Here is a 57,671-nt window from a genome sequence, read left to right as displayed (position 1 = left end):
TGAGCCGGGTTCTACAGTGAAACCGATGGTGGTGATGACGGCACTGAAAAACGGTGTGGTCCGCGAAAACAGCGTGCTGAACACCCTGCCGTATCGGATCAATGGCCATGAGATTAAAGATGTTGCGCGTTACGGTGAGCTTTCCGTCACGGGCATCTTGCAGAAGTCGAGTAACGTCGGTGTTTCACGACTGGCGTTATCGATGCCCTCCGCTGAGCTGGTAGATACTTACTCGCGATTCGGATTGGGAAAACCAACCAATTTGGGGCTGGTTGGAGAAAGCAGTGGCATATACCCTAAAAAACAACGGTGGTCTGACATAGAGAGGGCCACCTTCTCTTTCGGCTACGGGCTAATGGTGACACCTCTCCAGTTAGCGCGAGTCTACGCAACGATCGGCAGCATGGGCATTTATCGCCCATTGTCGATCACGAAAGTTGATCCGCCGGTATCCGGCGAACGTGTCTTCCCTGAACCGCTGGTGCGTACCGTCGTACATATGATGGAAAGCGTCGCATTGCCTGGCGGCGGTGGCGTGAAGGCCGCGATCAAGGGTTACCGTATTGCGATAAAAACGGGTACCGCGAAGAAAGTCGGTCCGGACGGTAAATACGTTAACAAATACATTGCCTATACCGCCGGCGTTGCGCCAGCAAGTAATCCAAGATTTGCGCTTGTGGTGGTCATTAACGATCCACAAGCAGGGAAATATTACGGTGGGGCCGTTTCCGCACCAGTGTTTGGCGCCATCATGGGCGGCGTATTGCGTACCATGAACGTTGAACCGGATGCGCTGACTGCCGATGAAAACGCAGACATAGTGAATAATCAAAAAGAGGCTTCAGGTGGCAGATCGTAATTTGCGCGACATCTTAGCGCCCTGGGTGAGTGATGCCCCGGCAGCAGCGCTAAAAGACATGATTCTGGACAGCCGCGTTGCGGCTGCCGGCGATCTGTTTGTCGCGGTTTCAGGCCATACCAGTGACGGGCGTCGTTTTATTCCCCAGGCAATTGCCCAGGGCGTCGCTGCCGTCGTGGCCGAGGCAAAGGGTGAACAAGAACACGGAACGGTTTGCCAGATGCATGGTGTACCGGTCATTTATCTCGAAGATCTCAACGTCCTGCTGTCAGAACTGGCGGGACGTTTTTACCAGCAACCGGGCAAAGCGTTACGTCTGGTTGGCGTAACCGGTACCAACGGTAAAACCACCACCACGCAGTTGCTGGCGCAGTGGAGCCAGTTACTGGGCGAAACCAGCGCCGTGATGGGCACCGTCGGCAATGGTTTGCTGGATAACGTGGTACCCGCGGAAAACACCACCGGTTCTGCCGTGCAGGTTCAGCACATTCTGGCCGATTTGGTGAAAAAGGGCGCAACCTTTGCCGCGATGGAAGTGTCTTCCCACGGTCTTGTTCAGCACCGTGTTGCCGCATTACCCTTTGCCGCGGCGGCATTCACCAACCTGAGTCGTGATCATCTTGATTATCACGGCGATATGCAGAGTTACGAAGACGCCAAATGGCAGCTTTTCTCCTCGCATCAGGTGGGTCAGAAAATCATTAATGCTGACGATGAAGTCGGGGCGCGCTGGTTAGCGAAAACGCCTGATGCTGTCGCCGTCAGTATGGAAGACAAAATCCCGGCAGGCTGGAAAGGCCGCTGGCTGGTGGGGCGCAGCGTGAATTATCACGATAACGGCGCTACCGTAAATATCGATTCAAGCTGGGGCGAAGGTAAGTTTGATAGTCGCCTTATGGGCGCGTTTAACGTGAGCAACCTGCTGGTTGCGCTGGCAACGCTGCTTTCCCTGGATTATCCGCTGGCGCAATTACTGGCTACGGCTTCTCAGCTACAACCGGTTTGCGGGCGCATGGAAGTCTTCAATGCACCGGGCAAACCTACCGCTGTCGTTGATTACGCTCATACGCCTGACGCGCTGGAAAAAGCACTGGCGGCTGCCCGTCTGCATTGTCGCGGTACGCTGTGGTGTGTGTTTGGTTGCGGCGGTGACCGTGATAAAGGCAAGCGTCCGCTGATGGGCGGCATTGCGGAGCAATACGCTGACCGTGTGATCGTCACCGATGACAATCCACGCAGTGAAGAGCCGCGTGCTATCGTCGCCGATATCCTTGCTGGCCTGCTTGATGCAGGACGCGCGCAGGAAATTCATGGTCGCGCAGAAGCCGTCACCAGCGCAATTATGCAGGCGAAAGAAGAAGACGTCGTGCTGATTGCCGGTAAAGGGCATGAAGACTACCAGCTGGTCGGTAACCAACGCCTCGATTATTCCGACCGCGTCACGGTTGCACGTTTGCTGGGGGTGATCGCATGATCCGCGTTTCCCTGCAAACTCTGGCAGATGTGCTCAACGCTGAGCTCATCGGCACAGATACTCAAATCGACAGCGTGACCACGGATACCCGTCAGGTCACCCAGGGCGCTTTGTTTATCGCGCTGAAAGGCGAAAAATTTGATGCCCATGACTTTGCTGCTGATGCCGTAAAAGCCGGCGCAGGGGCTTTGCTGGTGAGTAAGCACTTACCGGTGGGGGTTCCTCAGTTAGTGGTTGCCGACACCCGCATTGCTCTCGGGCAACTGGGTGGCTGGGTGCGTCAGCAGGTTCCGGCCCGTGTCGTCGGCCTGACCGGTTCATCCGGCAAGACATCTGTAAAAGAGATGACTGCGGCTATTTTGCGTGAGTGCGGCAACGTGCTGTACACCGCAGGAAACTTCAATAACGACATCGGTGTTCCACTCACCTTGCTGCGCCTGACCGCAGAACATGATTTTGCCGTCATCGAAATGGGCGCGAATCATCTTGGTGAAATCGCCTATACCACTGCGCTGGCACGGCCTGAAACGGCACTGGTGAATAACCTGTCAGCTGCGCATCTCGAAGGTTTCGGTTCCCTGGCGGGTGTCGCACGGGCGAAAGGCGAGATTTTCGATGGCCTGCCGGAAGACGGCATCGCCGTGATCAATGCGGATAACAACGACTGGGCGAACTGGCAGCATAAGCTGGACAGTAAAACCGTCTGGCGTTTCTCCCCGACTTTCGGTGAAGGCATCGATTTCAGTGCGACTGATGTAAAAATCAGTCCGCTGAATACCGCGTTCACTCTGCATTCTCCTCAGGGCAGCATTAATGTCTCGCTGCCGGTCCCCGGTCGTCACAACATCGCTAACGCACTGGCTGCGGCTGCGCTGGCAATGTCTGTCGGTGCATCGCCGGAGAATGTGCGCGCCGGTCTGGCGACCCTGCAATCCGTCAAAGGGCGTTTATTCCCTATCGCACTTAGCGAAGGTAAAACCCTGCTTGATGACAGCTACAACGCCAACGTGGGTTCCATGACAGCCGCAGCGCAGGTGCTTTCTGAAATGCCGGGCTACCGCGTGATGGCGGTGGGCGATATGGCGGAACTGGGCGCGGAAAGCGAAAGCTGCCACCGTCAGGTCGGCGAAGCCATCCGCGACGCCGGTATCGACAAAGTATTCAGTATTGGTCATGACAGCCGCATCATCAGTGATGTCAGCGGATGTGGTGAGCATTTAGAGGATAAGGCAGCCCTGACGGCCCGTTTAACGAGCTTACTGTCTGAACACGCGGTAATTACCGTTTTAATTAAAGGTTCACGTAGTGCCGCAATGGAGCAGGTAGTACGCGCGTTACAGGAGAATGCAACATGTTAGTTTGGCTGGCCGAACACTTGGTCAAATATTATTCCGGCTTCAACGTCTTTTCCTATCTGACGTTTCGCGCCATTGTCAGCCTGCTGACCGCGTTGTTCCTGTCGCTGTGGATCGGGCCGCGCATGATTGCCCGTCTGCAAAAAATGTCTTTCGGTCAGGTTGTCCGTAACGACGGTCCTGAGTCGCATTTCAGTAAACGCGGTACGCCAACGATGGGCGGCCTGATGATTCTGGCGTCGATCACAATTTCTGTACTGATGTGGGCGTATCCGTCCAATCCGTATGTGTGGTGCGTGCTGTTTGTTCTGATTGGTTACGGCATCGTGGGCTTTATCGATGACTACCGCAAAGTCGTGCGCAAAGACACCAAGGGCCTGATTGCACGCTGGAAATACTTCTGGCAGTCAGTCATCGCGCTGGCGGCGGCATTCACCATGTATGCCATTGGTAAAGATACACCTGCGACTGAACTGGTGGTGCCGTTCTTTAAAGACATCATGCCGCAGCTCGGTCTGATGTACATCCTGCTGAGCTACTTCGTGATCGTGGGAACCAGTAACGCCGTCAACCTGACCGATGGTCTGGACGGTCTGGCGATTATGCCAACGGTCTTCGTCGCAGCAGGTTTTGCGCTGGTGGCATGGGCAACCGGTAACATGAACTTCGCCAGCTATCTGCACATCCCTTATCTGCGTCATGCCGGTGAACTGGTGATCGTGTGTACGGCGATCGTCGGTGCCGGGCTTGGATTCCTCTGGTTCAACACCTATCCGGCACAAGTATTTATGGGTGATGTCGGCTCTCTGGCTCTGGGCGGTGCGCTGGGTACCATCGCCGTATTGCTGCGTCAGGAATTCTTACTGGTGATTATGGGCGGTGTGTTCGTGGTCGAAACACTGTCGGTGATCCTGCAGGTTGGGTCCTTCAAGTTACGTGGACAGCGCATTTTCCGTATGGCGCCTATCCATCATCACTACGAACTTAAAGGCTGGCCGGAACCGCGCGTCATCGTGCGTTTCTGGATTATTTCGCTGATGCTGGTGCTGATTGGCCTGGCGACGCTGAAGGTACGGTAATTATGGCTGACTATCAGGGTAAAAAAGTGGTCATCATCGGGCTGGGTCTTACCGGCCTGTCCTGTGTTGATTTCTTTGTTGCACGTGGCGTGATGCCGCGTGTCATTGATACCCGCGTCAGCCCGCCAGGACTCGATAAACTGGCGGATAACATTGAGCGTCACCTGGGTTCGCTCAACGAAGACTGGCTGCTGGATGCAGATTTAATTATTTCCAGTCCGGGCGTTGCGCTGGCGACGCCGGCACTGATCGCTGCTGCTGATGCAGGCGTGGAAATTGTGGGTGATATCGAACTGTTTTGCCGTGAAACGACGACGCCAGTTGTCGCCATCACCGGTTCTAACGGTAAGAGCACCGTCACCATGCTGGTGGGCGAAATGGCGAAAGCCGCGGGATGGCGTGTCGGCGTGGGCGGCAATATCGGCCTGCCGGTGCTGACCATGCTGGATCATGAATACGATCTGTTCGTGCTTGAGCTTTCCAGCTTCCAGCTTGAAACCACGCACAGCCTTCACGCGGCGGCGGCGACCATTCTGAACGTGACTGAAGATCATATGGATCGCTATCCGTTTGGCTTGCAGCAATACCGTGCGGCAAAACTGAAAGTGTATGAAAACGCTGCGCTGTGTGTTGTTAACGCGGACGATGCGCTGACTATGCCGGTGCGTGGCGCGGATAAACGTTGTGTGAGTTTTGGTGTCGATGTGGGTGATTACCATCTGACCCGTCAGCAGGATGATATCTGGCTGCGTGTTCATGGCGAAAAAGTGCTGAATACCCGTGAAATGCCGCTGACCGGACGCCACAACTACACTAATGCGCTGGCTGCTCTGGCGCTGGCGGATGCGGTGAATATTCCTCATGCCTCCAGCCTGAAAGCGCTGACCACTTTTACCGGTCTGGCTCACCGTTTCCAGATAGCCTGGCACCACAACGGTGTGCGCTGGATTAATGATTCCAAAGCCACCAATGTGGGCAGCACTGAAGCGGCGCTGAACGGTTTGCACGTTGAAGGCACGTTACATCTGCTGCTGGGCGGAGACGGAAAATCTGCTGATTTCGCACCGCTGACGCGTTATCTGCAGGGCGATAATCTGCGTATTTATTGCTTTGGCCGTGATGGCGCCGAGCTTGCTGAGCTGCGACCTGATGTTTCCTCCCTGTTTGAAACCATGGAACAGGCGATGCGGGAAATCAGTCAGCACGTGGCTTCCGGCGATATGGTTCTCCTGTCTCCGGCTTGCGCGAGTCTGGATCAGTTTCGCAGTTTTGAACAACGGGGTGATGTCTTCACCGCGCTGGCGAAGGAGCTGGGCTGATGCGGTTGCGTATTCCGGGGCTGAGCCTCATCGCAAAATTTAATGACTGGGTGATGGGCGCAAAGGAAAGCGATTCCGTCACGCTGGTACTTTACGACCGGACGTTACTGTGGCTGACCTTTGGTCTGGCGATCGTGGGTTTTGTGATGGTGACGTCCGCTTCCATGCCTATCGGTCAGCGTCTGGCAGACGATCCGTTCCTGTTTGCTAAACGTGATGCCATTTATCTCGGTCTGGCTTTTGGTTTATCGCTGGTGACGCTTCGTGTGCCGATGGCCGTCTGGCAGAAGTACAGCAATGTGCTGTTGCTGCTGTCGGTGGTGATGCTGTTGGTGGTTCTGGTGGTCGGCAGCTCCGTCAACGGGGCCTCGCGCTGGATTTCACTCGGACCATTGCGTATTCAGCCTGCTGAGTTCTCGAAGCTGTCGCTGTTTTGCTATCTCGCCAGTTATCTGGTGCGCAAGGTAGATGAAGTACGCAGCAACTTCTGGGGCTTTTGCAAACCGATGGGCGTGATGGTGGTGCTGGCCGTTTTACTGCTGGCTCAGCCTGACCTGGGTACCGTCGTCGTATTGTTTATCACCACGCTGGCGATGTTATTCCTGGCGGGGGCGAAAATGTGGCAGTTCCTGGCGATTATCGGTTCCGGTGCGTTTGCGGTTGTGCTGCTGGTTCTTGCCGAACCGTACCGTATGCGCCGTGTTACCTCGTTCTGGAATCCGTGGGCCGATCCGTTTGGTAGCGGCTACCAGTTAACCCAGTCGCTGATGGCATTTGGCCGTGGTGAATTCTGGGGACAGGGCTTAGGGAATTCAGTACAGAAACTGGAGTATTTACCGGAAGCGCATACCGACTTTATCTTCTCCATTTTGGGTGAAGAACTGGGGTATTTCGGTGTGGTTTTGGCTCTGTTGATGGTATTCTTCGTCGCTTTTCGCGCGATGTCCATCGGGCGCCGTGCATTAGAGATTGATCAGCGTTTTTCCGGATTTTTGGCCTGTTCTATCGGCGTGTGGTTTAGCTTCCAGGCGCTGGTCAATGTGGGCGCGGCGGCGGGGATGTTGCCGACCAAAGGTCTGACGCTGCCGCTGATCAGTTACGGTGGTTCGAGCTTAATCATTATGTCGACGGCAATCGTGTTATTGCTGCGAGTGGATTTTGAAACGCGGCTGGCTAAAGCCCAGGCGTTTGTAAGGAGTGCCCGATGAGTGGCAATACCCGGCGTTTAATGGTGATGGCTGGCGGTACCGGTGGACATGTGTTTCCGGGGCTGGCTGTGGCGCATCACCTTATCGCGCAAGGTTGGGAAGTTCGCTGGCTCGGTACAGCAGACCGAATGGAAGCGGATCTTGTGCCGAAACACGGCATTGATATTGATTTCATTAAAATCTCTGGATTACGTGGGAAAGGTCTGAAAGCGCAACTCACCGCCCCGATTCGCATATATCATGCGTGGCGTCAGGCGAAGGCCATCATGAAACGCTTTCAGCCAGATGTGGTGTTAGGCATGGGCGGATACGTTTCCGGCCCCGGCGGTCTGGCGGCATGGTCACTGGGTATTCCGGTGGTGCTGCACGAACAAAACGGCATTGCGGGCATGACCAACAAAGGGTTGTCGCACATTGCTACCAAAGTATTGCAGGCGTTCCCCGGTGCTTTTCCGAAAGCGGATGTTGTGGGAAATCCGGTACGCACGGATGTGCTGGCACTGGAATTGCCGGAAACGCGCTTAGCCGGACGCGAAGGCCCGATCAGAGTCTTAGTGATTGGCGGCAGTCAGGGTGCGCGGGTGCTTAATCAAAGCATGCCGGAAGTCGCGGCGCTGATGGGCGATAAAATTACGTTGTGGCATCAGGTCGGTAAAGGTGCGCTGGAGTCAGTGAATCAGGCTTACGAAAAAGTCGGTCAGCCTCAGCACAAAGTCACCGAATTCATTGATGACATGGCAGCAGCTTATGCCTGGGCAGATGTGGTGGTTTGTCGCTCCGGCGCGTTAACGGTCAGTGAAATTGCTGCCGCAGGTTTGCCGGCTATTTTTGTGCCATTCCAGCACAAAGACCGCCAGCAGTACTGGAACGCATTGCCGCTGGAAAAAGCGGGTGCTGCAAAAATTATTGAACAGAAAGACTTTAGTGCCGCAGCCGTCGCTGATCTGATGGCCGGATGGGACAGAACCCATCTGATGCAAATGGCAAAAGCTGCGCGTGCAGCCGCTATTCCTGATGCGACAGAGCGTGTAGCCGCAGAAGTGGTTGCCGCCAGTAAAAAATGAAATTGAACGGGCCATGCAGTGTGTGGTCCCAGCCGTAAGAAACGGATTAATCAGTAACCTGAAATAGTGAATAAAAACGTGAATACACAACAATTGGCGAAACTGCGTACCTTCGTGCCCGAGATGCATCGTGTCCGGCACATTCACTTTGTTGGCATCGGTGGTGCCGGCATGGGTGGTATCGCCGAAGTGTTGGCAAATGAAGGCTATCAGATCAGTGGTTCCGATCTGGCACCGAACGCAGTAACACAGCAACTGACCGCTCTGGGCGCGACGATTTATTTTAATCACCGTCCTGAAAACGTGCTGGATGCCAGCGTAGTCGTGGTATCCACGGCAATCTCTTCCGATAACCCGGAAATCGTTGCCGCACGTGAAGCGCGAATACCTGTGATCCGCCGCGCGGAAATGCTCGCTGAGCTGATGCGTTTTCGTCACGGTATCGCCGTGGCAGGTACGCACGGCAAAACGACGACCACAGCAATGGTCACCAGTATTTATGCTGAAGCCGGTCTGGATCCGACATTCGTTAACGGTGGACTGGTCAAAGCTGCGGGTACCCATGCGCGTCTGGGTTCAAGCCGTTTTCTGATTGCTGAAGCAGATGAAAGTGATGCGTCGTTCCTGCATCTGCAACCGATGGTGGCGATTGTGACCAACATCGAAGCGGATCATATGGATACGTATCAGGGTGACTTTGAAATCCTGAAGCAGACGTTCATTAATTTCCTGCACAACCTGCCATTCTACGGACGTGCAGTGATGTGCATTGATGATCCGGTGATCCGCGAGCTGATCCCACGCGTGGGCCGTCATATGACGACGTACGGTTTCAGCGAAGACGCGGATGTGATTATCGAAAATTACCGTCAGGTCGGCGCGCAAGGACACTTTACGCTGCGCCGTCAGGACTTGCCGCTGATAAGCGTGACGCTGAATGCGCCGGGTCGTCATAACGCCCTGAATGCGGCGGCCGCAGTAGCCGTTGCGTCAGATGAAGGGATCAGTGATGACGCCATTCTTCGCGCACTGGCAGGTTTTGAGGGTACAGGCCGTCGTTTCGATTTCCTGGGCGAATATGCGCTGGAAAATGTGAACGGCAAAACCGGCAGCGCGATGCTGGTTGATGACTACGGTCACCATCCGACGGAAGTCGATGCGACGATCAAAGCCGCACGGGCAGGTTGGGCGAATAAGCGCCTGGTGATGATTTTCCAGCCGCACCGTTACACGCGTACCCGTGATTTGTACGACGATTTTGCGAATGTGCTGTCTCAGGTTGATGTGCTGATCATGCTGGATGTTTATCCGGCTGGTGAAGCGCCCATCCCTGGCGCTGACAGCCGCTCGCTGTGCCGCACCATCCGTGCGCGCGGAAAATTGGATCCTATTTTGGTTTCTGATATTGAAGCCGTGCCGGAAAGTCTGGCGCAGATCCTCGAAGGTGACGATTTAGTTCTGGTTCAGGGCGCCGGTAATGTCGGCAGAGTGGCCCGTAAATTGGCTGATCAAAAGCTGCAACCAGTTAAGAAAGGTGAAGAACATCATGTCTGAGAAAGTAGCAGTATTGTTGGGTGGTACTTCCGCAGAACGCGATGTGTCATTACAGTCCGGCGCCGCGGTGCTGGCTGGCTTACGTGAATCAGGCATTGATGCTCACGGCATCGATACCAAAACGTTTAATGTGGCGCTTCTTAAAGAAGAAGGCTTCAGCAAAGTCTTTATCGCACTTCACGGTCGCGGCGGTGAAGACGGTACATTGCAGGGCTTGCTGGAACAAATCGGTTTGCCTTATACCGGCAGCGGTGTGATGGCGTCTGCGCTGACTATGGATAAATTCCGCACCAAACTGGTGTGGCAGGCGTCAGGTTTACCGGTCGCACCGTTTGTTGTACTGCATCGTTCACAAATTGAAGAAGCAGGGCAGGGCGCTCTGGCGGCAAAAATCGCCGAACTGGGTCTGCCGGTTATCGTCAAACCCAGCCGCGAAGGTTCCAGCGTTGGCATGAGCAAAGTGACTACGGAAAAAGAGTTGCTGCCAGCCCTGCAGGAAGGCTTCCGCCATGACGATAACGTACTGATTGAAAAATGGCTGAGCGGCCCGGAATACACGGTCGCCATCGTGGGTGACGACGTGATGCCCTCCATTCGCATCCAGCCAGCCGGAACATTTTATGACTATCAGGCAAAATATTTGTCTGATGAAACACAGTACTTCTGTCCGAGCGGTTTAAGCGAAGCACAGGAACAACAGCTTTCTGCGCTGGCATTGCAGGCGTATCAGGCGCTCGATTGCAGCGGCTGGGGGCGTGTTGACGTGATGCAAGACAGCGACGGCAGCTTTAACCTGCTGGAAGTAAATACGTCGCCGGGCATGACCAGCCACAGTCTGGTGCCAATGGCAGCCAAACACGCCGGGTTAAGTTTCCCGCAGCTCGTTTCCCGTATTCTGGCACTGGCGGACTGATATGTCTCAAGCCGCCCTGAATACCCGAGAGCGTGAGACGGTCGAAAACAACGGCCGTCGCAGTAACGGTGGCCAGCTGGCTGGGATCGTGTTTTTGTTGTTGGTTGTAGGAACGATTTTATGGAGTGCGTGGGCCGTTGTTGGCTGGATGCAGGATGCGAACCGACTGCCGTTATCCCAGTTAGTGGTTACCGGGGAACGTCATTACACGACCAATGATGATATTCGTCAGGCGATCCTGTCCTTAGGGGCTCCGGGAACGTTCATGACGCAGGATGTAAACGTCATTCAGCAGCAGATTGAGCGTTTACCCTGGATAAAACAGGTCAGCGTTCGTAAGCAATGGCCGAATGAATTGAAGATACACCTGGTGGAGTATGTGCCGGTCGCACACTGGAATGATTTGCATATGGTAGATGCCGAGGGCAAATCTTTCAGCATACCCGCTGAACGTGTGGTCAAACAGAAAATGCCGTTGCTTTACGGTCCGGAAGGCAGCGAACAGGATGTTTTGCAGGGCTTTCAAACAATGAGCCAGGCGCTGGCCGCCGGTAAGTTCCAGTTGAAAGCAGTGGCAATGAGTGCGCGTCACTCGTGGCAGTTAACTCTGGATAATGACGTCCGGCTGGAATTGGGGAGAGATGACCGGATGGGGCGTTTACAACGTTTTATCGAGCTCTACCCGCGATTCCAGCAACAGGCAGAGGCCGATAAGAAACGCATCACTTATGTCGATTTACGTTATGACAGCGGTGCGTCGGTAGGTTGGGCGCCAGAGTTTATTGACCAGCAAAACAGTAATCAGCAACAGAATCAGGCACAGGCTAAACAACAATGATCAAGTCGACGGACAGAAAACTGGTAGTTGGGCTGGAGATCGGTACGGCAAAGGTCGCCGCATTGGTGGGGGAAGTTCTGCCCGATGGCATGGTCAATATTATCGGCGTGGGCAGTTGCCCATCCCGTGGCATGGACAAGGGTGGCGTGAATGATCTGGAATCGGTGGTGAAATGCGTACAGCGCGCCATCGATCAGGCTGAACTGATGGCGGATTGCCAGATTTCCTCTGTTTACCTTGCTTTGTCTGGTAAACATATCAGTTGTCAGAATGAAATAGGGATGGTTCCTATTTCAGAAGAGGAAGTCACACAGGAAGATGTAGAGAACGTCGTGCATACCGCAAAATCTGTGCGTGTGCGTGATGAACATCGGGTTCTGCATGTGATCCCTCAGGAATATGCCATTGATTATCAGGAAGGGATCAAAAACCCGGTCGGACTTTCCGGCGTGCGTATGCAGGCCAAAGTTCACCTGATTACCTGCCATAACGATATGGCGAAGAACATTGTTAAAGCGGTAGAACGCTGCGGCTTAAAAGTTGACCAGCTCATTTTTGCCGGTCTGGCAGCCAGTTATGCCGTTCTGACCGAAGATGAGCGTGAATTAGGTGTGTGTGTGGTCGATATTGGTGGCGGAACCATGGATATCGCGGTTTATACCGGCGGCGCACTACGTCATACTAAGGTTATCCCTTATGCAGGGAACGTAGTCACCAGCGACATCGCTTATGCGTTTGGTACACCACCGACCGATGCTGAAGCGATCAAAGTTCGCCACGGTTGTGCATTAGGTTCGATTGTCGGCAAAGACGAAAACGTCGAAGTGCCGAGCGTAGGTGGACGTCCACCACGCAGTCTGCAACGTCAGACACTGGCTGAAGTTATTGAGCCACGTTACACAGAATTGCTGAATTTAGTGAACGACGAAATTTTGCAATTGCAGGAGCAGTTACGCCAGCAAGGCGTAAAACATCATCTGGCCGCCGGTATTGTTCTGACAGGCGGTGCAGCACAAATTGATGGTCTGGCAGCCTGTGCGCAGCGGGTATTCCATACCCAGGTGCGTATCGGGCAACCCCTGAACATCACCGGGCTGACAGATTATGCGCAGGAACCTTACTACTCAACGGCTGTAGGGCTGCTGCACTACGGGAAGGAGTCTCACCTGAGCGGTGAGGCTGAAGTGGAAAAACGCGCCTCAGTGGGCAACTGGTTCAAACGAATCAACAGCTGGCTGAGAAAAGAGTTTTAATGGTTTAACAACGGGATCATGCTGTTAAGGTTTTTGATCCCGACGCGACAGGCACAAAACGGAGAGAAACTATGTTTGAACCTATGGAACTGACCAATGACGCGGTGATTAAAGTCATCGGCGTCGGCGGTGGCGGTGGCAACGCTGTCGAACACATGGTGCGCGAGCGCATCGAAGGTGTTGAATTCTTCGCCGTTAATACCGACGCACAGGCGTTACGTAAAACGGCAGTAGGCCAGACTATTCAGATCGGTAGCGGTATTACCAAGGGTCTGGGTGCTGGTGCGAACCCGGAAGTGGGTCGCAATTCTGCAGAAGAAGACCGTGAAGCACTGCGCGCTGCGCTTGAAGGTGCTGATATGGTCTTTATCGCAGCGGGCATGGGCGGCGGTACCGGTACCGGTGCAGCGCCAGTGGTTGCTGAAGTAGCTAAAGATTTAGGTATTCTGACCGTTGCTGTTGTGACTAAGCCTTTCAATTTCGAAGGCAAAAAGCGTATGGCATTCGCGGAGCAGGGTATCGCTGAATTGTCCAAACATGTGGACTCCCTGATCACTATCCCGAACGACAAGCTGTTAAAAGTTTTGGGTCGCGGTATCTCTCTGCTGGACGCCTTCGGTGCGGCCAACGACGTGCTGAAAGGCGCGGTGCAGGGTATTGCAGAGCTGATCACCCGTCCGGGTCTGATGAACGTCGACTTCGCTGACGTGCGCACCGTTATGTCTGAAATGGGTTATGCCATGATGGGCTCCGGCGTGGCATGCGGTGAAGACCGCGCTGAAGAAGCAGCAGAAATGGCGATCTCCAGCCCGTTGCTGGAAGATATCGACCTGTCAGGCGCTCGCGGCGTTCTGGTCAACATCACCGCTGGCTTCGACCTGCGTCTGGATGAGTTTGAAACTGTGGGTAACACTATCCGTGCTTTCGCCTCTGACAACGCTACCGTGGTTATTGGTACTTCCCTTGACCCGGAAATGAATGACGAATTGCGCGTCACCGTGGTTGCGACCGGTATTGGCATGGACAAACGTCCTGAAATCACGTTGGTGACCAATAAGCCAGCCGCTCAGCCAGTGATGGATCATCGTTATCAGCAGCACGGGATGTCTCCGCTGCCGCAGGAAACGAAACCCGCTGCTAAAGTGGTCAATGATCAAAGCGCGCAATCTAATAAAGAGCCCGACTATCTGGACATCCCAGCCTTCCTGCGTAAGCAGGCAGACTAGTCCGAATTGTAGGATCTCCGCTCTTTGTGCTAAACTGTCCCGCCGACCTTAAGGTATGCTTAGGTCGGTTGGATGGATAAACATTGCGAGATAAAAACGATGATCAAACAACGTACATTAAAACGTATCGTTCAGGCGACGGGCGTCGGTTTACATACCGGCAAGAAAGTCACCCTGACTCTGCGTCCTGCACCGGCAAATACCGGGGTCATCTATCGTCGCACTGACTTGAATCCACCGGTTGATTTCCCGGCAGATGCAAAATCCGTGCGTGATACCATGCTCTGTACTTGCCTGGTTAATGAGCATGACGTACGTATTTCTACGGTTGAACACCTTAATGCGGCATTAGCTGGCCTGGGCATTGATAACATTGTTATCGAAGTCGATGCGCCTGAAGTGCCGATTATGGACGGTAGTGCTGCACCTTTCGTCTATCTGCTGATGGATGCAGGGATTGAAGAGCTGAACAGCGCCAAGAAATTCTTGCGCATCAAAGAAACCGTGCGCGTTGAAGACGGTGATAAGTGGGCTGAGTTCAAACCATTCAATGGTTTCTCTCTGGACTTCACTATCGACTTCAACCACCCGGCGATCGATTCCAGCTCTCAGCGCTACAAAATGAACTTCTCCGCAGAAGCATTTGTTCGCCAAATTAGCCGCGCACGTACTTTTGGTTTCATGCGTGATATCGAGTACCTGCAGTCACGTGGTTTGTGCCTGGGTGGCAGCTTTGATTGCGCTATCGTTGTGGATGATTATCGCGTGCTTAACGAAGATGGCCTGCGTTTTGAAGATGAATTCGTTCGTCACAAAATGCTGGATGCTATCGGTGACCTGTTCATGTGTGGGCATAACATCATTGGTGCGTTTACCGCATTCAAGTCTGGCCACGCGTTGAACAACAAGTTATTGCAAGCGGTATTGGCTAAGCAGGAAGCCTGGGAATTAGTTACCTTCCAGGATGAAGCTGAATTGCCATTGGCTTTTAAAGCGCCTTCCACAGTAATGGCGTAATCGATACTCGTATTACTTATTACGACTGGTTGTTTTGGCACCCTCTCCGGCCAATTCAGCCAGTCGTTCTAATGCCTTCCTCAGTTTTTCCGGGCTACGGCTCGCCAGTCCTCTTAATTCCTCAGCACTTTGCGCACTCAAATGTCTGACAGGCATGGACTCTGAAGCGATTGCTTTATTTTTAATCGCAATCTGCGAAGCATTTTCCATTTTCGACATGAGCGAAGGATTAATCCTGATGTCGATTGATGACAAAGATGGTAGAATTTGCGCTCGAAGTGCAGAGAGTAATGCAGGTTGTTCATAGCGTAGTCGCATCATCCAGCTGGCATTAGCAATCTCGAGTACTAAAACACCCTGTCGATAATTACCGACACGACACCATGGTTGCATGGGCGCCGGTAACAGACCTTTGACTGCGCGGTTGAGTTTTAATAACGCCGCAGCACGCTGTTGAACAATACGCAGCGGGCTTTGCTCTGTGGAAGAAGCGTCATCGAACAGGATATCTAATAATTGTGGGCGACTATCGCGCATGACGGGCTCCGGCGGATTGTAAACTTGTGATTGGCATTCTAAATCGTTGGCGACAATTTGGCAGAAGGTATTTTTGGCCGCATCTCCTTTTGGGGATGGTCGCGGCCAGCCTTGGCGTGTCAACGAACCTGTCGCAAACGGAACTGCCTGCTGTTCCCAATACGTCCTCAAGTCTAAACCGTCTTAACATCAGTAGTACAGGGCTGAGTAATCTTGCATTGCTTCAGGCGAACCGCCGCCCGTCTTTCGGTGTGGATTACTGGCAGCAACATGCGTTGCGCACAGTTATCCGTCATCTCTCTTTTGCTCTGGCTCCGCAGGTGGTTTATACCGTTGCCGCGCCGGAAGTGGTCGCTGAAGAAGCCGGACCATTACACGTTCAGCAACTGGCCCTGCTGGTCACTCTGAATGCTTTACTGACCCATGAATCCAAGCCACCGGTTATCATCCGTCAGACGCAACAACCTTTCCTTACCTTCTCTTTACCGCACCAGACCGGCCTGTGGTTAGCACAGGTACAAGGCATTCGTGCTGGGCCAACCTTCCTGATTTAACAGACTGTAATTTCAAACTCTATCTATAAATCAATAAATTAGTGGCCATTTTCAGATGGCCTCCAAGAGATATTAAGCATAATGTTAATCAAATTATTGACCAAAGTTTTTGGTAGCCGTAACGATCGTACACTGCGTCGCATGCGTAAAGTTGTTGACCTGATCAACCGCATGGAACCTGAAATTCAAAAGTTGACCGACGAGCAACTGCAGGCGAAAACCAATGAGTTCCGTGAGCGTCTGGCAAAAGGTGAAGTGCTGGAAAACCTGATCCCGGAAGCTTTTGCTGTGGTGCGTGAATCCAGTAAACGTGTCTTCGGCATGCGCCACTTTGACGTGCAGTTACTCGGCGGTATGGTTCTGAACGAGCGTTGCATCGCGGAAATGCGTACCGGTGAAGGTAAAACGCTGACCGCAACGCTGCCAGCTTACCTGAACGCACTGAGCGGAAAAGGCGTTCACGTCGTGACCGTCAATGACTACTTAGCCCAGCGTGACGCCGAAAATAACCGTCCGTTGTTTGAATTCCTCGGTCTGAGCATCGGCATTAACTTGCCGGGTATGCCTTCCCCGGCTAAGCGTGCTGCTTACGCTGCTGACATCACTTACGGTACAAACAACGAATACGGCTTTGACTACCTGCGCGACAACATGGCATTCAGCCCGGAAGAACGTGTACAGCGTAAACTGCACTACGCGCTGGTGGATGAGGTTGACTCCATCCTGATCGATGAAGCACGTACTCCGCTGATCATCTCCGGTCCTGCTGAAGATAGCTCAGAAATGTACACCCGCGTGGACAAACTGATCCCTAAACTGATCCGTCAGGAAAAAGAGGATTCCGACACCTTCCAGGGTGAAGGCCACTTCTCTGTGGATGAGAAAGCGCGTCAGGTTCACCTGACCGAACGTGGTCTGGTGCTGATCGAAGAAATGCTGGTTGAAGCAGGCATCATGGAAGAAGGTGAATCTCTGTATTCCCCGACTAACATCATGCTGATGCACCACGTGACTGCGGCATTGCGCGCACACGTACTGTTCACCCGCGATGTCGATTACATCGTGAAAGACGGTGAAGTCATTATTGTCGATGAACACACCGGCCGTACCATGCAAGGTCGTCGCTGGTCCGACGGTCTGCATCAGGCAGTAGAAGCTAAAGAAGGCGTTGAGATTCAGAACGAAAACCAGACGCTGGCTTCTATCACCTTCCAGAACTACTTCCGTCTGTACGAAAAACTGGCCGGTATGACCGGTACTGCGGATACCGAAGCATTCGAATTCAGCTCTATCTACAAACTGGATACCATTGTTGTGCCAACTAACCGCCCTATGGTGCGTAAAGACATGGCCGACCTGGTGTACATGACTGAGATGGAAAAAATTGGCGCGATTATCGAAGATATCCGTCAGTGTACCGCTAAGGGCCAGCCGGTTCTGGTCGGTACCATTTCGATTGAAAAGTCAGAAGTGGTTTCTAACGAGCTGACGAAAGCGGGCATCGCTCACAGCGTTCTGAACGCCAAATTCCACGCCAAAGAAGCAGACATCGTTGCTCAGGCGGGTCAGCCAAGCGCAGTAACCATCGCTACCAACATGGCGGGTCGTGGTACCGATATCGTGCTGGGCGGCAGCTGGCAGGTTGAAGTTGAAAACCTGGGCGAAGAAGTGACCGACGAGAAAATTGCTGAAATTAAAGCCGCATGGCAGATTCGCCATGACGCGGTTCTGGCTTCTGGTGGTTTGCACATCATTGGTACCGAGCGTCACGAATCACGTCGTATCGATAACCAATTGCGCGGTCGTGCGGGTCGTCAGGGTGATGCCGGTTCATCACGCTTCTACCTGTCTATGGAAGATGCCCTGATGCGTATCTTCGCGTCTGACCGTGTATCAAGCATGATGCGTAAACTGGGTATGAAACCAGGCGAAGCGATTGAGCACCCATGGGTGACCAAAGCGATTGCCAACGCTCAGCGTAAAGTGGAAAGCCGTAACTTCGATATTCGTAAGCAATTGCTGGAATACGATGATGTGGCGAGCGATCAGCGTCGTGCGATCTACAGCCAGCGTAACGAACTGCTGGACGTGTCTGATGTGAGCGAAACCATTGCCAGCATCCGTGAAGATGTGTTCAAAGCGACTATCGACAGCTACATTCCACCACAGTCTCTGGAAGAAATGTGGGATGTGAAAGGTCTGGAAGAGCGCCTGAAAAACGATTTCGAGCTGGAAATGCCGATTTCTGAGTGGCTGGATAAAGAGCCGGAACTGCATGAAGAAACCCTTCGCGAACGTATCATGGAACTCGCGAAAGAGTCTTACGCCCGTAAAGAGGAAGTGGTTGGCGCTGAAATGATGCGTAACTTCGAGAAAGGCGTAATGTTGCAGACCCTCGATTCCCTCTGGAAAGAGCATCTGGCAGCGATGGATTATCTGCGTCAGGGCATCCACTTACGCGGTTACGCGCAAAAGGATCCTAAGCAGGAATACAAACGTGAGTCCTTCGCGATGTTTGCTGCGATGCTGGAATCCCTGAAATATGAAGTGGTCAGCGTGCTGAGCAAAGTTCAGGTGCGTATGCCTGAAGAAATTGAAGCGATGGAAATCCAGCGCCGTGAAGAAGCGGAACATCTGGCCCGTCAGCAGCAGCTGAGTCATCAGGATCAGCAGGAAATCGAAGTGGCGGAAGCCGCACGTCTGGCTGCCTCCGGTGAACGCAAAGTGGGACGTAACGATCTGTGCCCATGTGGTTCCGGTAAAAAATACAAACAATGCCATGGCCGCCTGCAAAAGTAACATCTCAGGCTAAGTCATCGTGTTAATCTTAAAGGCGGCTAATCACCGCCTTTAATTTTGTCTAAAAGTTCGTACAGGACAGTCTTTGCAGTCAGCGGATAGGTGGATACTGTGACGCTTAAACAACTGAATATCTCAGTCGGCATTATTCGTAATGCTCAGAAAGAAATCTTTATTACTCAGCGCGATGTGTCATCGCATATGGCAGGTTTCTGGGAGTTTCCCGGCGGGAAAATTGAAGCAGGTGAAACGCCGGATCAGGCAGTGATCCGCGAATTGCAGGAAGAAGTTGGAATCGATGCGCAATCACCGGTACTGCTGAAAACGCTGGAGCATCGTTTCCCCGACCGCATCATCACGTTGCATTTCTTCCTGGTGGAAGAGTGGCAAGGTGAACCTTATGGCAAAGAAGGGCAGCCTAAACGCTGGGTTGCACAGTCTGATTTGAAAGAGGAAGAGTTTCCTCCGGCTAACGAAGCCATCGTAACGGCCCTTAAAAACAATAAGTACTGATGACGCACTTATTGTGGATGACATGATCAAAAAAGGGGCCAAAGCCCCTTTTTGCGTACTCATGATCTGACTTAAATCTCTTCTTCACTCCAGTCGTCCAGGTCATTCACATCGCCTTTACTCGGGATGCGTTTCTCTTCATCGGCCCATTCACCGAGATCAATCAACTGGCAGCGCTTGGAACAAAAAGGGCGGAAAGGGCTTTGTTCGCCCCAAACCACCGTTTTGCCACACGTCGGGCAATTTACTTCAATAATTTCAGGATCCATGTGCAACTCCTAGCAGCAGGCAAGTTCGAAATTCAGTCGCGCGGGAACCACGCCATGTTCGCTGTCCAGAGGTAAAAAGCGAATGGCATAACGGGTTTTATGCCCGGATACTTGCGGATAAAGTTGGTTTTCCATCGAGAGGCGCAATCGTAACAGATCTGCGCCTTCTGCGTTGTCCTGGAAAAAACCATTCAGGCTGATCTGATTACGAAACGCGCCAGACTGGCGGATCAGCCCCAAAATCATAGTGAGTGAGTTATTCAGCGGGGCGAGCGTTTCGAGCCAGTTTTTCACTTCGCTGTCACGCTGGGACTGAGCCAGATGCAGCCATATGTGCAGCGTCGGCAGATCAAAACTACAGCAGCCACCTGGAATACTCAGACGCTGGCGGACCAGAGCAATCAGGCGATCTTCCTTCAGCGCCTGTCCGATGCGTGGGGCTTTCATCAGCACGGAGGCGCACTGTTTGAGCTCGCTACGCAGGCCGTCGACTCTTGAAAGATCGACGCCCGGAACGTCTTTCCACTGGGATAATTTTTGTTGCTGACGTTCCAGTTCTTTCAGTAAATCAGTACGGACTTCTCCGCGCTCCAATACGTCGAGCAAATCAGATACGGTACGGAAAAATAACAGGGCAGAAGCAATGGAAGTGATTTGTGCATTAGAGTGCATCTGTTGCAACAAAAACTCGATACGCAGCCAGGTGCGCATTTTCTCATTCAGGGGATGTTCAAAAAGAACGGTTGCAGCTACATCAGTCATGCTAGGCAATATCCTGTCTGTTTACTGATGCCGCAAATTCCAGATAGCGGCAATGTAATAGGGCAACACGCGGTTCAATGGATTTCGGGTCACCGCTGTTATCAATGATGTCATCCGCACAGGCCAGCCGCTTTTCACGACTTACCTGCGCAGCAATAATATTTTCTGCCTGCTGACGACTAATTCTGTCGCGAAGTAGGGTGCGTGAAAGCTGAATCTGAGGCTCAACATCCACTACCAGTACGCGATTTGCCCGCGTCTGTAATCCATTTTCAATCAGCAATGGCACTACCCAGAGCACATAGGGCGTATCGGCCTGTGCAAAAAGCTGCTGTGTTCTGGCATGAATGATGGGGTGCAGTAACTGGTTAACCCATTCTTTGTCAGGCGGATAACTGAATATCTTTTCCCGCAGAGCCGGGCGGTTCAGTGAGCCATCGGCAAGAATAATTTCGTTACCAAATCGCTGATGGAGCTGATCCAGCGCAGGTTCTCCCGGCGCTACTACCTGACGGGCGATAATATCGGCATCGACAATGTTTACACCGTGGCGGGCGAAACTTTCGGCAACTGTACTTTTGCCACTCCCGATACCTCCGGTCAATGCAACGATATAGCTCATGCGGATGCTCTGATAAAATTAGACAGGTAAATGATAAAGAGATTGTGATTAAGTGCAAGCCGTCGTCGTCCCGCTTTTCATGCGAAAACTATTCAGCAGCACAATCAAAAGTCTGTGATGTGAGTTGCAAAAGCCATCTTGCCGTTGTCATTTTCCTGTGTATGATAAAACCACTGGAAAGGGTGTCTAAAAATTTGCTGTACACCCTAGCGACCCGTCGCCAAACCAGGACAAACCCGTCATGCGTATTGAAGAAGATTTGAAGTTAGGTTTTAAAGACGTACTCATCCGCCCTAAACGCTCCACTCTCAAAAGTCGTTCCGAAGTCGAACTGGAACGCACATTCACATTCAAACACTCTGGTATCAGTTGGTCTGGCACACCGATCATTGCCGCGAACATGGACACCGTCGGAACATTCCGTATGGCGACCGTTCTGGCTTCTTTCGGTCTTTTGACCGCGGTACATAAGCATTACACCGTAGAACAGTGGCAGGCATTTATCACGTCTTCGGATGAATCTGTCCTGCGCAATGTGATGGTGTCGACCGGAACATCAGAAGCGGATTTCGTTAAAACTCTGCAAATTCTGGCTCTTTCCCCGCTGTTGAAATTTGTTTGTCTGGATGTAGCGAACGGGTACTCCGAGCATTTTGTCGGTTTCCTGCAACGTGTTCGTGAAGCCTGTCCGGATAAAGTGATCTGTGCCGGTAATGTGGTCACCGGCGAAATGGTTGAAGAGCTGATTCTTTCAGGTGCAGATATCGTTAAAGTCGGTATCGGTCCAGGGTCTGTCTGTACCACTCGCGTGAAAACCGGTGTGGGTTATCCGCAGCTTTCTGCTGTAATTGAATGTGCAGATGCGGCGCACGGTCTGGGCGGACAGATTGTCAGTGATGGCGGCTGTGCGGTTCCTGGCGATGTAGCGAAAGCCTTCGGCGGCGGCGCTGATTTTGTCATGCTTGGCGGTATGCTGGCTGCGCATGACGAATGTGAAGGTACAGTCGTTGAAGAAAATGGCGAAAAATTCATGCTTTTCTATGGCATGAGTTCAGAATCTGCGATGAAACGTCACGTCGGTGGTGTTGCAGAATACCGTGCGGCAGAAGGTAAAACGGTGAAATTACCTCTGCGTGGTCCGGTTGAAAACACTGTGCGCGATGTCCTCGGTGGCCTGCGTTCTGCCTGTACTTATGTGGGTGCTGAGCGTCTTAAAGAACTGACAAAACGCACGACCTTTATCCGCGTCGCGGAACAGGAAAACCGGTTGTTCGGCAGCAAATAAGCCGGCAATGGCTGATGCGGCGAGACTCGTTTTCGCCGCTTTCTGCTCTTTCTGCTTTATCCTCTTCCTATCCCATCACTGACCCCAGCTGGAATATCGGCAGATACATTGCAATCACCAACCCGCCCACAATGACGCCCATTACCGCCATCAGTACCGGCTCAATGGTTTGCGATAACGTATCCGCCAGTGAATTCGCTTTATGATTATGCAGTTGCGCGAGCTTTTGTAGTAACTCATCGAGAGAACCTGACTCCTCACCGATTTTAATCAATTGATGGCATAAGCTCGGAAACAGTGGTGACTGAACAAAAGCTTTGTGTAACGGAACCCCTTGTATGATCTGCTCACGTATCTGGCTCAGCGCGGCCTGAAAATGCAAATTGGATACAGACGCAGAAGCCGCCGCCAGCCCCGCAATTAACGTCATTCCGGCCTGTTGTGTCATGGCCAGTGTCTGAAAAATCTGTCCGAGGCTGCTGTCGGTGACCAGCCGTGAAGTCAGGGGCAACCGCAGCAGAAGCATCTGTTCACGGCGTTTCCAGCGTACGTGCGGATGCATTTTTTGCAGATACCCAAAACAGCAAAACAATAATCCTCCTGCTATCCACGGGCCTGCTGTGATTAATGCTTCTGATGTGTTGATTAACATCTGAGTAAACCACGGTAACTTAGCATCAAAGGATGCATAGATTTTCGCAAACTCAGGCAACACCAGGGTCAGCATCAGCAGGGTAACAATCGTGGCGATTGCACTGACAATCAGCGGATAACGCAGGGCCTTTTTCACCTTATTTCTTAATTCAGCCTGTTGTTCCTGCTGACTCGCCAGTTGCAGGCAGCATTTGTCGAGTTGCCCCGTCAGTTCACCAATCGAAATAATTTGCCGGTAAATATCAGGGAACGTGTCGGGATAATGCCCCAGCATCTCTGAAAGAGGCTTTCCTTCACGAACTCCTTTGGCGATATTTAACAGCACGCAGTTCCATGCCGGTTTCGTATGCTCATTGCCCAGCAGCGTCAGGCTATTCATCAGGGGTAATCCGGCCTGCAATAGTGTCGCCAGCTGTCTGACAAAGGCGACGCGATCCTGATTTTTCCAACAATTTCCTCTCAGGCGTTGCCTCATCCTGATACTGACCGGCTGTAAGCCAGCAGCAAAAAGCTGCTGGTAGATGATGTCTTTATTTATCTCAATGCTGTTGCCTTGCTGAATGCTTCCCTGGGTATCAACTGCCTGCCATTGATAAAGCCTCCATTTTTTAGAAATAGCCCCGATTTCGCTCATAAGCCAGTGTCTTCGCCGGTGACTCTGTAAAGCTCCTCAAGCGAGGTAATACCTTGCTCGACCAGCAACATTCCCGCTTCCTGCAAGGTTTTCTGTCCCTGTTCACGGGCGATTTTACTCAGCTCAGTGACGCCCGCTCCGGCGACCAGTGCCTGCTGTAACCTGGGTGTTATATTGAGTATCTCGTAAATTCCCGTACGCCCGTAGTAGCCGGAAAAACATTGATGGCAACCCGCGGCCAGCCAAAGTGGCAACTTACCGCTGCGGCCATCCGGGCCTTTTTCGACCAGTGACATATGCGCTTTGCGACAATGCGGGCAGAGCTTTCGAACCAGCCGCTGTGCAATGACCAGACGTAAACTGGCTGCAATATGAAAACTCTCGATCCCCATTTGTCTCAGACGGGTCAGGGTCTCGCAGGTGGAATTGGTATGCAGGGTGGAAAGCACCATATGCCCGGTCTGCGCCGCTTTTACGGCAATCTCAGCAGTTTCTTTATCCCGGATCTCACCGACCATAATCACATCAGGATCCTGACGTAATAATGCCCGCAGGACACCGGCAAAACTCAGATCTGTTTTGCTGTTGATCTGCGTCTGATTAATACCGCTGACCGGGATCTCAATCGGATCCTCGACGCTGCAGATATTGCGGGTAATGGCATTCAGATGTCGCAGACCCGTGTAGAGCGTGACTGTTTTTCCGCTCCCTGTCGGACCTGTGACCAGAATCAATCCTTGCGGATGTTTAAGCGCGGCCTTGAAATAATCGAGATCACGCGGCGTGAATCCCAGCTGTGACATCGACAGATCCTGCTGCGTCATATGGAGTATCCGCAGCACAATTTTTTCGCCGTGCAGCGTTGGCAGGGACGAGACCCGCATGGAATATCGCTGATTTTGTAACATCACCGAAAGCTGCCCGTCCTGCGGCAGTCTGCGTTCTGCCACGTTGAGCTGTCCCATGATTTTCAGGCGTGCACAGATACCGGCGGCCATTGCAAATTCAGGGCCGGGGATTTCTTGTAGTACGCCATCAATCCGGACGCGAACCCGGAAACTGTGCTCAAAAGGTTCAAAGTGAATATCCGATGCGCGGCGGGTGATAGCGTGCCTGAGGATCTGATTAAGTACATTGATCACTGGCGCATCACTTTGGGCATCCAGTTCATTCTCATCACGAGGTACAGAAGGAGTGAGCTCTTCCTGCGCGACAAGTTGTTGCGACCCTGAATGGCCTTTTTCCATCACCTGTTCCAGCCGCGCCTGTGGCCAGCGTTCAAGCTGGACTTTTAATCCGGTGGCGAAACGCAGCACGTTGCTCAGGGATTCCGTGTCCGCCTCACTTTCATGGCAGGCAACGCGAATTATCTGCGGATCACGATGCAAAATGACGGCTTTATATCGCTGGCACAGGGCTTCAAGCGATGCTTCGCTTTGCTGCCTTTCGCTGTGTACCGGCGAAACAGGAACCAGTGGAGTATCGGTCATTGTGTTGCTCCCTGACTGTCAAAGCGGAATACGCTTTCGCAGGCCTCAACCATCGACGTGTTAGCGGCATTCGTACAACTGCGATTCCAGACAATCCCTCCGGCCACATTATCGACAACCGGCGTCATGACAACGCTGAGCCCTTCCAGCGCTTGTTGTCCGGTGAGCGAGATGACGCCTGTGCTGACTTGCACCTGGCTGACGTAACGGCTGCTGGCTGCTGCGGGTATTCCCTGAGTGCCTGCATCGCAACCCGTCAGAGTGCCGGAATCAATCACACACAATTCGACGCCGGTTTTATACGGCACCATGGTTTGCAGCATGTCGGTCATGGCGGCCTTCTGGATATAACTCTGGTAAGCGGGTATGCCGATGGCACTGAGGATCGCAATAATCGCGATCACTACCATCAGTTCAATGAGGGTAAATCCTTGTTGCCGGTGCATGGCGTTCTCCGTTTTGTAAAACTGCTTGAGTAAAGCTCGGGCAGCAAACTAAACGCAGAAATAACCAGACTCCAGCCCCATTGTTGGCTTCTCCACGATGTCTTCCAGGATAAATATGTATGTCAGTCCGGTTGGCAAAACTTTTGCGCGATACGCCGCAACTGTGAAGATGAAATGAAAAAGGGGATGGCAGTCAGACCGGGAGAATGAGAGGGTAATGCGGCAAGATGAAATAGACCGAAAGAAGTCGTGTTGCCCCTGAAAAGGAGGTCAGGGGCAACAGCGTTGCGATTAGCTAAAGCGCATGGAGAGATCCATCGCTCTGACATGTTTGGTGAGCGCGCCGACGGAAATGTAATCCACGCCGGTCTCCGCGAATTCACGCAGTGTTTTTTCCGTGACGTTACCGGAGACTTCCAGCAGTGCTCGGCTGGCAGTCAGCGCAACGGCGTCACGCATCATCGGCACGGTAAAGTTATCGAGCATGATAATGTCAGCTTTGGCATCCAGCGCCTGCTGAAGTTCATCAATGGATTCGACCTCCACTTCCACAGGAACGTCGGCATGGATCCACAACGCGCGCTCCACGGCCGCTTTGATTGAGCCACAGGCGATGATGTGGTTTTCTTTAATAAGAAATGCGTCAGCCAGACCCAGACGGTGATTGCTTCCGCCACCGCAGAGCACGGCATATTTCAGTGCAGTACGCAGACCCGGCAAGGTTTTGCGGGTGTCCAGCAACTGAGTTTTGGTGCCCTGCAGAATTTTCACATAGTGATTCACTTCGGTTGCCACGCCGGAGAGGGTTTGCACAAAATTCAGGGCGGTGCGTTCGCCGGTCAGCAACATGCGCGCAGAGCCGGAAAGTTCGCATAAGGTCTGGTTTTCAGAAACTTTATCACCGTCTTTAACATGCCATTTAACGGTGATTTTATCCCCGGCAAGTTGCTTAAAGACTTCATCCAGCCAGCGTTGCCCGCAAAAAATACCGGGTTCACGGGTGATGATGGTGGCGGTCGCGTTTTTATCCTGCGGCAATAATTGTGCCGTTAAGTCATTGTTAGCATTAGCTTCGCCGCCGAGGTCTTCGCCCAGGGCTTGAGTCACAAGAGCAGGAATATCATTCTGGATACGTTCGAGTAACTGTGCGCGGCGACTTTCAGGGCTGTAGCTGCGGGTAGACATACAAATACTCCGAAATGGCGGATAAGAAGGACAAAAAAACATGCTACCCTGTTGCTGTGATAAGTACCACACAAGCACATCATTGAGGTCTTTGATGCACTTAGAACAAGGCTGGATAGCCGAAGCCCGGCGGGTCGTTTCTCCCCATTTTGATCTCCGTCCTGACGATGAAATTCCCTCGTTGCTGGTTGTCCACAACATCAGTTTGCCGCCCGGAAAATTCGGTGGTCCCTACATTGATCAACTCTTTACCGGTACGCTGAATCCGCAGGACGATCCTTATTTTGAAGGTATCCACCAGTTGCGTGTGGCGGCACATTGCCTGATCCGCCGCGATGGCGAAATTGTTCAATATGTTCCTTTTGATAAACGCGCCTGGCATGCAGGTGTTTCCAGCTGGCAGGGGCGCGAGCGCTGTAATGATTTCTCAATCGGCATCGAGCTGGAAGGCACGGATTTTGAGCCGTTTACTGACGCGCAATATCGCAGCCTGGCCGCTGTTACTGAGTTGTTAATTAAGCACTATCCCATTAATCTTGATGCCATTACCGGACACAGTGATATTGCTCCGGGGCGTAAGACCGATCCCGGCCCTGAATTTGACTGGGCATTTTATCGCAAGCTGATAGCCCTGCCGGTAGGGCAGAATAGCGCTTCTGACCAGTGAGTTAACGCGGTCTCTGGTGCGTGTTTAAGCATGTGATGTGTTGAGAGAGAGTGACAATCGATGACGTTATTTACTTTGCTGCTGGTGCTGGCTTGGGAACGGCTGTTCAAACTGGGTGAACACTGGCAGCTGGACCATCGGTTCGAGGTGATATTTCGCCGCGGGCGGCAGACTTCCTTAGTGAAAACGCTGGCTATCATGGTCATCTGGATGGCGGTGATCTGGGTCGTCCTGCGAGCGCTACAGGGGATATTCTTTGGCGTACCGACACTGATTTTATGGGTGATTTTGTGTCTGCTGTGCATTGGCGCGGGGATTAAACGTAAGCATTATCGCGCTTATCTTAAGTCAGCCCGTCAGGGGGATGCCGACGCTTGTAAGGAAATGGCCGAAGAACTGGCGCTGATCCACGGTCTGCCAACGGATTGCACAGAAGAAGCACGTTTGCGGGAACTGCAAAATGCGCTGCTATGGATTAACTATCGCTACTATCTGGGTCCTTTATTCTGGTTTGTGGTGTGTGGTCCCTGCGGACCGATAGCATTAGGCGGATACGCGGCTTTACGCGGTTATCAGACCTGGCTGGCGCGTCACATGACGCCCTTGAAACGTGCTCAGTCCGGCGTTGATGCCCTGTTACATATTCTGGACTGGATCCCGGTTCGTCTGGCCGGTGTGGCTTATGCCTTGCTGGGACACGGCGAGAAGGCTTTGCCGGCCTGGTTTGCTTCGCTGGGTGATATTCACTCGTCGCAGTATCAGGTATTAACCCGTCTGGCACAGTTCTCGCTGGCGCGTGATCCGCACACCGATCCGGTACAAACGCCTCGTGCGGCCGTCGGTCTGGCGCGTAAAGTGACGATGATTATTCTGGTGGTTGTGGCGCTGCTGACGATTTACGGCACGCTGATTTAACGAGACTTTTGTTGCTGAGACCGCCAATTAAAAAAGCCCGGTACATTTACATGTCCGGGCTTTTTGCTTTTTATCCGCGCTGCTTTTGTAAGGTCAGCGGACGATTATCGGCGGCGGGTTCACCGAAGTCAGGCATCCCGTTTTCATCCCAGCGGAAGGTTTTGATGCGCGTATGCCGGTTCGGGTCATACAGCGGATCGCCTTCAATTTCTGTGTAATTTCTGGCGTGGTATACCAGCACATCTTCGCCTTGTTCGTTGCGGGTAAAGCTGTTGTGGCCGGGGCCAAACTGTTTGTTCTGCGCCTGGGTAGTGAACACCGGATGCGGAGATTTATGCCAGCTCGCCGGATCCATCAGGTTGCTGCTGAGATCTGCCCAAAGCAAGCCGATACAGTAATTTTCATCGGTGGCGCTGGCGGAATAAGTGATGAAAATCTTATCGCCATGCGTGATCACGGCCGGGCCTTCGTTAACCCAAAAACCGATGATTTCCCAGTCCAGTTCCGGCTTGCTGAGCATGACCGGCGGAGATTTCAGCGTCCACGGGTTTTCCATTTCAGCCAGATACAGATTCGAGTTTCCGCGAATTGCCGGATCTTTCTGCGCCCACAGATAATAGCTTTTGCCCTGATGCTCAAAGTGCGTGGCATCCAGCGAGAAGCTGTCGATCGGGGTCTGGATCCGGCCTTTCTCCTGCCATTTCCCCGTGAGCGGATCTGCTTCTTCGCACACCAGCGCATACATCCGGTGCTGGAATAATCCGTCCACAATCTCCTGCGATGGCGCAGCGGCGTAATAGATAACCCATTTCCCGTCGATAAAATGCAGTTCCGGCGCCCAGATCAGTGCGCTCATCGGGCCGGTTTCAGGTTTATGCCAGACGATGGTGGCTGGCGCATTGGCAAGTCCGCTCAGCGTTGGCGAGCGGCGGATCTCCAGCCGGTCGTATTCAGGAACCGACGCGATAAAGTAATAATTTCCGTCGCTGTGCAGCCAGATATGCGGGTCTGCCCGTTGCTCAATCAGCGGATTAGGGTAATTACTCATGTTTCAGCTCCTTGCTGTTCAGTGGGACGCTGGCGATATCCGCGTCCTGTGCATTTTTCGCATCGTGATATTCATTCAGTTCGCGGTAATTACGGCGGCGAATTTCGAGATCAGCCTGAATGGTACGCATGGTTTCGCGATCCACTTTCAGTAAGCGCACCACACCGGCAGTAATCAGATATCCCACGCCCGGAATGATGGTGAACAGCAGCATAATTCCGTTGATTGCGTGATCACTTTGCTGCGCTGCTCCGGCGTTGTAGCCATAAGCTGACAACAGGAATCCGACCATTGCACCGGCTACCGCCAGTCCGCATTTAAGGAAGAACAGGTTGCCGGAGAAGCTGATGCCGGTAACGCGTTTACCGGTTTTCCATTCGCCGTAATCATCCACATCAGCCATCAGCGACCAGTGCAGCGGGGAAGGGAGCTGATGCATGATGTTCAGGATGAAGTACGCCACAAGAATCAGCGTTGTCGCATGCGGATCGAGGAAATAGAAGCCGCAAGAGAAAATGGTCAGGATAATGTTGGCCCAGAAGAACACTTTCAGTTTGCAGTATTTATCGGTCAGCGGCTTTGCCAGCGCGCTGCCGATCATCATGCCGACCACACCGAGGCTGATAAACATACTGGCGAATGACGTAGATTTTTCCATGACCCAGGTGACGTAATACATGGTGGCTGCCATACGGATGAAGCCCGGACACACGTTACAGAACGTCAGCAGCAGGATGCGCACCCACTGGTCATTTTTCCAGACATCTTTCAGATCAGATTTCAGGGCGTGTTTAGACGGCACCGCTGGCTGAATACGTTCTTTCACTGAGCTGAAGCAGAACAGGAACATAAACAGCGCGATGATCGCCATTACGCCCATCGACATCTGGTAGCCCTTGGCTTTGTCCGCGCCACCGAAAAAATCTGCCATTGGCAGCAGGGTGGAAGACAGGATAAGTGTTGCGATGCCCACCATAAAGAAGCGGTAAGACTGGCAGGCAACACGTTCATGCGGATCGGCAGTAATGACGCCACCGAGCGAGCAATAAGGAATGTTAATGGCGGTATAAGTCAGCGACATCAGGAAGTAAGTCACAAAAGCATAGATAACCTTGCTGTTGTAGCTCCATTCCGGCGTGGTGAACATCAGTACGCTGAACAGAACATACGGCAACGAAACCCATAACAAATACGGGCGGAACCGTCCCCAGCGGGTGGTCGTACGGTCGGCAATCGCGCCCATAATCGGGTCGGTGACGGCGTCAATAACGCGCACGGAGAGCAGCAATACACCGACCAGCGCCGGGGCTAAACCGAAAACGTCCGTATAAAAATAATTAAGAAACAGCATGATGGCGCCGCCAATCATATTGCAGCCTGCATCCCCCATGCCGTACGCCACTTTCTCTTTGAACGACAGCGCGCCTTCCTTCATGGATGTTCTCTCCGCATAGATGTCAAAAGGACAGTTGTTAAAAAACTGTTTGATAGACCAGAGTATTGGCTGAGGAAGGGAATAAGAGTCAGGAGGTAAGAGTCATGAAGATGGACGATTTGGTCATCTCAGAAAAAGTGTGACCTGTATAACAAGACGCCCCGGCAAGTGACTTAACCGGGGCGTCTGAGGATTTTAAATTATGACTCTTGCTTAAGCGTTAACGGACTTCCCGCTTTGCTGATTCTTGATCCAGTAACCAATGCCCAGAACCACCAGCCAGACAGGGATCAGCCATACGGAGATCGCCATGCCCGGAGTAATCGCCATGATCACCAGAATTGCCGCCATAAACAGCAGGCAGATGTAGTTACCCACCGGATACAGCAGCGCTTTAAACTTAGGTTCCACGCCTTCACGACGCTTCGCCTGACGGAATTTAATGTGTGCCAGGCTGATCATCGCCCAGTTGATCACCAGTGCAGAAACCACCAGCGCCATCAGCAGACCAAATGCTTCGGCTGGCATCAGGTAGTTAATCAGAACACACAGGGCAGTAGTGGCCGCAGAGACAAGGATGGACGTCACCGGCACGCCGCGTTTGTCCACTTTCATCAGGGATCTCGGTGCGTTGCCTTGCTGCGCCAGACCAAACAACATGCGGCTGTTACAGTAAACACAGCTGTTGTAGACCGACAGCGCGGCAGTCAGGATCACCACGTTCAGTGCGTTGGCAACCAGTGCATCACCCAGTTCATGGAAGATAAGGACGAACGGGCTGGTATCCGGCCCGACGCGGGTCCACGGCATCAGGGAAAGCAGCACGGCCAGTGAGCCCACATAGAAAATCAGGATGCGGTAGATAACCTGGTTGGTCGCTTTAGGAATGCTGACTTCAGGATTATCGGCTTCTGCCGCTGTAATCCCCACCAGCTCCAGGCCACCGAACGAGAACATAATGATGGCCATCATCATCACCAGCCCGGTCATACCATGCGGCAGGAATCCGCCTTGCTCCCACAGGTTACGTACTGTTGCCTGCGGACCGGCAGTGTCGCTGAACAGCAACCAGCCGCCGAACAGGATCATCGCCACAACCGCAACCACTTTGATGATCGCAAACCAGAATTCCATCTCACCGAAGACTTTAACGTTAGTCAGGTTGATGGCGTTGATCAGCACGAAGAAGGCCGCCGCAGAAACCCAGGTAGGAATTTCCGGCCACCAGAATTGAATGTATTTACCGACTGCGGTCAGTTCTGCCATCGCCACCAGCACGTACAGAACCCAGTAGTTCCAGCCAGAAGCAAAGCCTGCGAACCCACCCCAGTATTTGTAAGCAAAGTGGCTGAATGAGCCCGCAACCGGCTCCTCAACAACCATTTCACCTAACTGGCGCATGATTAAAAAGGCAATAAAACCTGCAATTGCGTAGCCAAGAATAATCCCCGGCCCCGCAGACTGAATGACGGAAGCGCTGCCCAGAAACAGCCCTGTACCGACGGCCCCACCTAGTGCAATCAGCTGAATATGGCGGTTTTTGAGACCACGCTTCAGCTCATCGCCTTGTTGTTGTTCAACCATTTACCTGTCCTCTGTCATTGGGGCAAAACCCATAACATTCTGTGTGTTAGAGAGAATGTAAGGCGATAATTACACTTTTTGTATCTAATTATTTACGGCTGGATTGTACCTAAAACGCAGGATCATCTACCGTTCGCGCAAGAATAATGTTATGCGCAAAAGTTTGCACGGGGTTTATGCATCATCTGCATAACAAATAGCCAAATTGACTGTAAATTTGTTCAGGATCTAAAAAATGTGATCCTTGACTGGGTAAAAAACATAAATGATAAAAATTTGTTAAATTGTGCGGGGTCGACGCATTTACTGGGTAGCCATATGGACACAAGGTGAATACTTTGTTACTTTACGGCCACGTTTTTTAAATTGGTATTACCAATTGACTCCGGCAACTTACAGAGTCGCTACTCGCAGAGAACAGCACATATATGGCTTACAGCAAAATCCGACAGCCTAAGTTATCCGATGTGATCGAGCAGCAACTTGAGTTCCTGATCCTCGAAGGCACTTTGAGGCCCGGGGAAAAGCTTCCGCCAGAGCGCGAACTGGCCAAACAGTTTGATGTATCGCGACCTTCTCTCAGAGAGGCAATCCAAAGCCTGGAAGGGAAGGGGCTACTCCTGCGCCGTCAGGGTGGTGGCACTTTCGTACAAAGTAACTTGTGGCAAAGCGTGAGTGACCCGCTGGCTGAGTTACTGGCCGACCATCCTGAATCACAATTCGATCTCCTTGAAACACGTCATGCCCTTGAAGGGATCGCTGCCTATTACGCGGCGCTTCGTGGCACAGAGGAAGATTTGCAGCGCATTCGTGATTGTCACGTGGTCATTCAGACCGCACAAGACAGCGGGGACCTGGACGCAGAAGCCGACGCGGTAATGCAGTATCAGGTTGCTGTAACAGAAGCAGCGCATAATGTGGTGCTGCTGCATCTGGTTCGCTGTATGGGACCGATGCTCGAGAAAAATGTTCGACAGAACTTTGAATTGCTTTACTCCCGCCGCGAAATGCTGGCGATGGTAAGCAACCACCGCGCCAGTATTTTCGAGGCGATTGTTGCACGGGAACCAGAAAAAGCGCGTGCCGCATCTCACCGTCACCTGGCGTTCATTGAAGAAGTTTTGCTGGATCTCAGCAGGGAACACACCCGGCGGGATCGGTCTTTACGACGGCTCCAGCAACGAAAAGATGAAAGTTAACCCACGAGGTTAATTTTTAGAGTCTTCATTTGAGGGCTCACGGCAACTACATGACGGGCCTGTCTTCGTGCGCTTTCTCATCACGAAGACCGTTTTAAAAGAGCGCAGGAAGACAGGCTCCAGATAAACCAACGTATTAGATACAGATAAGGAAAAGCACCATGTCAGAACGTGTAAATAATGACGTGGATCCGATCGAAACTCGCGACTGGCTACAAGCGATCGAATCGGTCATCCGTGAAGAAGGTGTTGAGCGTGCACAGTTCCTGATCGACCAGGTTCTCAGTGAAGCGCGTAAGGGCGGCGTGAGCGTCGCTGCTGGTGCAGCCAGCCGTAACTACGTCAATACCATCGCTGTTGAAGACGAACCTGAATACCCGGGTAACCTGGAGCTGGAACGTAACATTCGTACTGCTATCCGCTGGAACGCCATCATGACCGTTCTGCGTGCGTCCAAGAAAGACCTGGAACTCGGCGGCCACATGGCGTCCTTCCAGTCTTCTGCGACCGTGTACGAAGTGTGCTTCAACCACTTTTTCCGTGCGCGCAACGAGAAAGACGGCGGCGATCTGGTGTACTTCCAGGGCCACATCTCTCCGGGCGTGTATGCGCGTGCTTTCCTTGAAGGCCGCCTGACTGAAGACCAGATGAACAATTTCCGTCAGGAAGTTCACGGTAAAGGTCTGTCGTCTTATCCGCACCCTAAACTGATGCCTGAATTCTGGCAGTTCCCGACCGTATCCATGGGTCTGGGCCCGATCGGTGCAATCTACCAGGCTAAGTTCCTGAAATATCTGGAACACCGTGGTCTGAAAGACACGTCCGCACAGCGCGTTTACGCATTCCTGGGCGACGGTGAAATGGACGAACCAGAATCCAAAGGTGCGATCACCATCGCGACCCGTGAGAAACTGGACAACCTGTGCTTCATCATCAACTGTAACCTGCAGCGTCTTGATGGCCCTGTCACCGGTAACGGCAAAATCATCAACGAACTAGACGGCATCTTTGCAGGCGCTGGCTGGAACGTGATCAAAGTCATCTGGGGCAACCGTTGGGATGAACTGCTGCGTAAAGACACCAGCGGTAAACTGATCCAGCTGATGAACGAAACCGTGGATGGCGACTACCAGACCTTCAAGTCCCGTGACGGCAAATACGTTCGTGAGCACTTCTTCGGCAAATACCCTGAAACCGCTGCGCTGGTCAAAGATATGACCGACGACGAAATCTGGGCGCTGAACCGTGGTGGTCATGATCCGAAGAAAGTCTTCGCTGCACTGAACAAAGCACAGAACACCAAAGGCCAGCCGACCGTTATCCTTGCGCATACCATTAAAGGTTATGGCATGGGCGACGCTGCCGAAGGTAAAAACATTGCTCACCAGGTGAAGAAAATGAACATGGATGGCGTTCGCTACATCCGTGATCGCTTCAGCGTGCCAGTTACCGATGAAAATCTGGAAAAACTGCCGTACATCACTCTGGAAAAAGACTCTGCAGAATACAAATACCTGCATGAACGTCGTGCCGCGCTGAAAGGCTACCTGCCGACTCGTCTGCCAAACTTCACTCAGAAGCTGGAAATGCCGAAACTGGAAGACTTCTCACAACTGCTGGAAGAGCAGAAGAAAGAGATCTCTACCACTATCGCTTTCGTCCGTGCCCTGAACGTGATGCTGAAAAACGACTCCATTAAAGACCGTCTGGTCCCGATCATCGCCGACGAAGCGCGTACATTCGGTATGGAAGGTCTGTTCCGTCAGATTGGTATTTACAGCCCGAACGGTCAGCAGTACACCCCGCAGGACCGTGAGCAGGTTGCTTACTATAAAGAAGACGAGAAAGGTCAGATCCTGCAGGAAGGTATTAACGAACTGGGCGCCGCGTCTTCATGGCTGGCCGCAGCGACGTCTTACAGCACCAACGATCTGCCAATGATCCCGTTCTACATCTACTACTCCATGTTCGGTTTCCAGCGTATCGGCGACCTGTGCTGGGCAGCGGGTGACCAACAGGCGCGTGGCTTCCTGATCGGCGGGACTTCTGGTCGTACTACCCTGAACGGTGAAGGTCTGCAACACGAAGATGGTCACAGCCATATTCAGTCTCTGACTATCCCTAACTGTATTTCTTACGACCCGTCTTACGCTTACGAAGTCGCTGTCATCATGCATGACGGTCTGGTGCGTATGTACGGTGAAGCGCAGGAAAACATTTATTACTACATCACCACGCTGAACGAAAACTACCACATGCCAGCCATGCCGGAAGGCGCGGAAGAAGGCATCCGTAAGGGTATCTACAAGCTGGATACGCTGGAAGGTAGTAAAGGTAAAGTGCAGCTTCTGGGCTCCGGTTCTATTCTGCGTCACGTACGTGAAGCGGCTGAGATCCTGTCCAAAGACTACGGTGTGGGTTCTGACGTTTATAGCGTTACTTCCTTCACTGAACTGGCCCGTGACGGTCAGGACTGTGAGCGCTGGAACATGCTGCACCCGACTGAAACCCCACGCGTTCCGTACATCGCCCAGGTGATGAGCGACGCGCCAGCGGTTGCTTCCACCGATTATATGAAACTGTTTGCTGAACAGGTTCGTACTTACGTTCCGGCCAGCGATTATCGCGTACTGGGTACTGACGGCTTCGGTCGTTCAGACAGCCGCGAAAACCTGCGTCACCACTTCGAAGTGGATGCGTCCTACGTTGTGGTTGCTGCGCTGGGTGAATTGGCTAAACGCGGTGAAATCGAAACGTCTGTAGTGGCTGAAGCCATTAAGAAATTCGATATCAACCCAGAAAAAGTTAACCCGCGTCTGGCATAAGAGGTAAAGACAGATGGCAATTGAAATTAACGTACCGGACATCGGTGCAGATGCAGTGGAAGTCACCGAAATTATGGTGAAGGTGGGCGATAAGGTTGAAGTTGAACAATCGCTGATCACCGTTGAAGGCGACAAAGCTTCTATGGAAGTGCCTTCTCCACAAGCTGGCGTGGTCAAAGAAATTAAAGTTGCGGTAGGCGATACCGTCGAAACCGGCAAACTGATCATGATCTTTGAAGCCGCTGACGGTGCTGCTGATGCAGCACCTGCGAAACAGGAAGCCAAAGCAGAAGCTAATGTTCAAGAGAGCGCAGCTGCTGCCCCTGCTTCCAGCGAAAGCAAAGAAGTGAACGTGCCTGATATCGGTGGCGACGAAGTTGAAGTCACTGAAATCATGGTGAAAGTAGGCGACACCGTGACAGCTGAACAATCGCTGATCACCGTAGAAGGCGACAAAGCCTCTATGGAAGTCCCTGCGCCGTTCACGGGCAAAGTTAAAGAAATCAAAATCGCTGCGGGCGACAAAGTCAGCACCGGTTCTCTGATCATGGTCTTCGAAGTGGCTGGTTCTGGTGCAGCCGCACCTGCCGCTGCTGCAGAAACCCAATCAGACGCGGCACCTGCGGCTCCGGCTCAGTCCGGCAGCAAAGAAGTGAACGTACCTGATATCGGTGGCGACGAAGTTGAAGTCACTGAAATCATGGTTAAAGTTGGCGACAAAATCAGTGCAGAACAGTCACTGATCACCGTTGAAGGCGACAAAGCCTCAATGGAAGTCCCGGCACCGTTCGCGGGTACTGTGAAAGAAATCAAAATCGCTGCGGGCGACAAAGTCAGCACCGGCTCTCTGATCATGGTCTTCGAAGTAGAAGGCGCTGCGCCTGCTGCTCCGGCGGCTAAGAAAGAAGAAGCGGCTGCTCCTGCGAAACAGGAACAGAAAGCGGCGGCTCCGGCAGCAGCTAAAGCTGAAAGCAAAGGCGAATTCGCTGAGAACGACGCTTACGTTCACGCCACGCCGGTTATCCGTCGTCTGGCCCGTGAGTTCGGCGTTAACCTGGCGAAAGTGAAAGGGACTGGCCGTAAAGGTCGTATCCTGCGCGAAGACGTTCAGACTTACGTGAAAGACGCGGTCAAACGTGCTGAAGCCGCGCCGGCAGCAGCAACGGGTGGCGGTCTGCCAGGCATGCTGCCTTGGCCGAAAGTGGACTTCAGCAAGTTCGGTGAGATTGAAGAAGTCGAACTGGGCCGTATCCAGAAAATCTCTGGTGCGAACCTGAGCCGTAACTGGGTGATGATCCCGCACGTTACGCACTTTGACAAAACCGATATCACTGAGCTGGAAGCGTTCCGTAAACAGCAGAACGATGAAGCCGCTAAACGCAAACTGGACGTGAAATTCACCCCAGTGGTCTTCATTATGAAAGCCGTTGCCGCTGCCCTTGAGCAGATGCCACGCTTCAACAGTTCCCTGTCCGAAGATGGTCAGAAACTGACGCTGAAAAAATACATCAACATCGGTGTGGCGGTTGATACGCCAAACGGTCTGGTTGTTCCTGTCTTCAAAGACGTGAACAAGAAAGGCATCGCCGAGTTGTCCCGTGAACTGATGGCTATCTCCAAGAAAGCCCGTGACGGTAAGCTGACTGCTGGCGAAATGCAGGGCGGTTGCTTCACTATCTCCAGCCTCGGTGGTATCGGGACGACCCACTTCGCGCCAATCGTCAACGCGCCGGAAGTGGCTATCCTCGGTGTTTCCAAGTCTGCTATCGAGCCAGTCTGGAACGGTAAAGAGTTCACACCGCGTCTGATGATGCCAATGTCGCTCTCCTTCGACCACCGTGTTATTGACGGTGCCGATGGTGCGCGCTTCATCACCATCATCAACAACGTGTTGTCTGACATTCGCCGTCTGGTGATGTAAGTGAAAAGCCGGCCAATCGGCCGGCTTTTTTCTGATAATCTCTTCATGCTGTTTGGGATTTTCGGGCGCTAAGCACAAATCGTATGCCGTTTGTTGTTTCAAATTTGTTAACAATTTTGTAAACTGCGGGCGGATAGAACGACCCGGTGGATGATGGGCGTTGCGACATAAAAATGACGTCAGACCCGCCGGACATAAATTAAGAGGTCATGATGAGTACTGAAATTAAAACTCAGGTCGTGGTACTTGGGGCTGGCCCTGCGGGCTATTCTGCTGCTTTCCGTTGCGCTGATTTAGGTCTTGAAACCGTACTGGTAGAGCGTTATTCCACTCTCGGTGGCGTGTGCCTGAACGTTGGCTGTATCCCTTCTAAAGCTCTGCTGCACGTCGCGAAAGTGATCTCTGAAGCAAAAGCACTGGCAGAACATGGTATTGTTTTCGGTGAGCCGAAAACTGACATCGACAAAGTGCGTGTCTGGAAAGAAAAAGTCATCAACCAGCTGACCGGTGGTCTGGCAGGTATGGCGAAAGGCCGTAAAGTCAAAGTCGTGAACGGCTTGGGCAAATTTACTGGCGCAAATACTCTGGTTGTTGAAGGCGAAAACGGTCCTACGACTATCACTTTCGACAATGCCATCATTGCGGCGGGTTCCCGTCCAATCAAACTGCCATTCATTCCACATGATGACCCGCGTGTCTGGGATTCTACCGATGCACTGGAACTGAAAACCGTCCCTGAGCGTCTGCTCGTGATGGGTGGCGGCATCATCGGTCTGGAAATGGGCACCGTTTACCACGCGCTGGGTTCGCAGATTGACGTGGTAGAAATGTTCGATCAGGTGATTCCTGCGGCTGATAAAGACGTGGTGAAAGTCTTCACCAAGAAAATCAGCAAGCAATTCAACCTGATGCTCGAAACCAAAGTGACCGCGGTAGAAGCCAAAGAAGACGGCATCTACGTCACGATGGAAGGCAAGAAAGCCCCTGCAGAACCACAGCGTTACGACGCGGTGCTGGTGGCTATCGGCCGTGTTCCTAACGGTAAACTGCTGGAAGCGGGCGCTGCAGGCATTGAAGTTGACGACCGTGGTTTCATCCACGTCGACAAACAAATGCGCACCAACGTGCCACACATCTTTGCCATCGGCGACATCGTCGGTCAGCCAATGCTGGCGCACAAAGGTGTTCACGAAGGCCACGTGGCTGCCGAAGTTATCTCCGGCAAGAAACACTACTTCGATCCGAAAGTCATTCCATCCATTGCCTACACTGAGCCAGAAGTTGCCTGGGTTGGCCTGACTGAGAAAGAAGCGAAAGAAAAAGGCATCAGCTACGAAACCGCCACCTTCCCGTGGGCCGCTTCAGGCCGTGCCATCGCTTCCGACTGTGCAGACGGTATGACCAAACTGATCTTCGATAAAGAATCTCACCGTGTTATCGGTGGTGCAATTGTCGGTACCAACGGCGGCGAGCTGCTGGGTGAAATCGGTCTGGCAATCGAAATGGGTTGTGATGCAGAAGATATCGCGCTGACCATCCATGCTCACCCGACTCTGCATGAGTCCGTGGGTCTGGCAGCAGAAATCTACGAAGGCAGCATTACCGACCTGCCAAACCCGAAAGCGAAGAAAAAGTAATTTTCTCCTTTGCTGATAAACGCCTCTCCGGAGGCGTTTTTTTTTGCCCGGCGGATTATGCCTGATTAATCACCTGATACAACGGGATCATCGCCGCACCCCACGAGGCGCTTTCGGCACCCATCGGGGAGTTCACCAGCCGCACTTTCGGACGGTCTGGATCAAGCCTGGCATCAAGTCTTTGCGTTAAAATCTCAGCCAGCCTCTCGGTGATGGTTTTCGGCATTGCCCCACCTAAAATAATCAACTGTGGATCCAGCCATTGCAGACATCCCATGATGCTCTGCTCGACCTGATCGCAACAGCGTGAAAACCAGACTTCCAGCAAGGGATGCTGTTCTGCGGTGAGTGCCGGTAGTTGCGCTTCGCTTAACCCTGCCTGTGTGAGCGTCGCGACCAGATCTTTATAGGATGGACGCGGTTTATCGCCGGGAAATGCCATACCGGCTTCACCGGCATTCAGAAAACCGCCGCGCAGGAGTTTGCCATCGGCGATAATCCCGGCACCAATCCCGTAACCAAGATCGATAAACGTTATGTCACGATAGGAATTCCACGTACCTGAATACAGTTCGCCAATCGCCGACGCATTGGCATTGTTTTCAACCCATGTCGGCCACGGCAAATTGTCCTCAAACGCCTGTTGCAGGTCGACATCGCGCCAGCTTGAAAGCCAGGCCACACAGTGGCGCTTTTTGCCATCGGGCTTTAGAAAACCCGGCACGGCATAACCCATGCCGAGGATGCGCGCATGCTGAAGCTGGCGTTTTTTTAACGTATGCTCCACCAGATTTTTAATCTGTTTTAGTGTGGTGGCAAGCGGCTGATTTTCCTGATGAGGCTCAGAAATACTCAACAGTTTTCGGCCACTGAGATCGACCAGCGTCATGTCGATAAAGCCAGGGCTGAAAGCCAGCCCGACCGCACACGCGCCGCCAGGATTGAGCCGCAGGGGCAGCGACGGTTGTCCGCGTTGTCCCATATTGCGTTCGCCTTCGATAACCAGACCTGAAAATAAAAGCTCCCGGCATTGTTGGGTGATTGCCCCGGCGGTGAGATTTGAATAGCGCGCCAGTTCGGCACGTGTCACCGGTGCATGGCGACGGATCAGCTCCAGCAGCAAACGTTGGGTAGCGCGCAGTTCCAGACGGTCAGGTTTTACATTCATAATATGGCTATCATTTTTGTTATCAGGCCCAGCGCAGTCCCGCTTCTTCAATCAGCGCCTGCAGGTACGGAAGATCATCATGGCTGAGCATATCGATCAGACCTTCACGCAGCCAGCCCATGATCTCGGGGCGACTATCATACCCGAATTTGTGCTGGTACTGCTCCAGTGGCGTCATGCCATTTTTCACTTCATGCAGGTACATACGTACCCCCAGTCCCGCCTGTTTATAGGCGCGAAGATCGTCAACATGGGCGAACTCATATTCAAAACAGACGCAACTGGCATGGGAATGCTGCACGGCGGCCAGTTGATTGTTGTAACGCTCCAGCGTCACGACCTGTAATGCTAAATCTGGGATCAGGGCTTTGACGCGGTTAATTAACACATGATTAAACCCCAGTAACTGAATATGTGACAGCGCTTCTGGCATTGACTGCAATAAGGCAACCAGATGATGCACAAATTCGTCATGTCGGCGACGTTGCTTCACTTCCACGATCAAGCCCATGCCATTCTCTGCCGCCCAACGCAGAATATCCTGCAATAAAGGGATCGGCGTGCCAGCAAATTGCGCATGGTACTTAACACCGAAATCAAATTGCTGTAACTGCGCGAGCGTCATTTGCTCGACAAAACCGGTGCCGTTCGAAACGCGATCAATGCGGTGATCGTGTGTGACCACCAGATGATTATCTGCGGTCAGATGAATATCTAACTCAATGCAATGCGTTCCTGCCTCTTTTGCTCCGATAAACGCGGGCATAGTGTTTTCCGGATAACGGCTGGAGTAGCCGCGGTGACTGTTTGCCAGCACGATGCCTTGTGCGGCCTGATGAAAGTTAAACGCCATGGTTGTTCCTCATGCGATTCCAAAGTTTGAATATTAAATTTACTCTTTAAACTTAATTAGAGAAGAGAAATTTATATCCTGGCAATATTTACGCGTTAATAAATTGATATTAATCGTTTTTATCTTTACCTCTTGTGTTGTTTTTGGTTTTGAGGATCTTTGTCACATAAATTTTATGTTTAGTGTGTAAATTTAATCGACGAGTTTTAACACAGGATTTGTACACTATGTCGACGCTTTCACTGGAACAGGTTACAAAGCAATTTGGCGCATTTTACGCCGCCCGCGAGATCTCCTTTACCGCCGAGGAAGGTGAATTTGTCACCCTGCTTGGCCCGAGCGGATGTGGTAAAACCACGCTACTCAAAATGATTGGCGGGTTTCATCAGCCAGACAGCGGACGCATTCTGATTAACGGGCAATCCGTTAATAATTTGCCGCCGGAAAAGCGCAACACCGCAATGTGTTTTCAGTCGTACGCGTTGTTTCCGCACCTGAATGTGGCGCATAACATCTGTTTTGGTTTGAAGCAAAAACGCTTACCTCTTGCCGAGCAGCAACTGCGGCTGGCAGAGGTTTTGAAGCAGGTTGGCTTGCAGGATCAGCACCTGAAAATGCCGGTGCAGCTTTCTGGCGGGCAGCAGCAACGCGTGGCGCTGGCCAGAGCGATGGTTACGCGCCCGGATGTGGTGCTGTTTGACGAGCCGCTGTCCAATCTGGATGCGAAACTGCGTGAAAGTGTGCGTTTTGAAATCAAAGAGTTACAGCGGCAATATCAACTCACGTCCATTTATGTCACCCATGATCAGGCCGAAGCGTTGACCATGTCCGATAAGATCGTGGTGCTCAATGCGGGCAATGTGGAGCAAATAGGGCCGCCAGAAGAGATTTATTACCGTCCTGCTAACCGTTTCGTCGCCGATTTTATTGGCGCGGCCAATATCGATATCGCCCACATCACGCCTGCGGAACAGCCTGGTTTTTATCGGGTTCGCTGCCAGTTAGGTGAGTTTTACGTACGTTCTCCGCGTCCCCCGCTTGCTGAGCATTGCTATATCTGCTGGCGGCCTGAAGATGCGCGCTTTGTGCCACAGCCACAAACCGGCGATAACCATTTCTTCCTCACGCTGCGCAAAATGGCGTTTATGGGCAACCTGACCGAAGCATGGGGCGATAACGATGACGGTAAATTGTCGGTACGTCTGCAACTGATCAAAAAACCGCAGGCCGAAAGCGGGGCGCGGGTTTGCTTCCGTTTACCCGAGGATGCGATTCACTTCCTCGAGCCGGTAGCGGAGGGGCACGATGAAATGGCGTAATGAGCTGACTGCCTGGCTACTGATGATCAGTGGACTAGGCACTATTGTGTTGCTGATGGGATCGACCTTTTACGTGGTGCTGGTACAAAGCATCGGCTATTTCAATCTTTCCGGCGACAGCCAGTTTTCGCTCGAATACTGGCAAAGCGTATTACAAGATCCGGTGCTGCACAGCGCGCTGTTCTATTCGGTTAAAGTCTCAACATTGGGGGCTTTCGGTGCCGTACTGCTCTCTTACCCGCTGGCGTTATGGCTCCGTCAGCCGCTGGTGGCGAAAGAAGGTATTGTTGCTGTTTTGCGTGCGCCGATGTTTATTCCCGGCCTTGTGGCGGCATTTCTGTTCATCAATATTATTGCCTATCACGGCGTGATCAATGAGCTGTTGCTGGCGCTGGGCGTTATCGATCAACCGTTGCGTATGCAGAACGATGACTTTGGCTGGGGCGTCGTTATCTTACAAATCTGGAAGAATCTGCCGTTCGCGCTGATTCTGGTCGGTGGCTCAGTTAACGCAATCCGTACCGATGTACTGGACGCGGCGAGTAACCTGGGTGCCAGCCGCTGGCGCTGTTTTCGGGACGTTATCTTTCCCCTGACGTTACCCGCAGTGCAGGTGTCCCTGATCCTTATTTTTATCGGTGCGCTGGGCGACTTTGCCTTCTTCTCTGTCGCGGGCCCGCGCAATACCTACTCGCTGGCTCGCCTGATGCAGGCCACGGCCATGGAATACGGGGAATGGAATAACTCTGCGGTTATTGCTGTGATTATCATGCTGACGGCAGCATTGGGTACCTTGCTTATCGCCGTCCTCCTGACACCCCTAGCCACCCGCAAAGGAGAGGTCAAATGAACCGTACGGCGAATGGACGTCTGATCGTCAGGATTTCACTGTTGTTCTTTATTCTGGTCAATCTGGTCTGGCTTGGACTGCCATTTTCAATGGCTATCTTATGGTCGCTGGTTGACCCGCAACACCCGTGGAGCTATCCGGACTTATTCCCGCAAGTGTTGTCGGTTAACCGCTGGATACAGGTGTGGCAGCAAACTTCGCTGTCAGAAGCCCTCTTTAACAGCTACACCATTGCGCCCGCCGTGGCGATGCTGAGTTTACTGTTGTCGCTACCCACCGCTTATGCGTTTGGGCGTATGACTTTTCGTGGCAAAGCCGTTGCGGAAATGCTCACGCTGATCCCACTGGTCATGCCAGGTATGATCATCGGGATCTTCTTCAGCGCCATGCTGATGAATCTGAATATCAGCAACCCGTTTATCAGCATCGTGTTAGGGCACACTGTGCTGACGCTGCCTTACTCGATCCGCATTATGTCCGCAGGGTTTAAAGCGGTGCCGCAGGATTTGATTGATGCCAGTCGCGATCTCGGTGCCAGCCATTGGGGAACGTTCTGCAATGCTTTTTTACCGATGCTCAAGCCCAGTTTCCTGGCCGCGTTGATTTTTTGTCTGGTGCGCAGTTTAGAAGAGTTCAGCATTTCATACGTCCTGGGCGCGCCAGATTTTATTACCGTGCCGACCATTCTTTATTCCTTTCTCGGCTATTCCTTTGTGCGCCCGGATGCGGCGGTAGTCTCAATGATTCTGGTGATCCCGAATGTCGTCCTGATGGTCATTATTGAGAAGCTGCTGAAAGGGAATTATCTGTCACAGTCAACCGGCAAGGCGTGATCCTTGATAAGGGAGTCATTCAACATGAAAACAGGCACGGTTTTATTTCTCAGTGGCATGTTATTGAGCGGGGTAGCGACCGCCACGCCACTGGCACAACAAGATTGGGATCTTGTCGTCGCACAGGCCAAAAAAGAAGGTTCAGTCACCTTCAACGTCTGGTATTTACAACCGCAATGGCGCAGTTTCGTGGCTGATTTTGAGAATCAGTACGGAATTAAAGTGCGTATTCCGGAAGGGTCAATTGATGGCAACATGAATAAACTGCTGGCGGAAGCTCGCCGCGAGAAAGGCAAAATGGACGTGGTGGCCTTGTCGGTGGCGCAGTTACCGATCATCCGTAAAGCAAATGCCCTGGCGCAGGTAGACTGGCTGCCGGGTTACGGGGATGCGGTGCATCAGTTGCAAAGCGTGAATACCGAAGGATATGCGGTTGCCTTTTGGGGCAACCAAACCGGTATGGCCTACGATCCGCAACAGATGGGTAATCAACCTTTGCCGCAATCACTCGATGATTTACAACACTTTATCGATGTGAATCCGAAGAAGTTTGGTTACAACGATCCGAATAACGGCGGGGCTGGCGAAGCCTTTATTCAGCGCGTTGTCACCCTCTCCTCAGGCACATTTGATGCCGATGCTACGCAAGTTGATCCTGCCATTATTAAAAACTGGAAAAAAGGTTGGGAATGGTTTGTCGGTAATAAAGAAAAAATCACCCAGACAGCATCGGGTGCAGATAGCCTGACCCGTCTGAATGATGGCGAATTATTGCTGGTACCCGCCTGGGAAGATCATCTGGCGGGTTTGCAAAAATCCGGGGCGATTACCGGTCGCCTGAAATTTTATATTCCGGCTTTTGGTATGCCGGGCGGGGGCAATATTGCGGCCATTGCCGCAAACAGCGCACATCCGGCTGCGTCGGCGGTGTTCCTGAACTGGTTAACGCAAGTTGAAACCCAGCGGGCGTTGAATGTCGCTTTCGGCGCGGTGCCGATGAACAAACAAGTGAAAACAGACGTGGTGCAGCCAGACATTGCCACGCAGTTTTACGGCAAGGATTACAGCATGCAGCTCAGAAAGGAGTTTGTGCGCCAGGTTTCTATGCAATAAGTCGTGAATGTCTAAAACCGGAAATATTTCTCATTTCCGGTTTTTTTACCTTTTTTCCTCGGTGACACCCTCCGTGCCGGTTCTCATTTATTTCATTACATCCTCATTCATTTATTTTCTTCCGTTTAATATTATCGATAAAATAATGTGAGGGGATGTGATTACCTCAAATGTACCTGCTTGTTTAAAGTGAGTGTATATCGCCAGCTTTGATAAATAAATCTGGTGGAGTTTATTCAATTTTAATCTCAGGTATTATTTCATGAAGAAGCGTAATTCTTTTATTTTACTTCTCGGCACTGTGTTGTGTTTCAGTCAGACCGTCGTACACGCAGCCGATGGCACCATTAATTTCACCGGACAAATTGTTGCGACGACGTGTGATGTGAATGGCGGAAGTACCGCATCCATTAATGTGGATTTAGGCACTGTCGCCGCGACCTCATTTACGGCAGCCGGTGATACCTCTTCGCCGACCGCGTTTACGATTTCACTCACCAACTGCCCGACAACCTTCACAGCTGCTGCGGTTAAATTCGATGGTACCGCCGATGCAGTGGATAACCAGCTACTCGAAGTAACCGGTGGCGCAACCGGCGTAGGCATTGAAATTGCAGATAATCAGGGGACGCCAATCCCGCTTTATACGGCCTCACGCTTTTATCCCATTGATGCGACCGCTGAAGGGGTGGATATGAACTTTATCGCCCGCTATAAAAGTACCGAGGCAACCGTAGGCGAAGGCGCGGCAAACGGGACCTCACAGTTCACCATTAATTATCAATAATAAGAATCAAAAATAATCTCTTTAAACTGGCAAGGATGCCAGAGATTCAGACGCGGATGTCTTTTATTTTTATTGACGGAAATATGAGAGGAATATATGCGGCGTCTTTTTATTATTTTATCAGGGATGTTATTTATTCTTTTTTCTGTGCCCACGGTTTATGCGGGTGTGATTACAGAAGCCACACGGGTGATATATCAGGGCAATAAAAAAGAAGCCTCGCTGACCGTCAGTAATCAGGGAGCACAAGCAGAGCCCTTTCTGATCCAGTCATGGGTAGATAATAACGGACCTGACGGGACGCAAAAATCCTCCGTGTCCGTACCTTTTGTCGTCACTCCCCCTTTATTCCGGCTGAATGCCGGGGAAGATAACAGTCTGCGGATTATCCGCACCGGCGGCCTGCTGCCTGAAGATCGCGAATCCCTGTTCTGGCTAAATATCAAATCTATCCCTCGTCTGCCTGAAAACGCTCCCGCCGGTTTATTGCAAATCGTGGTGAAGACGCGCCTGAAGCTTTTTTACCGGCCGGCCGCGTTGCTCACACCCGCAGGGCAAAGCGCCTGGCGGCAGTTGCGGTTTTCCCGTCAGGGCTCAGTCCTGCGGGTGACCAATCCGACACCTTATTACTTCACCTTTTTCAGGCTGAACCTCGGCAGCAATCATGTGGCGACAGGCAACACAATGGTTCCGCCCTTTGGGGAAGCCCGTTATCCCTGGCCTCAGGAGGCGGTTGCTGGCGAGGTCAGCTGGCAGGTCGTCAATGATTATGGCGGTGCCAGTTCAGTGGAAAAAACCCGGCTGCGCTGAGGCATGTTATGAATAAAAATCATGTCGTTACGCATCTTTCGTCTTTCACTTTGCGGTCATGGCTTCTGGCCGGGATTGTTTTGGGAACCTCTGAAACACGCGCGGATGACCGTTTCAACGTGCAGGCGCTGGAAATAGAACATCCGGGGGCACCGGTGGATTTATCGCAATTTTCCCGGGCAGGCGGGCAGACACCCGGTGTCTACCGTGTGGATGTGCTGGTGAACAATGTGCCGAAAGGGCGACAGGATGTGACGTTTATTGCCCTGCATGACCAGACGCTTTCCCCACTTTTCACCCCGACGCAGTGGCAAAATCTGGGGCTCAGAACCCGCAGCATTCCGGCATTACGGGACTGGTCCCCACAAAAGCCGGTTGAGGATTTCACGCCGCTGATGCCCGGTGTGGTGAGCCAGTTTGACTTTTCGCGTCAGAAGCTGCTGATCACCATCCCTCAGGGATTGCTCGACACGCTGGCAAGGGGCGCGGTCAGCCCGGAGTTATGGGATGAGGGAACGCCAGCCTTGCTGCTTAATTACAACCTCAGTGGTGCCCGTACCTGGCAAAATTCAGGCGGCAGCGATCAAAGCCAGTTTCTGAGCCTGAGAAGCGGTACCAACTGGGGCGGCTGGCGGCTGCGCAACTACAGCACGTGGCGTTACAGCCGCAACATTGACGGGCAATCGCAGCAAGACTGGGACTCGGCATACAGCTTTCTCCAGCGCGATGTGCCGGTGCTTAAAGGGCAATTTATCGCCGGAGAAAGCACCACACCTGCGGATATCTTTGACAGCTTTTCGTTTCGCGGCGTACAGCTCTCCTCGGATGACAACATGTTGCCGGACAGTCTCCGCGGCTTCGCGCCGGTGATCCGCGGCATTGCCAGAAGCAACGCACAGGTGACGATCAGGCAAAACGGCATGGTCATCTACCAGACCTATGTACCGCCCGGCGCTTTCAGCATTAACGATTTATACCCGACTTCAGCCTCCGGAGATCTGGATGTGACGGTCAGGGAAAGTAATGGCGAAGAGCGCCATTTTACCCAGGCATTTTCCGCTATTCCGATCATGCAGCGCGAAGGCCGGTTGAAATACGCCATGACGCTGGGGAAGTACCGTACTTATCAGTCCGAGGGGGACGAGCCTGAATTTCTTCAGGGGTCACTGATTTACGGACTGGGTTATGGCGTAACGCTGTTTGGCGGCAGTCAGCTGGCGCAGAACTATAAAGCGGCGAATGCCGGTGTCGGTACGATGGTCGGGGATTTTGGATCTCTGTCGTTTGATACCACGCTGGCCAACAGCGAGCTGACTGACAGTCAGCGGGAAAAGGGCGTGGCATACCGGCTGCAATATGCCAAAAGCGTTGCTGCTACCGGCTCCACGCTGTCGCTGGCCGGGATCCGCTTTGCCGGGGATTTTTATCATTTCAGTGATGCCAGTAACTGGCGTCAGGACGAAAGCAACGGGACTTATTATGGTCAGCCACGGGAACAGTATCGTCTTAATCTGACCCAGATGATTAACAACGGGCAGTGGGGATCACTTTCTCTTTCCTGGTACCAGCAAAACTACCGACAGTCGCAAATTAACCAGCGCAGTGTTGGGATCAGTTACAACGTCAATATTGCCAGTATCGATTACGCCTTATCGGTATCGGATAACCGGACTTACGGTACTGAGAGTGATAAACAGATCGCGTTTAATGTCAGTATTCCCCTGGCGCGCTGGCTGCCCAACGCCTGGGCCACGGCTAACGTGAACAGCGCGAGCCACGGGCGGACGCTTTATCAGACCGGCATTAACGGCATGCTGCTTGAGGATAACAACCTCTCTTATGCCGTCAGTGAAGGCTATGGCACTCACGGGCAGGGAAACAGCGGCAGTGCCAGTCTGAATTATCTCGGCAGCGCCGCTCAGCTTAGCGGAGGCTACAACTACAATCAGGACACGCATCAGGTCAATTACGGCTGGCAGGGCGCGATTGTGGGCCATCCCTTTGGCGTCACTTTTGCGCAGCCTCTTGCCAGCGATCTCTCCGCCATTGCCATTGTCCGCGCACCGGGAGCGGCGGGAGTGAAATTGCAAAATAACACCGGCGTGTATACCGACTGGCGCGGCTACGCCGTGGTGAACTATCTCAGCCCTTATAAGCGAACCCGCGTGGCGCTGGATACCACATCACTGGATGAGAACGTTGATATTGACGACAACATCCTTTCCGTTGTTCCCACTGCCGGTGCTGTCGTCATGGCCTCTTTTACTACGCGCTCAGGCAGCCGGTTATTACTCAATCTGACCTATCACGGGCAGCCTGTGCCTTTCGGTGCAGAAGCCTTTGTGGCGGGCGATGAGCAGAACCACGCCATTGTCGGAGACAAGGGGCAACTTTATCTCAGCGGCTTGCCGGAGGAGGGCGTAGTCCGGGTGACGTGGCAAGGGGGGCAGTGCGAAGCACCGTTTACATTATCCGGTACACAGAAAGCGGCGGTCTCACAGGCCACCAGCGTATGTCGATGAGGTATTTATGAAAATGATGATACTGCTGGTCTGTCTGGCCCTGTTTTCCGGCAAATTATGGGCGGCCTGCTCTACTTCTCCGGCCATGCCGCAGTCCTGGGATTTAAGTTCGGTTGCGGTGACCGCTTCACTGCCTGTTGGCGCGGATATTCCCGGAAGTCAGCATACTTTCAATGTGAGCGGTACCTGCGGTACCAGCGGCAGTAACGAACTTGCCGGTGACCCGATCATCGCCTGTTACTACGGAACCGGTGCTGAAATAGCCGGTTTCCCAGGCGTTTATTCCACCGGCGTCGAGGGCATCGGTATAGCCCTGACCAACTCCAGCGGGCAACGTGTGGTCGGAGGCGGGATAGGCTGCGATACGCGTAATACCTCGCTGGGTAGCCTGGACAGCAGTCTCAGCTATCAGATAGCGGTGACATTATCGTTAGTCAAAACCGCCAACGATATTTCGGATACGGCACTGCAGCAAAGTCAGACCCGTTTCGGATTGGGGGGGTATGGCAAATCAGGCATCGGAGGCGGGGGCAACAACACGCTTTCCTACACCGGCAATATCAATATCAGAACGGAAAGCTGTGATGTGCTGAATAACACAATAAATGTGCCACTGGGCACGGTGACTCGGGGACAATTTTCCAGTGCATCCCCGGGCGGTGTTTCACCGGATGTCCCTTTCAGCATTGAACTCAATTGTGATGCCGGGGCGAATGTGAATATCCGTATCGACGGCACAGCCGATGATTCGCTGGCCGCTGGCGTAATCAAAATCAGCAGTGGTGCAGAGGGGCAGGCGACCGGGGTGGGGATTCAGATACTCAAAGGCGATACGTCACCCGTGGGCATCGGACAGGAATGGGCAATCACGCCCTCGGCCAGTGAAGGAAGCCTGAGTATTCCCTTTTTTGCCCGCTATTATCTCAACGGACAAACACTCAGCAGCGGAAGTGCGAACGGCACAGCGACGTTTACGATGATCTATTATTGAAAAAGGTCGCCCAGACAGACGACCTCAATTGAGATTTTTTAAAAAACGGTCTGATGTAGACGACGACGTCTTAGTCCGATCACACATTAAGCGCCGTTATTAAGCCGTTATTAAGCCGTTATTTAGTTATTGGTCATCAAAATCATACTGTGGGGCGCTTTGGAATGAGGGATAGGATCTGAGATTTTTATTTTTTAAGCGAGCTTCCAGCTCAGTTCTAATTTTTAAGGGAAAGCTCTCATATTCCCTTTCTAATCTTATATTTCCCGTTGGTAAAAGAGCAAAAATATTATCCTGAAGTGTTTTAATTTGTTGGCTGTAGACGCTGACTTCTGTTAGTGCATCGTAGTAATCGAATGCCCTGATCATATACTGATGATGCTCATTCCCGGTGCATTGATCGATTTGAACTGTGCCAAGGTATACAACGGCAATGTTAACCGTTCGTTTATCAAAACCCTCAATATCAGATGAAGTAATAAATGGCCTGGATTTCATTTCTGATAAGCATTTCTCAAGTTTTGTGTTGAGGTTATTGTAAGCTAAAAGATATTTTTCACGGCTGTATTCGATATCTTCATTTATATGCGCAAGGCAAGGGAATGTCAGCGCGAGGATAAGTACCAGGAGGATATTTCTCATACGGAACGTTCCTTGTTATTTAAAGGTTTTTTCCATGCATTTCCAGAACTCATGTTCTGTACCATTGCATCCCAACATTTTAACTCTCCTTAATATTCATATTAAATATCGATAATTTAATTTATTTCATAGTTTCCGTGAATTAAGTAAGCCTGTAATTAGTAAATAAATTAATGCGCGAAAAAAAATATAGCGAAGTTTTATTTTTTAAGCAATGCCTGTTACCTGTCAGTATTCGTCTGGAAAACGCTTATTGATGGTGATCAGTTTACCGTTCTGAATATCGATATAATCCCCTGTCCGTAAATCCGCCAGAATCTTCATGACGCCGCTGCGCGCTAAATTCGAACGCTCCAGAATAAAGTTTACCACGCTGCTTTTGCTGCGGACTTCTTGTGGTAACCGTTCTATTTCGAGTAACAGACCGCAAATAATGTCATATGCGGTGCGGTTGATCATCAGGTCGGAATGATAGTTGCGGTAATCGGTAAAGCGGGTGGTACAGGCGATAACTTCTCTTACCAGTCCATGTTCGGCAATCAGGTCGATTGTCTTATCGCGCGGCAGCACGCTGATCTTACTATCCTTATTTCCTTTAAAGATAAAAGAGGCGCTGCTGTATTCTGAGGTCATTAACCCCAGCATCGTGGGCGATTCAGCAATGCCATAAAGCAAGTTGTCAGAAGCGCGATAGCCTTTTATCTCGCCTTCCAGCAGCAAAATGATTTGCTGCTTACCGTCTTCGGCGCGCAGGGTGATGGGGATATTGGGGGTGTCTGTAGCCACCGGCGTGGCGTGGGGTAAGCAGACTTCAATCAGACGTGTGATGGCTTCCAAAGGCTTCTGTCCCAGCGGCGAGTTTTTGCCATGGCTTGAGAGATTATTGTTTGTCTTCATAGGCGATCAGTTTCTCTTCAGAGGGGCAGAACTTCGCTTCATGCGACCAGGTTTAACAGCAGCTTGCAGATGAATTATAAACAGTAAATTTTTACTCCACACGCTTGTCTTTGCTGGCTTCACAAGGCAGTAAGCAGATGTCTGAACGCCATATCGGAAAGGATTATTTTGCCCTTAACGATTCAGCAAGAATTTAATGTTGCTTTTTTGTAAACAGATTAACACCCCCCAAAAATCCTGCTATGCTGCTTCGGCGCTAAAGGACACTGTGCTCCGGTTCAGGAAGTGTCGTAAACCGACAAAGAAACAATCATACCCGCAGTGTCCCCGACTCATCAGACAATCCGATATTCCGCTGTCCCTGCAGGATTACTAGCGGTCTGATGAGGGAAGCCAGGCATAATAAATGACAATGAGAGCGAGGAGAATGTCGTGCTAGAAGAATACCGTAAGCACGTAGCCGAGCGTGCTGCAGAGGGCATCGTCCCTAAGCCACTTGATGCTTCACAGATGGCAGCGTTGGTTGAGTCGCTGAAGAATCCGCCACAAGGCGAAGAAGATACTCTGTTAGATCTGCTGATTAATCGTGTTCCACCGGGCGTCGACGAAGCCGCCTACGTTAAAGCCGGATTCCTGGCTGCAGTCGCCAAAGGCGAAACTACCTCTCCGTTGGTCACTCCTGAAAAAGCCGTTGAACTGCTCGGTACCATGCAGGGCGGTTATAACATTCACCCGCTGATCGACGCGCTGGATAGCGAAACGCTGGCGCCTATCGCCGCGAAAGCGCTGTCTCACACCCTGCTGATGTTTGATAACTTCTACGATGTGGAAGAAAAAGCACACGCCGGCAACGAACACGCGAAGAAAATCCTGCAGTCGTGGGCGGATGCCGAATGGTATCTGTCACGTCCGCAACTGGCTGAAAAAATCACTGTCACTGTGTTTAAAGTGACGGGTGAAACCAACACCGATGATTTGTCACCGGCCCCGGATGCCTGGTCCCGTCCAGATATTCCGTTGCACGCGCTGGCGATGCTGAAAAACGAACGCGAAGGTATCCACCCGGATCAACCTGGCAGCGTCGGTCCGATTAAGCAAATCGAAGAACTGAACAAAAAAGGTTTCCCGCTGGCCTACGTAGGTGACGTAGTCGGTACCGGATCCTCACGTAAATCAGCCACCAACTCCGTGCTGTGGTTCATGGGCGATGATATTCCTCATGTCCCGAACAAACGCGGCGGCGGTGTGGTTCTCGGCGGTAAAATCGCGCCAATCTTCTTCAACACCATGGAAGATGCCGGTGCGTTGCCGATCGAAGTGGACGTTTCTGACCTGAACATGGGCGATGTCATCGACATCTACCCGTACAAAGGCGAAGTGCGTAACCACGAAACCAACGAAGTGATTGCGACTTTCGAACTGAAAACCGACGTACTGCTCGACGAAGTGCGCGCCGGTGGCCGTATTCCGCTGATCATTGGCCGTGGTTTAACCACCAAAGCCCGTGAGTCACTGAAACTGCCTCAGAGCGAAGTGTTCCGTATCGCGAAGCCAGTTGCTGCAAGCAACAAAGGTTTCTCGCTGGCGCAGAAAATGGTGGGCCGCGCCTGTGGCGTTGCCGGTGTTCGTCCGAACGAATATTGCGAACCAAAAATGACGTCCGTGGGTTCTCAGGACACCACCGGTCCGATGACCCGTGATGAACTGAAAGACCTGGCGTGTCTGGGCTTCTCCGCCGATTTAGTGATGCAGTCATTCTGTCATACCGCCGCGTATCCTAAGCCGGTTGACGTGACCACGCACCACACGCTGCCTGATTTCATCATGAACCGCGGCGGTGTTTCACTGCGCCCTGGCGATGGCATCATTCACTCATGGCTGAACCGTATGCTGCTGCCGGACACTGTCGGCACCGGCGGTGACTCCCATACCCGTTTCCCGATCGGGATTTCCTTCCCGGCAGGTTCCGGTCTGGTGGCCTTTGCTGCGGCGACCGGCGTGATGCCTCTTGATATGCCGGAATCCGTTCTGGTGCGCTTCAAAGGCAAAATGCAACCGGGCATCACCCTGCGTGATCTGGTGCATGCGATCCCTTACTACGCGATCAAAGAAGGTCATCTGACCGTTGAGAAGAAGGGAAAGAAAAACCTCTTCTCTGGCCGTATTCTGGAAATCGAAGGCTTGCCGGAACTGAAAGTAGAACAGGCATTTGAACTGGCGGATGCGTCCGCAGAACGTTCAGCGGCAGGTTGTACGATCAAACTGGATCAGGCGCCGATCAAAGAATACCTGAGCTCTAACATCGTGCTGCTGAAGTGGATGATCTCTGAAGGTTACGGCGATCGTCGTACCATCGAGCGTCGCATCAAAGGTATGGAAGAGTGGCTGGCGAACCCGAACCTGCTCGAAGCCGATGCCGACGCGGAATACGCGGCGATCATCGAAATCGATCTGGCGGACATCAAAGAGCCAATCCTTTGTGCGCCAAACGATCCGGATGATGCACGTCTGCTGTCTTCCGTGCAGAACAGCAAAATCGACGAAGTGTTTATCGGTTCGTGCATGACCAACATCGGTCACTTCCGTGCGGCAGGTAAACTGCTCGACAGCCATAAAGGCGCGCTGCCAACCCGTTTGTGGGTTGCGCCACCGACCAAAATGGATGCGGCTCAGCTGACGGAAGAGGGCTATTACAGCGTCTTTGGTAAGAGCGGTGCGCGTGTAGAAATTCCAGGCTGTTCACTGTGCATGGGTAACCAGGCGCGTGTGGCCGACGGTTCTACCGTGGTGTCTACTTCTACCCGTAACTTCCCGAACCGTCTGGGTAACGGTGCCAATGTCTATCTGGCTTCCGCAGAACTGGCGGCGATTGCGTCCCTGCTGGGACGCCTGCCAACGCCGGAAGAATACCTCGGCTACATGGCTGAAGTGGACAAGACTGCGGTGGATACTTACCGTTATCTGAACTTCGACAAGCTGAGTGAATATACGGATAAAGCTGACGGCGTGATCTTCCAAACCGCAGTCTAAATCGTTATATTTGCGCCAGTGTTGAAAAGGGAGCTTCGGCTCCCTTTTTTATTGTGATTTTTTCAGAGGACTGCACCATGGATTACGATTTTTTGCGCGACATCACCGGTGAGGTCAAAGTGCGTTTTTCAATGGGCCACGAAGTGCTCGGTCACTGGCTGAATGAAGAAGTGAAGGGCGACCTGAGCGTGCTGGATACGGTTGAAGCCGCACTGGCTGAGCTGAAGGGCAGCGAGCGCCAGACGCAAATGGTCGGCCACGAATACACGCTGCTGTTAGCCGACGATGAAGTGATGATCCGCGCCAATCAGCTGGATTTCGACGGCGATGAGATTGAAGAAGGCATGAGTTATTACGACGAAGAGAGTCTGGCGTTTTGCGGCGTCGAGGACTTTTTGCAAGTCCTCGCCAAATACCGTTCTTTCGTGACGACTTATCGATAAGGTCACGACTTATCGCTAAACCTTACTTGCTCCGCGAGGCGGTCCAGCACAGCAGCGAACCGCCGACCACCATCAGCACGCCCGGCCAGAAACTGGCGCCCGGCAACGTGTGCAGCCACAACCCGGCAATCAGAATCGATGAGAGCGGCGTGAAATACGACAGCGCGGCCACCAGTGTGGCATTGCCTTTTTTCATCGCGATATCCCAGCACTGATACGAAATGGCCGTCACTGCGCCCATCGCCAGCAGTTCGAGAATAGCCGGCAGCGTCAGGCTGATGCGATTCGATGAATAGGTAAAATACAACACCCACAGCACGGCACCCGTCGCCAGCAGAAACAACGGCAGCACGCCTTTGCCCTTACATAACACGCGAACCAGATTGGAATACAGCGCCCATGAAACGGCTGCGCCCAGCGCCAGACTGTAGGCTACCGGATTGCCACGCACATTACGCAGCAACTGATGGATATCCAGTCCGTGCCCGCCGCTGATTGCCCACAGCACACCGGCAAACGCCAGCACCACGCCCGGCCAGATCCACCAGCGTACGCGTAATTTCAGCAGCGGAACCGCAAAAATCAATGTCAGGCTCGGCCACAAATAATTGATAAGTCCCAGTTCCAGCGTTTGCTGACGGGTATGCGCCAGACCAATCGCCAGCGAAAACGCCACCATATAAAAGATAAACAGCAGACCGCAGACGATCAGATAAGCGGGCGATTCCCCGCGCAGGGAAGGCTTTCCGCCGACCATCCAGACCATAATTCCACTGACGGTATATATCGATGCGGCGGCGCCAAAAGGCCCCAGAGATTCAGATAAACTGCGGGTGAGCGCCACGCTCATGCTCCACAATAAAATGGCGAGAACGCCAGCCAGCGTTGCGAAACGATCCATATGAAAGGTAAGCCTCGGGAAAAGGAGGCTTTTAAGATAAGCGATTGTCCCGGTGATTTACACCGGAACAATCCGCTTGAGGGTGCTTATTCGCTGGCATCATCAGAAGTAGAAACCGACTTCTAATCCCAGCGTGGAGGTGGTGGTCGCGGGCTGATAATAGCCGACGGTGCGTCCGTTCAGGTCACCCTGTTTCTCGTCCGACTTGCCGTATTTCTGGTGCACATAGCTGGCTTTCACAAAGACATCTTTGTTGATATTCCAGGTCAGGCTGGTGAATGGCGAGAGCTTAGATTTCGGCTCCAGCCAGACTGAACCCTGATTGCTGTGCGTCCAGGTTTTAATCGGATACAGTGCACCGCCTTCCAGACT

50 protein-coding genes (2 of these 50 running past the window's edge) are annotated in these 57,671 nt (G+C 52.3%); 33 read left to right on the top strand and 17 right to left on the bottom strand.

What is annotated here, in order from left to right; translation table 11 throughout:
- From UC15_RS02450 to lpxC, 13 genes are all read left to right on the top strand, one after another.
- Positions 1-859, top strand: partial view of a peptidoglycan glycosyltransferase FtsI gene (locus UC15_RS02450; RefSeq protein ID WP_112286952.1) — the end only. 905 nt of this gene lie to the left of the window's left edge; 859 of the gene's 1,764 nt are visible here — the last part of the coding sequence; its start codon lies beyond the left edge, outside the window; the stop codon is at positions 857-859.
- Positions 846-2,333 (top strand): UDP-N-acetylmuramoyl-L-alanyl-D-glutamate--2,6-diaminopimelate ligase, encoded by a 1,488-nt coding sequence (gene murE, locus UC15_RS02445; protein WP_112286951.1) that lies wholly within the window; start codon positions 846-848, stop codon positions 2,331-2,333. Before UC15_RS02450 ends, murE begins: the two co-directional genes overlap by 14 nt.
- Positions 2,330-3,691, top strand: coding sequence for a UDP-N-acetylmuramoyl-tripeptide--D-alanyl-D-alanine ligase (murF, locus tag UC15_RS02440; RefSeq protein WP_112286950.1), 1,362 nt, complete (start codon positions 2,330-2,332; stop codon positions 3,689-3,691). The genes murE and murF overlap by 4 nt, the downstream gene beginning before the upstream one ends.
- Positions 3,685-4,767, top strand: coding sequence for a phospho-N-acetylmuramoyl-pentapeptide-transferase (gene mraY / locus UC15_RS02435; protein WP_112286949.1), 1,083 nt, complete (start codon positions 3,685-3,687; stop codon positions 4,765-4,767). Before murF ends, mraY begins: the two co-directional genes overlap by 7 nt.
- A 2-nt stretch (positions 4,768-4,769) precedes the next feature.
- Positions 4,770-6,086 (top strand): UDP-N-acetylmuramoyl-L-alanine--D-glutamate ligase, encoded by a 1,317-nt coding sequence (gene murD, locus UC15_RS02430; protein ID WP_112286948.1) that lies wholly within the window; start codon positions 4,770-4,772, stop codon positions 6,084-6,086.
- 5 nt (positions 6,087-6,091) lie between these two features.
- Positions 6,092-7,294 (top strand): cell division protein FtsW, encoded by a 1,203-nt coding sequence (ftsW, locus tag UC15_RS02425; RefSeq protein WP_369920229.1) that lies wholly within the window; start codon positions 6,092-6,094, stop codon positions 7,292-7,294.
- Positions 7,291-8,358, top strand: coding sequence for an undecaprenyldiphospho-muramoylpentapeptide beta-N-acetylglucosaminyltransferase (gene murG / locus UC15_RS02420; protein WP_112286946.1), 1,068 nt, complete (start codon positions 7,291-7,293; stop codon positions 8,356-8,358). Before ftsW ends, murG begins: the two co-directional genes overlap by 4 nt.
- A gap of 78 nt (positions 8,359-8,436) precedes the next feature.
- A complete protein-coding gene (murC, locus tag UC15_RS02415; RefSeq protein WP_112287010.1) occupies positions 8,437-9,912 on the top strand; it encodes a UDP-N-acetylmuramate--L-alanine ligase in 1,476 nt (491 codons plus the stop codon).
- Entirely contained in the window at positions 9,905-10,825 is a 921-nt protein-coding gene (locus UC15_RS02410; protein WP_112286945.1) for a D-alanine--D-alanine ligase, read from the top strand. The genes murC and UC15_RS02410 overlap by 8 nt, the downstream gene beginning before the upstream one ends.
- Position 10,826: 1 nt before the next feature.
- Positions 10,827-11,663, top strand: coding sequence for a cell division protein FtsQ (ftsQ, locus tag UC15_RS02405; protein WP_112286944.1), 837 nt, complete (start codon positions 10,827-10,829; stop codon positions 11,661-11,663).
- The gene (gene ftsA / locus UC15_RS02400; RefSeq protein WP_009634688.1) at positions 11,660-12,916 is read left to right on the top strand and encodes a cell division protein FtsA; all 1,257 of its coding nucleotides are present in this window, start codon (positions 11,660-11,662) and stop codon (positions 12,914-12,916) included. The genes ftsQ and ftsA overlap by 4 nt, the downstream gene beginning before the upstream one ends.
- A gap of 71 nt (positions 12,917-12,987) precedes the next feature.
- Entirely contained in the window at positions 12,988-14,142 is a 1,155-nt protein-coding gene (gene ftsZ / locus UC15_RS02395; RefSeq protein ID WP_112286943.1) for a cell division protein FtsZ, read from the top strand.
- A gap of 99 nt (positions 14,143-14,241) precedes the next feature.
- On the top strand, positions 14,242-15,159 hold the full coding sequence (lpxC, locus tag UC15_RS02390; RefSeq protein ID WP_112286942.1) for a UDP-3-O-acyl-N-acetylglucosamine deacetylase: 918 nt from the start codon (positions 14,242-14,244) through the stop codon (positions 15,157-15,159).
- A gap of 12 nt (positions 15,160-15,171) precedes the next feature.
- On the opposite strand, the gene UC15_RS02385 is transcribed toward lpxC, so the two are convergent.
- The gene (locus UC15_RS02385; RefSeq protein ID WP_112286941.1) at positions 15,172-15,696 is read right to left on the bottom strand and encodes a DUF721 domain-containing protein; all 525 of its coding nucleotides are present in this window, start codon (positions 15,694-15,696) and stop codon (positions 15,172-15,174) included.
- A 26-nt stretch (positions 15,697-15,722) separates the two neighbouring features.
- Between UC15_RS02385 and secM the strand changes: the two genes are divergently transcribed.
- From secM to mutT, 3 genes are all read left to right on the top strand, one after another.
- Positions 15,723-16,250, top strand: a complete 528-nt coding sequence (gene secM, locus UC15_RS02380; protein ID WP_112286940.1) for a secA translation cis-regulator SecM — start codon at positions 15,723-15,725, stop codon at positions 16,248-16,250.
- An 81-nt stretch (positions 16,251-16,331) separates the two neighbouring features.
- Positions 16,332-19,049: a preprotein translocase subunit SecA gene (gene secA, locus UC15_RS02375; RefSeq protein ID WP_112286939.1), complete on the top strand. Its 2,718-nt coding sequence runs from the start codon at positions 16,332-16,334 to the stop codon at positions 19,047-19,049.
- Between the two features lie 111 nt (positions 19,050-19,160).
- Positions 19,161-19,562 carry an 8-oxo-dGTP diphosphatase MutT gene (gene mutT, locus UC15_RS02370; RefSeq protein WP_112287009.1) on the top strand — a complete coding sequence of 134 codons (402 nt, stop codon included), beginning with the start codon at positions 19,161-19,163 and terminating at the stop codon, positions 19,560-19,562.
- Positions 19,563-19,633: 71 nt separating this feature from the next.
- Here the strand turns inward: mutT and yacG are convergent, their stop codons facing one another.
- Genes yacG through coaE form a run of 3 tightly spaced genes read right to left on the bottom strand, consistent with a single transcriptional unit; the run spans position 19,634 to position 21,215 of the window.
- Complete coding sequence (gene yacG, locus UC15_RS02365) at positions 19,634-19,831, bottom strand: DNA gyrase inhibitor YacG (protein ID WP_112286938.1); 198 nt, start codon at positions 19,829-19,831, stop codon at positions 19,634-19,636.
- A gap of 9 nt (positions 19,832-19,840) precedes the next feature.
- Positions 19,841-20,593, bottom strand: coding sequence for a cell division protein ZapD (gene zapD, locus UC15_RS02360; RefSeq protein ID WP_112286937.1), 753 nt, complete (start codon positions 20,591-20,593; stop codon positions 19,841-19,843).
- Position 20,594: 1 nt separating this feature from the next.
- Positions 20,595-21,215, bottom strand: coding sequence for a dephospho-CoA kinase (coaE, locus tag UC15_RS02355; RefSeq protein WP_112286936.1), 621 nt, complete (start codon positions 21,213-21,215; stop codon positions 20,595-20,597).
- Between the two features lie 241 nt (positions 21,216-21,456).
- Between coaE and UC15_RS02350 the strand changes: the two genes are divergently transcribed.
- On the top strand, positions 21,457-22,500 hold the full coding sequence (locus UC15_RS02350; protein WP_112286935.1) for a GMP reductase: 1,044 nt from the start codon (positions 21,457-21,459) through the stop codon (positions 22,498-22,500).
- Between the two features lie 67 nt (positions 22,501-22,567).
- Here UC15_RS02350 and hofC read toward each other — a convergent pair whose 3' ends face one another.
- The 4 genes from hofC to nadC form a co-directional block, all read right to left on the bottom strand.
- Positions 22,568-23,788: a protein transport protein HofC gene (gene hofC, locus UC15_RS02345; RefSeq protein WP_112286934.1), complete on the bottom strand. Its 1,221-nt coding sequence runs from the start codon at positions 23,786-23,788 to the stop codon at positions 22,568-22,570.
- Positions 23,785-25,278, bottom strand: a complete 1,494-nt coding sequence (gspE, locus tag UC15_RS02340; protein WP_112286933.1) for a type II secretion system protein GspE — start codon at positions 25,276-25,278, stop codon at positions 23,785-23,787. The genes hofC and gspE overlap by 4 nt, the downstream gene beginning before the upstream one ends.
- On the bottom strand, positions 25,275-25,724 hold the full coding sequence (gene ppdD, locus UC15_RS02335; protein ID WP_112286932.1) for a prepilin peptidase-dependent pilin: 450 nt from the start codon (positions 25,722-25,724) through the stop codon (positions 25,275-25,277). Before ppdD ends, gspE begins: the two co-directional genes overlap by 4 nt.
- A gap of 291 nt (positions 25,725-26,015) precedes the next feature.
- Positions 26,016-26,909 carry a carboxylating nicotinate-nucleotide diphosphorylase gene (gene nadC, locus UC15_RS02330; RefSeq protein ID WP_112286931.1) on the bottom strand — a complete coding sequence of 298 codons (894 nt, stop codon included), beginning with the start codon at positions 26,907-26,909 and terminating at the stop codon, positions 26,016-26,018.
- Positions 26,910-27,003: 94 nt separating this feature from the next.
- On the opposite strand from nadC, the gene ampD reads away from it, so the two are divergent.
- Together ampD and ampE are read left to right on the top strand one after the other, a co-directional pair.
- Complete coding sequence (gene ampD, locus UC15_RS02325; protein ID WP_112286930.1) at positions 27,004-27,576, top strand: 1,6-anhydro-N-acetylmuramyl-L-alanine amidase AmpD; 573 nt, start codon at positions 27,004-27,006, stop codon at positions 27,574-27,576.
- Between the two features lie 60 nt (positions 27,577-27,636).
- Entirely contained in the window at positions 27,637-28,491 is an 855-nt protein-coding gene (gene ampE / locus UC15_RS02320) for a beta-lactamase regulator AmpE (protein ID WP_112286929.1), read from the top strand.
- Positions 28,492-28,561: 70 nt separating this feature from the next.
- Here the strand turns inward: ampE and UC15_RS02315 are convergent, their stop codons facing one another.
- The 3 genes from UC15_RS02315 to aroP form a co-directional block, all read right to left on the bottom strand.
- Positions 28,562-29,539 carry a family 43 glycosylhydrolase gene (locus tag UC15_RS02315; RefSeq protein WP_112286928.1) on the bottom strand — a complete coding sequence of 326 codons (978 nt, stop codon included), beginning with the start codon at positions 29,537-29,539 and terminating at the stop codon, positions 28,562-28,564.
- Positions 29,532-30,974, bottom strand: a complete 1,443-nt coding sequence (locus tag UC15_RS02310; protein WP_112286927.1) for a glycoside-pentoside-hexuronide (GPH):cation symporter — start codon at positions 30,972-30,974, stop codon at positions 29,532-29,534. The genes UC15_RS02315 and UC15_RS02310 overlap by 8 nt, the downstream gene beginning before the upstream one ends.
- A 213-nt stretch (positions 30,975-31,187) precedes the next feature.
- Complete coding sequence (gene aroP / locus UC15_RS02305) at positions 31,188-32,558, bottom strand: aromatic amino acid transporter AroP (RefSeq protein ID WP_112286926.1); 1,371 nt, start codon at positions 32,556-32,558, stop codon at positions 31,188-31,190.
- Between the two features lie 428 nt (positions 32,559-32,986).
- On the opposite strand from aroP, the gene pdhR reads away from it, so the two are divergent.
- The 4 genes from pdhR to lpdA all read left to right on the top strand — a co-directional run bounded on the left by pdhR (position 32,987) and on the right by lpdA (position 40,140).
- The gene (gene pdhR / locus UC15_RS02300; protein WP_112286925.1) at positions 32,987-33,757 is read left to right on the top strand and encodes a pyruvate dehydrogenase complex transcriptional repressor PdhR; all 771 of its coding nucleotides are present in this window, start codon (positions 32,987-32,989) and stop codon (positions 33,755-33,757) included.
- Positions 33,758-33,918: 161 nt separating this feature from the next.
- Positions 33,919-36,582 carry a pyruvate dehydrogenase (acetyl-transferring), homodimeric type gene (gene aceE, locus UC15_RS02295; protein ID WP_112286924.1) on the top strand — a complete coding sequence of 888 codons (2,664 nt, stop codon included), beginning with the start codon at positions 33,919-33,921 and terminating at the stop codon, positions 36,580-36,582.
- A 13-nt stretch (positions 36,583-36,595) separates the two neighbouring features.
- Positions 36,596-38,503 carry a pyruvate dehydrogenase complex dihydrolipoyllysine-residue acetyltransferase gene (aceF, locus tag UC15_RS02290; RefSeq protein WP_112286923.1) on the top strand — a complete coding sequence of 636 codons (1,908 nt, stop codon included), beginning with the start codon at positions 36,596-36,598 and terminating at the stop codon, positions 38,501-38,503.
- A 212-nt stretch (positions 38,504-38,715) separates the two neighbouring features.
- A complete protein-coding gene (lpdA, locus tag UC15_RS02285) occupies positions 38,716-40,140 on the top strand; it encodes a dihydrolipoyl dehydrogenase (RefSeq protein ID WP_165353190.1) in 1,425 nt (474 codons plus the stop codon).
- Between the two features lie 55 nt (positions 40,141-40,195).
- Here the strand turns inward: lpdA and UC15_RS02280 are convergent, their stop codons facing one another.
- Together UC15_RS02280 and UC15_RS02275 are read right to left on the bottom strand one after the other, a co-directional pair.
- Positions 40,196-41,308, bottom strand: a complete 1,113-nt coding sequence (locus UC15_RS02280; RefSeq protein WP_112286921.1) for an ROK family transcriptional regulator — start codon at positions 41,306-41,308, stop codon at positions 40,196-40,198.
- A 22-nt stretch (positions 41,309-41,330) separates the two neighbouring features.
- Complete coding sequence (locus UC15_RS02275) at positions 41,331-42,161, bottom strand: glycerophosphodiester phosphodiesterase family protein (RefSeq protein WP_112286920.1); 831 nt, start codon at positions 42,159-42,161, stop codon at positions 41,331-41,333.
- Between the two features lie 227 nt (positions 42,162-42,388).
- On the opposite strand from UC15_RS02275, the gene UC15_RS02270 reads away from it, so the two are divergent.
- The 8 genes from UC15_RS02270 (at position 42,389) to UC15_RS02235 (ending at position 51,386) form a co-directional block, all read left to right on the top strand.
- The gene (locus tag UC15_RS02270) at positions 42,389-43,480 is read left to right on the top strand and encodes an ABC transporter ATP-binding protein (RefSeq protein ID WP_112286919.1); all 1,092 of its coding nucleotides are present in this window, start codon (positions 42,389-42,391) and stop codon (positions 43,478-43,480) included.
- On the top strand, positions 43,467-44,330 hold the full coding sequence (locus tag UC15_RS02265) for an ABC transporter permease (RefSeq protein WP_112286918.1): 864 nt from the start codon (positions 43,467-43,469) through the stop codon (positions 44,328-44,330). The genes UC15_RS02270 and UC15_RS02265 overlap by 14 nt, the downstream gene beginning before the upstream one ends.
- Positions 44,327-45,163, top strand: coding sequence for an ABC transporter permease (locus UC15_RS02260; protein ID WP_112286917.1), 837 nt, complete (start codon positions 44,327-44,329; stop codon positions 45,161-45,163). Before UC15_RS02265 ends, UC15_RS02260 begins: the two co-directional genes overlap by 4 nt.
- 57 nt (positions 45,164-45,220) lie before the next feature.
- Positions 45,221-46,276 (top strand): extracellular solute-binding protein, encoded by a 1,056-nt coding sequence (locus tag UC15_RS02255; protein ID WP_369964167.1) that lies wholly within the window; start codon positions 45,221-45,223, stop codon positions 46,274-46,276.
- A gap of 262 nt (positions 46,277-46,538) precedes the next feature.
- On the top strand, positions 46,539-47,063 hold the full coding sequence (locus UC15_RS02250; RefSeq protein WP_112286915.1) for a fimbrial protein: 525 nt from the start codon (positions 46,539-46,541) through the stop codon (positions 47,061-47,063).
- A 168-nt stretch (positions 47,064-47,231) separates the two neighbouring features.
- Entirely contained in the window at positions 47,232-47,873 is a 642-nt protein-coding gene (locus UC15_RS02245; protein ID WP_341798972.1) for a molecular chaperone, read from the top strand.
- 8 nt (positions 47,874-47,881) lie between these two features.
- Positions 47,882-50,395 carry a fimbria/pilus outer membrane usher protein gene (locus tag UC15_RS02240; RefSeq protein WP_112286913.1) on the top strand — a complete coding sequence of 838 codons (2,514 nt, stop codon included), beginning with the start codon at positions 47,882-47,884 and terminating at the stop codon, positions 50,393-50,395.
- Positions 50,396-50,402: 7 nt separating this feature from the next.
- Positions 50,403-51,386: a fimbrial protein gene (locus UC15_RS02235; RefSeq protein ID WP_232829795.1), complete on the top strand. Its 984-nt coding sequence runs from the start codon at positions 50,403-50,405 to the stop codon at positions 51,384-51,386.
- Positions 51,387-51,512: 126 nt separating this feature from the next.
- Here UC15_RS02235 and UC15_RS02230 read toward each other — a convergent pair whose 3' ends face one another.
- On the bottom strand, positions 51,513-52,028 hold the full coding sequence (locus UC15_RS02230; protein ID WP_112286912.1) for a hypothetical protein: 516 nt from the start codon (positions 52,026-52,028) through the stop codon (positions 51,513-51,515).
- A gap of 228 nt (positions 52,029-52,256) precedes the next feature.
- Positions 52,257-52,925 carry a helix-turn-helix domain-containing protein gene (locus tag UC15_RS02225; protein WP_112286911.1) on the bottom strand — a complete coding sequence of 223 codons (669 nt, stop codon included), beginning with the start codon at positions 52,923-52,925 and terminating at the stop codon, positions 52,257-52,259.
- A 432-nt stretch (positions 52,926-53,357) separates the two neighbouring features.
- Here UC15_RS02225 and acnB point away from each other — a divergent pair, with 432 nt between their 5' ends.
- A complete protein-coding gene (acnB, locus tag UC15_RS02220; protein WP_112286910.1) occupies positions 53,358-55,955 on the top strand; it encodes a bifunctional aconitate hydratase 2/2-methylisocitrate dehydratase in 2,598 nt (865 codons plus the stop codon).
- 77 nt (positions 55,956-56,032) lie between these two features.
- Entirely contained in the window at positions 56,033-56,398 is a 366-nt protein-coding gene (gene yacL, locus UC15_RS02215) for a protein YacL (protein ID WP_112286909.1), read from the top strand.
- Between the two features lie 22 nt (positions 56,399-56,420).
- Here the strand turns inward: yacL and yddG are convergent, their stop codons facing one another.
- Both yddG and UC15_RS02205 read right to left on the bottom strand, forming a co-directional pair.
- The gene (gene yddG, locus UC15_RS02210) at positions 56,421-57,299 is read right to left on the bottom strand and encodes an aromatic amino acid DMT transporter YddG (protein ID WP_112286908.1); all 879 of its coding nucleotides are present in this window, start codon (positions 57,297-57,299) and stop codon (positions 56,421-56,423) included.
- Positions 57,300-57,401: 102 nt separating this feature from the next.
- Positions 57,402-57,671 carry the end of a hypothetical protein gene (locus UC15_RS02205; protein WP_232829794.1) on the bottom strand. 600 nt of this gene lie beyond the right edge of the window, so only the last 270 of its 870 coding nucleotides appear in the window; the start codon falls outside the window, past its right edge; the stop codon is at positions 57,402-57,404.

The organism is Rahnella sp. AN3-3W3 (genome assembly GCF_003263545.1).
Lineage (GTDB): Bacteria > Pseudomonadota > Gammaproteobacteria > Enterobacterales > Enterobacteriaceae > Rahnella > Rahnella variigena.
This window is presented reverse-complemented; position numbering and strand designations above follow the sequence as displayed.

Coding starts and splice junctions, on each gene's coding strand:
- aceF (WP_112286923.1), top strand. CDS start 36,596: ATGGCAATTGAAATTAACGTACCGGACATCGGTGCAGATGCAGTGGAA.
- nadC (WP_112286931.1), bottom strand. CDS start 26,909: ATGTCTACCCGCAGCTACAGCCCTGAAAGTCGCCGCGCACAGTTACTC.
- ftsA (WP_009634688.1), top strand. CDS start 11,660: ATGATCAAGTCGACGGACAGAAAACTGGTAGTTGGGCTGGAGATCGGT.
- ampD (WP_112286930.1), top strand. CDS start 27,004: ATGCACTTAGAACAAGGCTGGATAGCCGAAGCCCGGCGGGTCGTTTCT.
- ftsZ (WP_112286943.1), top strand. CDS start 12,988: ATGTTTGAACCTATGGAACTGACCAATGACGCGGTGATTAAAGTCATC.
- aceE (WP_112286924.1), top strand. CDS start 33,919: ATGTCAGAACGTGTAAATAATGACGTGGATCCGATCGAAACTCGCGAC.
- coaE (WP_112286936.1), bottom strand. CDS start 21,215: ATGAGCTATATCGTTGCATTGACCGGAGGTATCGGGAGTGGCAAAAGT.
- murF (WP_112286950.1), top strand. CDS start 2,330: ATGATCCGCGTTTCCCTGCAAACTCTGGCAGATGTGCTCAACGCTGAG.
- UC15_RS02250 (WP_112286915.1), top strand. CDS start 46,539: ATGAAGAAGCGTAATTCTTTTATTTTACTTCTCGGCACTGTGTTGTGT.
- hofC (WP_112286934.1), bottom strand. CDS start 23,788: ATGAGCGAAATCGGGGCTATTTCTAAAAAATGGAGGCTTTATCAATGG.
- aroP (WP_112286926.1), bottom strand. CDS start 32,558: ATGGTTGAACAACAACAAGGCGATGAGCTGAAGCGTGGTCTCAAAAAC.
- UC15_RS02240 (WP_112286913.1), top strand. CDS start 47,882: ATGAATAAAAATCATGTCGTTACGCATCTTTCGTCTTTCACTTTGCGG.
- yacG (WP_112286938.1), bottom strand. CDS start 19,831: ATGGATCCTGAAATTATTGAAGTAAATTGCCCGACGTGTGGCAAAACG.
- ppdD (WP_112286932.1), bottom strand. CDS start 25,724: ATGCACCGGCAACAAGGATTTACCCTCATTGAACTGATGGTAGTGATC.
- zapD (WP_112286937.1), bottom strand. CDS start 20,593: ATGACTGATGTAGCTGCAACCGTTCTTTTTGAACATCCCCTGAATGAG.
- UC15_RS02280 (WP_112286921.1), bottom strand. CDS start 41,308: ATGAATGTAAAACCTGACCGTCTGGAACTGCGCGCTACCCAACGTTTG.
- yddG (WP_112286908.1), bottom strand. CDS start 57,299: ATGGATCGTTTCGCAACGCTGGCTGGCGTTCTCGCCATTTTATTGTGG.
- murD (WP_112286948.1), top strand. CDS start 4,770: ATGGCTGACTATCAGGGTAAAAAAGTGGTCATCATCGGGCTGGGTCTT.
- murG (WP_112286946.1), top strand. CDS start 7,291: ATGAGTGGCAATACCCGGCGTTTAATGGTGATGGCTGGCGGTACCGGT.
- UC15_RS02270 (WP_112286919.1), top strand. CDS start 42,389: ATGTCGACGCTTTCACTGGAACAGGTTACAAAGCAATTTGGCGCATTT.
- mraY (WP_112286949.1), top strand. CDS start 3,685: ATGTTAGTTTGGCTGGCCGAACACTTGGTCAAATATTATTCCGGCTTC.
- UC15_RS02255 (WP_369964167.1), top strand. CDS start 45,221: ATGTTATTGAGCGGGGTAGCGACCGCCACGCCACTGGCACAACAAGAT.
- UC15_RS02410 (WP_112286945.1), top strand. CDS start 9,905: ATGTCTGAGAAAGTAGCAGTATTGTTGGGTGGTACTTCCGCAGAACGC.
- lpxC (WP_112286942.1), top strand. CDS start 14,242: ATGATCAAACAACGTACATTAAAACGTATCGTTCAGGCGACGGGCGTC.
- ampE (WP_112286929.1), top strand. CDS start 27,637: ATGACGTTATTTACTTTGCTGCTGGTGCTGGCTTGGGAACGGCTGTTC.
- gspE (WP_112286933.1), bottom strand. CDS start 25,278: ATGACCGATACTCCACTGGTTCCTGTTTCGCCGGTACACAGCGAAAGG.
- UC15_RS02265 (WP_112286918.1), top strand. CDS start 43,467: ATGAAATGGCGTAATGAGCTGACTGCCTGGCTACTGATGATCAGTGGA.
- yacL (WP_112286909.1), top strand. CDS start 56,033: ATGGATTACGATTTTTTGCGCGACATCACCGGTGAGGTCAAAGTGCGT.
- UC15_RS02235 (WP_232829795.1), top strand. CDS start 50,403: ATGAAAATGATGATACTGCTGGTCTGTCTGGCCCTGTTTTCCGGCAAA.
- UC15_RS02350 (WP_112286935.1), top strand. CDS start 21,457: ATGCGTATTGAAGAAGATTTGAAGTTAGGTTTTAAAGACGTACTCATC.
- UC15_RS02315 (WP_112286928.1), bottom strand. CDS start 29,539: ATGAGTAATTACCCTAATCCGCTGATTGAGCAACGGGCAGACCCGCAT.
- UC15_RS02230 (WP_112286912.1), bottom strand. CDS start 52,028: ATGAGAAATATCCTCCTGGTACTTATCCTCGCGCTGACATTCCCTTGC.
- UC15_RS02225 (WP_112286911.1), bottom strand. CDS start 52,925: ATGAAGACAAACAATAATCTCTCAAGCCATGGCAAAAACTCGCCGCTG.
- pdhR (WP_112286925.1), top strand. CDS start 32,987: ATGGCTTACAGCAAAATCCGACAGCCTAAGTTATCCGATGTGATCGAG.
- secA (WP_112286939.1), top strand. CDS start 16,332: ATGTTAATCAAATTATTGACCAAAGTTTTTGGTAGCCGTAACGATCGT.
- UC15_RS02310 (WP_112286927.1), bottom strand. CDS start 30,974: ATGAAGGAAGGCGCGCTGTCGTTCAAAGAGAAAGTGGCGTACGGCATG.
- lpdA (WP_165353190.1), top strand. CDS start 38,716: ATGAGTACTGAAATTAAAACTCAGGTCGTGGTACTTGGGGCTGGCCCT.
- UC15_RS02260 (WP_112286917.1), top strand. CDS start 44,327: ATGAACCGTACGGCGAATGGACGTCTGATCGTCAGGATTTCACTGTTG.
- UC15_RS02385 (WP_112286941.1), bottom strand. CDS start 15,696: ATGCGCGATAGTCGCCCACAATTATTAGATATCCTGTTCGATGACGCT.
- UC15_RS02275 (WP_112286920.1), bottom strand. CDS start 42,161: ATGGCGTTTAACTTTCATCAGGCCGCACAAGGCATCGTGCTGGCAAAC.
- ftsQ (WP_112286944.1), top strand. CDS start 10,827: ATGTCTCAAGCCGCCCTGAATACCCGAGAGCGTGAGACGGTCGAAAAC.